The 56,052-nt window shown below is 60.3% G+C and carries 57 protein-coding genes and 5 pseudogenes; 35 read left to right on the forward strand and 27 right to left on the reverse strand.

Annotation, left to right across the window (positions count from 1 at the left end; genetic code table 11):
* The 13 genes and pseudogenes from AB7F49_RS12955 to AB7F49_RS13015 form a co-directional block, all read right to left on the reverse strand.
* Positions 1-493: pseudogene (locus AB7F49_RS12955) on the reverse strand (tyrosine-type recombinase/integrase); the annotation flags it as partial.
* On the reverse strand, positions 490-1,731 hold the full coding sequence (locus AB7F49_RS12960; protein WP_428522923.1) for a tyrosine-type recombinase/integrase: 1,242 nt from the start codon (positions 1,729-1,731) through the stop codon (positions 490-492). The pseudogene AB7F49_RS12955 and the gene AB7F49_RS12960, both read right to left, overlap by 4 nt.
* Before the next feature lie 134 nt (positions 1,732-1,865).
* Positions 1,866-3,041, reverse strand: coding sequence for a TrbI/VirB10 family protein (locus AB7F49_RS12965; protein WP_428522925.1), 1,176 nt, complete (start codon positions 3,039-3,041; stop codon positions 1,866-1,868).
* A complete protein-coding gene (gene trbG / locus AB7F49_RS12970; protein ID WP_428522927.1) occupies positions 3,038-4,033 on the reverse strand; it encodes a P-type conjugative transfer protein TrbG in 996 nt (331 codons plus the stop codon). The genes AB7F49_RS12965 and trbG overlap by 4 nt, the downstream gene beginning before the upstream one ends.
* A complete protein-coding gene (trbF, locus tag AB7F49_RS12975) occupies positions 4,030-4,719 on the reverse strand; it encodes a conjugal transfer protein TrbF (protein WP_428522929.1) in 690 nt (229 codons plus the stop codon). Before trbF ends, trbG begins: the two co-directional genes overlap by 4 nt.
* Entirely contained in the window at positions 4,719-5,840 is a 1,122-nt protein-coding gene (gene trbL, locus AB7F49_RS12980; protein ID WP_428522931.1) for a P-type conjugative transfer protein TrbL, read from the reverse strand. Before trbL ends, trbF begins: the two co-directional genes overlap by 1 nt.
* Complete coding sequence (trbK-alt, locus tag AB7F49_RS12985) at positions 5,840-6,217, reverse strand: putative entry exclusion protein TrbK-alt (RefSeq protein ID WP_428522933.1); 378 nt, start codon at positions 6,215-6,217, stop codon at positions 5,840-5,842. Before trbK-alt ends, trbL begins: the two co-directional genes overlap by 1 nt.
* Positions 6,214-6,954, reverse strand: a complete 741-nt coding sequence (trbJ, locus tag AB7F49_RS12990; protein WP_428522935.1) for a P-type conjugative transfer protein TrbJ — start codon at positions 6,952-6,954, stop codon at positions 6,214-6,216. Before trbJ ends, trbK-alt begins: the two co-directional genes overlap by 4 nt.
* Positions 6,951-9,386, reverse strand: coding sequence for a conjugal transfer protein TrbE (gene trbE, locus AB7F49_RS12995; protein ID WP_428522937.1), 2,436 nt, complete (start codon positions 9,384-9,386; stop codon positions 6,951-6,953). The genes trbJ and trbE overlap by 4 nt, the downstream gene beginning before the upstream one ends.
* A gap of 10 nt (positions 9,387-9,396) precedes the next feature.
* Complete coding sequence (locus tag AB7F49_RS13000) at positions 9,397-9,666, reverse strand: VirB3 family type IV secretion system protein (protein WP_428522939.1); 270 nt, start codon at positions 9,664-9,666, stop codon at positions 9,397-9,399.
* Entirely contained in the window at positions 9,666-9,998 is a 333-nt protein-coding gene (locus AB7F49_RS13005) for a TrbC/VirB2 family protein (RefSeq protein ID WP_428522941.1), read from the reverse strand. Before AB7F49_RS13005 ends, AB7F49_RS13000 begins: the two co-directional genes overlap by 1 nt.
* The gene (gene trbB / locus AB7F49_RS13010) at positions 9,995-10,993 is read right to left on the reverse strand and encodes a P-type conjugative transfer ATPase TrbB (protein WP_428522943.1); all 999 of its coding nucleotides are present in this window, start codon (positions 10,991-10,993) and stop codon (positions 9,995-9,997) included. Before trbB ends, AB7F49_RS13005 begins: the two co-directional genes overlap by 4 nt.
* Positions 10,994-11,131: 138 nt before the next feature.
* Positions 11,132-12,052 carry a LysR substrate-binding domain-containing protein gene (locus tag AB7F49_RS13015; RefSeq protein WP_428522945.1) on the reverse strand — a complete coding sequence of 307 codons (921 nt, stop codon included), beginning with the start codon at positions 12,050-12,052 and terminating at the stop codon, positions 11,132-11,134.
* Between the two features lie 217 nt (positions 12,053-12,269).
* Between AB7F49_RS13015 and AB7F49_RS13020 the strand changes: the two genes are divergently transcribed.
* Positions 12,270-13,007, forward strand: a complete 738-nt coding sequence (locus AB7F49_RS13020) for an SDR family NAD(P)-dependent oxidoreductase (RefSeq protein ID WP_428523057.1) — start codon at positions 12,270-12,272, stop codon at positions 13,005-13,007.
* Here AB7F49_RS13020 and AB7F49_RS13025 read toward each other — a convergent pair.
* From AB7F49_RS13025 to AB7F49_RS13065, 9 genes are all read right to left on the reverse strand, one after another.
* On the reverse strand, positions 12,976-14,700 hold the full coding sequence (locus AB7F49_RS13025; protein WP_428522947.1) for a thiamine pyrophosphate-binding protein: 1,725 nt from the start codon (positions 14,698-14,700) through the stop codon (positions 12,976-12,978). The two genes, AB7F49_RS13020 and AB7F49_RS13025, sit on opposite strands and share 32 nt — an antisense overlap.
* A 3-nt stretch (positions 14,701-14,703) precedes the next feature.
* Positions 14,704-15,039: a tripartite tricarboxylate transporter substrate-binding protein gene (locus AB7F49_RS13030; RefSeq protein WP_428523058.1), complete on the reverse strand. Its 336-nt coding sequence runs from the start codon at positions 15,037-15,039 to the stop codon at positions 14,704-14,706.
* Positions 15,035-15,661, reverse strand: a complete 627-nt coding sequence (locus AB7F49_RS13035; RefSeq protein WP_428522949.1) for a Bug family tripartite tricarboxylate transporter substrate binding protein — start codon at positions 15,659-15,661, stop codon at positions 15,035-15,037. Before AB7F49_RS13035 ends, AB7F49_RS13030 begins: the two co-directional genes overlap by 5 nt.
* Positions 15,662-15,692: 31 nt before the next feature.
* On the reverse strand, positions 15,693-17,651 hold the full coding sequence (locus tag AB7F49_RS13040) for a flavin-containing monooxygenase (protein ID WP_428522950.1): 1,959 nt from the start codon (positions 17,649-17,651) through the stop codon (positions 15,693-15,695).
* A 68-nt stretch (positions 17,652-17,719) separates the two neighbouring features.
* Positions 17,720-18,706, reverse strand: a complete 987-nt coding sequence (locus tag AB7F49_RS13045) for a LysR family transcriptional regulator (RefSeq protein ID WP_428522952.1) — start codon at positions 18,704-18,706, stop codon at positions 17,720-17,722.
* Positions 18,707-18,788: 82 nt separating this feature from the next.
* Positions 18,789-19,592, reverse strand: coding sequence for an ABC transporter permease (locus AB7F49_RS13050; RefSeq protein ID WP_428522954.1), 804 nt, complete (start codon positions 19,590-19,592; stop codon positions 18,789-18,791).
* The gene (locus AB7F49_RS13055) at positions 19,589-20,434 is read right to left on the reverse strand and encodes an ABC transporter ATP-binding protein (protein WP_428522955.1); all 846 of its coding nucleotides are present in this window, start codon (positions 20,432-20,434) and stop codon (positions 19,589-19,591) included. The genes AB7F49_RS13050 and AB7F49_RS13055 overlap by 4 nt, the downstream gene beginning before the upstream one ends.
* 13 nt (positions 20,435-20,447) lie before the next feature.
* Positions 20,448-21,494 (reverse strand): ABC transporter substrate-binding protein, encoded by a 1,047-nt coding sequence (locus AB7F49_RS13060; protein WP_428522957.1) that lies wholly within the window; start codon positions 21,492-21,494, stop codon positions 20,448-20,450.
* 50 nt (positions 21,495-21,544) lie between these two features.
* Positions 21,545-22,540 (reverse strand): 2Fe-2S iron-sulfur cluster-binding protein, encoded by a 996-nt coding sequence (locus AB7F49_RS13065; protein ID WP_428522959.1) that lies wholly within the window; start codon positions 22,538-22,540, stop codon positions 21,545-21,547.
* 139 nt (positions 22,541-22,679) lie between these two features.
* Here AB7F49_RS13065 and AB7F49_RS13070 point away from each other — a divergent pair.
* The 17 genes and pseudogenes from AB7F49_RS13070 to AB7F49_RS13150 all read left to right on the forward strand — a co-directional run.
* Positions 22,680-22,853: pseudogene (locus tag AB7F49_RS13070) on the forward strand (helix-turn-helix domain-containing protein); the annotation flags it as partial.
* Positions 22,854-22,928: 75 nt separating this feature from the next.
* Entirely contained in the window at positions 22,929-23,537 is a 609-nt protein-coding gene (locus AB7F49_RS13075) for an IclR family transcriptional regulator (protein WP_428523060.1), read from the forward strand.
* Between the two features lie 135 nt (positions 23,538-23,672).
* A complete protein-coding gene (locus tag AB7F49_RS13080) occupies positions 23,673-25,031 on the forward strand; it encodes an aromatic ring-hydroxylating oxygenase subunit alpha (RefSeq protein WP_428522961.1) in 1,359 nt (452 codons plus the stop codon).
* Between the two features lie 5 nt (positions 25,032-25,036).
* Entirely contained in the window at positions 25,037-25,882 is an 846-nt protein-coding gene (locus AB7F49_RS13085) for an SDR family NAD(P)-dependent oxidoreductase (RefSeq protein ID WP_428522962.1), read from the forward strand.
* The gene (locus tag AB7F49_RS13090) at positions 25,879-26,445 is read left to right on the forward strand and encodes a 3-phenylpropionate/cinnamic acid dioxygenase subunit beta (RefSeq protein ID WP_428522964.1); all 567 of its coding nucleotides are present in this window, start codon (positions 25,879-25,881) and stop codon (positions 26,443-26,445) included. Before AB7F49_RS13085 ends, AB7F49_RS13090 begins: the two co-directional genes overlap by 4 nt.
* A 14-nt stretch (positions 26,446-26,459) precedes the next feature.
* The gene (locus tag AB7F49_RS13095; RefSeq protein ID WP_428522966.1) at positions 26,460-26,660 is read left to right on the forward strand and encodes a hypothetical protein; all 201 of its coding nucleotides are present in this window, start codon (positions 26,460-26,462) and stop codon (positions 26,658-26,660) included.
* Positions 26,661-26,756: 96 nt separating this feature from the next.
* Positions 26,757-27,092, forward strand: coding sequence for a hypothetical protein (locus tag AB7F49_RS13100; RefSeq protein WP_428522968.1), 336 nt, complete (start codon positions 26,757-26,759; stop codon positions 27,090-27,092).
* A gap of 199 nt (positions 27,093-27,291) precedes the next feature.
* Positions 27,292-28,122: a Bug family tripartite tricarboxylate transporter substrate binding protein gene (locus AB7F49_RS13105; RefSeq protein ID WP_428522970.1), complete on the forward strand. Its 831-nt coding sequence runs from the start codon at positions 27,292-27,294 to the stop codon at positions 28,120-28,122.
* Between the two features lie 91 nt (positions 28,123-28,213).
* Positions 28,214-29,197 carry a 3,4-dihydroxyphenylacetate 2,3-dioxygenase gene (gene hpaD, locus AB7F49_RS13110; RefSeq protein ID WP_428522972.1) on the forward strand — a complete coding sequence of 328 codons (984 nt, stop codon included), beginning with the start codon at positions 28,214-28,216 and terminating at the stop codon, positions 29,195-29,197.
* Positions 29,198-29,516: 319 nt separating this feature from the next.
* Positions 29,517-30,401 carry a branched-chain amino acid ABC transporter permease gene (locus AB7F49_RS13115; RefSeq protein WP_428522974.1) on the forward strand — a complete coding sequence of 295 codons (885 nt, stop codon included), beginning with the start codon at positions 29,517-29,519 and terminating at the stop codon, positions 30,399-30,401.
* On the forward strand, positions 30,398-31,225 hold the full coding sequence (locus AB7F49_RS13120) for a branched-chain amino acid ABC transporter permease (protein ID WP_428522976.1): 828 nt from the start codon (positions 30,398-30,400) through the stop codon (positions 31,223-31,225). The genes AB7F49_RS13115 and AB7F49_RS13120 overlap by 4 nt, the downstream gene beginning before the upstream one ends.
* On the forward strand, positions 31,222-31,989 hold the full coding sequence (locus AB7F49_RS13125) for an ABC transporter ATP-binding protein (protein WP_428522978.1): 768 nt from the start codon (positions 31,222-31,224) through the stop codon (positions 31,987-31,989). The genes AB7F49_RS13120 and AB7F49_RS13125 overlap by 4 nt, the downstream gene beginning before the upstream one ends.
* On the forward strand, positions 31,986-32,717 hold the full coding sequence (locus tag AB7F49_RS13130) for an ABC transporter ATP-binding protein (RefSeq protein ID WP_428522980.1): 732 nt from the start codon (positions 31,986-31,988) through the stop codon (positions 32,715-32,717). Before AB7F49_RS13125 ends, AB7F49_RS13130 begins: the two co-directional genes overlap by 4 nt.
* Positions 32,718-32,787: 70 nt before the next feature.
* On the forward strand, positions 32,788-33,981 hold the full coding sequence (locus tag AB7F49_RS13135) for an ABC transporter substrate-binding protein (protein ID WP_428522982.1): 1,194 nt from the start codon (positions 32,788-32,790) through the stop codon (positions 33,979-33,981).
* Positions 33,982-34,256: 275 nt separating this feature from the next.
* Positions 34,257-34,559: a lipocalin-like domain-containing protein gene (locus tag AB7F49_RS13140; RefSeq protein ID WP_428522984.1), complete on the forward strand. Its 303-nt coding sequence runs from the start codon at positions 34,257-34,259 to the stop codon at positions 34,557-34,559.
* A 20-nt stretch (positions 34,560-34,579) separates the two neighbouring features.
* A complete protein-coding gene (locus AB7F49_RS13145; RefSeq protein ID WP_428522985.1) occupies positions 34,580-35,569 on the forward strand; it encodes a GMC family oxidoreductase in 990 nt (329 codons plus the stop codon).
* Between the two features lie 111 nt (positions 35,570-35,680).
* Complete coding sequence (locus AB7F49_RS13150; RefSeq protein ID WP_428522987.1) at positions 35,681-36,115, forward strand: GMC oxidoreductase; 435 nt, start codon at positions 35,681-35,683, stop codon at positions 36,113-36,115.
* Positions 36,116-36,582: 467 nt separating this feature from the next.
* Here AB7F49_RS13150 and AB7F49_RS13155 read toward each other — a convergent pair whose 3' ends face one another.
* The 3 genes from AB7F49_RS13155 to AB7F49_RS13165 all read right to left on the reverse strand — a co-directional run bounded on the left by AB7F49_RS13155 (position 36,583) and on the right by AB7F49_RS13165 (position 37,999).
* Positions 36,583-36,954 carry a LysR substrate-binding domain-containing protein gene (locus tag AB7F49_RS13155; protein ID WP_428522989.1) on the reverse strand — a complete coding sequence of 124 codons (372 nt, stop codon included), beginning with the start codon at positions 36,952-36,954 and terminating at the stop codon, positions 36,583-36,585.
* Positions 36,955-36,984: 30 nt separating this feature from the next.
* Positions 36,985-37,218: a LysR family transcriptional regulator gene (locus tag AB7F49_RS13160; protein WP_428522991.1), complete on the reverse strand. Its 234-nt coding sequence runs from the start codon at positions 37,216-37,218 to the stop codon at positions 36,985-36,987.
* 184 nt (positions 37,219-37,402) lie between these two features.
* Positions 37,403-37,999, reverse strand: coding sequence for an NADPH-dependent FMN reductase (locus AB7F49_RS13165; protein WP_428522993.1), 597 nt, complete (start codon positions 37,997-37,999; stop codon positions 37,403-37,405).
* Positions 38,000-38,164: 165 nt separating this feature from the next.
* Here AB7F49_RS13165 and AB7F49_RS13170 point away from each other — a divergent pair, with 165 nt between their 5' ends.
* The 6 genes from AB7F49_RS13170 to AB7F49_RS13195 are packed head-to-tail and all read left to right on the forward strand — an operon-like array spanning position 38,165 to position 44,065.
* Positions 38,165-39,427: an aromatic ring-hydroxylating dioxygenase subunit alpha gene (locus tag AB7F49_RS13170; RefSeq protein WP_428522995.1), complete on the forward strand. Its 1,263-nt coding sequence runs from the start codon at positions 38,165-38,167 to the stop codon at positions 39,425-39,427.
* A complete protein-coding gene (locus tag AB7F49_RS13175; RefSeq protein ID WP_428522997.1) occupies positions 39,424-39,909 on the forward strand; it encodes an aromatic-ring-hydroxylating dioxygenase subunit beta in 486 nt (161 codons plus the stop codon). The genes AB7F49_RS13170 and AB7F49_RS13175 overlap by 4 nt, the downstream gene beginning before the upstream one ends.
* The gene (locus tag AB7F49_RS13180) at positions 39,909-40,937 is read left to right on the forward strand and encodes a 2Fe-2S iron-sulfur cluster-binding protein (RefSeq protein WP_428522999.1); all 1,029 of its coding nucleotides are present in this window, start codon (positions 39,909-39,911) and stop codon (positions 40,935-40,937) included. Before AB7F49_RS13175 ends, AB7F49_RS13180 begins: the two co-directional genes overlap by 1 nt.
* Positions 40,938-40,990: 53 nt before the next feature.
* Complete coding sequence (locus AB7F49_RS13185) at positions 40,991-42,232, forward strand: cytochrome P450 (protein ID WP_428523001.1); 1,242 nt, start codon at positions 40,991-40,993, stop codon at positions 42,230-42,232.
* A gap of 8 nt (positions 42,233-42,240) precedes the next feature.
* The gene (locus AB7F49_RS13190; RefSeq protein ID WP_428523003.1) at positions 42,241-42,564 is read left to right on the forward strand and encodes a 2Fe-2S iron-sulfur cluster-binding protein; all 324 of its coding nucleotides are present in this window, start codon (positions 42,241-42,243) and stop codon (positions 42,562-42,564) included.
* A gap of 52 nt (positions 42,565-42,616) precedes the next feature.
* The gene (locus tag AB7F49_RS13195; RefSeq protein WP_428523005.1) at positions 42,617-44,065 is read left to right on the forward strand and encodes an NAD-dependent succinate-semialdehyde dehydrogenase; all 1,449 of its coding nucleotides are present in this window, start codon (positions 42,617-42,619) and stop codon (positions 44,063-44,065) included.
* 29 nt (positions 44,066-44,094) lie between these two features.
* Here the strand turns inward: AB7F49_RS13195 and AB7F49_RS13200 are convergent, their stop codons facing one another.
* The gene (locus tag AB7F49_RS13200; protein WP_428523007.1) at positions 44,095-44,925 is read right to left on the reverse strand and encodes an IclR family transcriptional regulator domain-containing protein; all 831 of its coding nucleotides are present in this window, start codon (positions 44,923-44,925) and stop codon (positions 44,095-44,097) included.
* A gap of 151 nt (positions 44,926-45,076) precedes the next feature.
* Here AB7F49_RS13200 and AB7F49_RS13205 point away from each other — a divergent pair, with 151 nt between their 5' ends.
* The 10 genes and pseudogenes from AB7F49_RS13205 to AB7F49_RS13250 all read left to right on the forward strand — a co-directional run.
* The gene (locus AB7F49_RS13205) at positions 45,077-46,342 is read left to right on the forward strand and encodes an NAD(P)/FAD-dependent oxidoreductase (protein ID WP_428523009.1); all 1,266 of its coding nucleotides are present in this window, start codon (positions 45,077-45,079) and stop codon (positions 46,340-46,342) included.
* 49 nt (positions 46,343-46,391) lie between these two features.
* A complete protein-coding gene (locus tag AB7F49_RS13210) occupies positions 46,392-47,444 on the forward strand; it encodes an alcohol dehydrogenase (RefSeq protein WP_428523011.1) in 1,053 nt (350 codons plus the stop codon).
* A gap of 367 nt (positions 47,445-47,811) precedes the next feature.
* Positions 47,812-48,801, forward strand: coding sequence for a PdxA family dehydrogenase (locus AB7F49_RS13215; protein ID WP_428523013.1), 990 nt, complete (start codon positions 47,812-47,814; stop codon positions 48,799-48,801).
* 65 nt (positions 48,802-48,866) lie between these two features.
* Positions 48,867-49,850, forward strand: coding sequence for a Bug family tripartite tricarboxylate transporter substrate binding protein (locus AB7F49_RS13220; RefSeq protein ID WP_428523015.1), 984 nt, complete (start codon positions 48,867-48,869; stop codon positions 49,848-49,850).
* A 60-nt stretch (positions 49,851-49,910) separates the two neighbouring features.
* Positions 49,911-51,071: an ABC transporter substrate-binding protein gene (locus tag AB7F49_RS13225; RefSeq protein ID WP_428523017.1), complete on the forward strand. Its 1,161-nt coding sequence runs from the start codon at positions 49,911-49,913 to the stop codon at positions 51,069-51,071.
* 34 nt (positions 51,072-51,105) lie between these two features.
* The gene (locus AB7F49_RS13230) at positions 51,106-51,978 is read left to right on the forward strand and encodes a branched-chain amino acid ABC transporter permease (protein ID WP_428523019.1); all 873 of its coding nucleotides are present in this window, start codon (positions 51,106-51,108) and stop codon (positions 51,976-51,978) included.
* Complete coding sequence (locus AB7F49_RS13235; protein WP_428523021.1) at positions 51,971-53,035, forward strand: branched-chain amino acid ABC transporter permease; 1,065 nt, start codon at positions 51,971-51,973, stop codon at positions 53,033-53,035. Before AB7F49_RS13230 ends, AB7F49_RS13235 begins: the two co-directional genes overlap by 8 nt.
* Entirely contained in the window at positions 53,032-53,826 is a 795-nt protein-coding gene (locus tag AB7F49_RS13240; RefSeq protein WP_428523023.1) for an ABC transporter ATP-binding protein, read from the forward strand. The genes AB7F49_RS13235 and AB7F49_RS13240 overlap by 4 nt, the downstream gene beginning before the upstream one ends.
* The gene (locus AB7F49_RS13245) at positions 53,819-54,595 is read left to right on the forward strand and encodes an ABC transporter ATP-binding protein (protein ID WP_428523025.1); all 777 of its coding nucleotides are present in this window, start codon (positions 53,819-53,821) and stop codon (positions 54,593-54,595) included. Before AB7F49_RS13240 ends, AB7F49_RS13245 begins: the two co-directional genes overlap by 8 nt.
* Positions 54,596-54,962: 367 nt before the next feature.
* A pseudogene (locus tag AB7F49_RS13250) lies at positions 54,963-55,610 on the forward strand (ATPase, T2SS/T4P/T4SS family); the annotation flags it as partial.
* Between the two features lie 35 nt (positions 55,611-55,645).
* On the opposite strand, the pseudogene AB7F49_RS13255 reads toward AB7F49_RS13250, so the two are convergent.
* Positions 55,646-55,843 (reverse strand): annotated as a pseudogene (locus AB7F49_RS13255) (IS3 family transposase); the annotation flags it as partial.
* Between AB7F49_RS13255 and AB7F49_RS13260 the strand changes: the two are divergent.
* Positions 55,824-56,004 (forward strand): annotated as a pseudogene (locus AB7F49_RS13260) (IS110 family transposase); the annotation flags it as partial. The pseudogenes AB7F49_RS13255 and AB7F49_RS13260 sit on opposite strands and share 20 nt — an antisense overlap.
* Positions 56,005-56,052: the final 48 nt, after the last annotated feature.

The following is a 56,052-nucleotide window of genomic DNA, read 5'->3' on the forward strand; positions in this document are numbered from 1 at the left end:
TCAGGACGCCATTGTCGAGATCGACGTCCGCCAGATCGAGATTCAGTGCTTCGCCGACCCGCATCCCGGTGACGCTCAGCAGGCCGAAGATCGCATAGCGCGACCAGCGCGAGATCGGCTTGGCTCCCCGGCGTCGTTGCAGGCTGGCGGCGAGAAGGCGGGCTATCTCCTCCCGGTTGAAGAGATGAGGCTGGAAGCTGCTTCGTTGCCGCGGCAACAGATCCGTCGGAGGAATCTCGGTGCGCGGGTCCGTCAGAATGCGGTAGCGGGCAAAGCTGCGGATGGCGCGCAGCCTTCCGGCAAGATAATTCGGGTCGGTCGATTCAGGCTGCTGCGCCCATGCCAGAGCCAGCTTCGACGTGATCCGAGTCGCTCCGCGCCGTTCCATGAACGCCGCAAAATTCGAAAGCAGCCGCTCGTCATTCTTCAGCTTGAAGCCAAGGGATCGGCGCAATTCCAGATAATCGACAACGCCGGCGCACAGATTGTTCATGGCATTGCTCCCGGCCATGGCAGGGCGACTTCCCGCAAGGCCTCGAGATCTACCTTGGCGTATCGGCGCGTCGCATCCGGGCTGCGATGCCGCAGCACCTGGCCGATATCCGTCAGCGACGCACCCTGGCGCAGCATGTCGACGGCAAGCGCATGACGAAGCTGATGCGCTCCCGTGGAGCCGGATTCGATACCGGCGCGCCCCATCGCACGCGCAACGATCTGGCATATGTCGCTGGGCGACCTCAAACCGTCGAAGGGCGCGCGGGAACGCAGGAACACTCGGCGACAGGCCGAGTTCGGCCGACCATCCTCAAGATAGGCTGCGATGGCCTCTCCAACGTCATGGGGCAACGGCAGCGGCCGTTCCACACGGCCTTTCCCGCGCACGCCCAAACAGCCTTCGCTCCAGTCGATATCGCTCAGTTCGAGCCGGACGACCTCTCCAGCACGCAGCCCGAGCCGGGCCAGCAGCAACAAGATGGCTCGATTTCGCAGTCCGGCCGGCGTTCGCCATGTCTTGCTGGCGCTCAGCAGAACCCGAACATAATCCGCCGGCATCGCCCTCGGAATCGACGCCATCGACCATCCGGCGACGGAAGGCACTGCCGCGGCAAGATCGATATGAATGTAGTCGCGGTACCTTGCGAAGCGGAAGAACGATCGCAGCGCCGTGACGATGTGCTTGGCCGAGGCGAAGGTGCGGTCCTTCGGTGCATTCCGCCGGATATAGTCCGCGATCTGGCCGGCATGCAGGGAAGCAAGACGCGGTTCGGACGCGCCGGTTATCTCCGCCAGAAAGTGCCTGACATATCCGGCGTAATTCTCGATCGTGGCCGGCGCCAGGCCGCGATCTTCGTGCAGGTAAGAACTGTATTCCCGCAACACCCGGTCAATGCCGGACGTCTCGACCGAAGCCGTAGCCCGGCGTTCGACAATGCCCTTTTCCTGGAGCCAGTCCGTCATGGCGGACAGGGCGATGCGGTCGCCGCCTTTGAGACAGCGGTGTCGGGCTCGATCGCGCAGGAACGCTTCTTCGTATCCGCTTGTGATCTCGTCGGCCAGAATGCCCTTGCGTCCCAGCCACTGGCTGAACTCGTTGAGGAGGAACGTCTTCTTCCAATACGAGACCTGCGAATACCCGCGCCCGGCGAGATATTCGGCATATGGCTCCAGATAAGGAGCCAGTGGGCCCTCGGCTTGCAGCCGGGAGGGCCTCTTTCGACAGGCTCTGCTCATCGGAAAAACCGCGTCGGCCGGTTCTGCTCGAACCAAACTATGCCGACCGACATCTTCAAAAATACCACGGAAAGCAAGCACATGCACACGCAACGCGGCATAGTCCACAAGACGGCATATGATCTTGTATTCCGCTAGCGGAATACGAGATCGCGGTTGACGATCACGCGGACCGGAAAACCTTGGCGAATCGTGAGGGTCGGCTGGATGTTGAGCTGGCGACGCACGAGCTGTTGACCGGTGTTGTTGACCGAGTCCTGCGAGCCGCGGCGGAGCGCACGAACGAGATCGCTCTCGTCGCCAGTGGAGCCAAGTTCGGCGCCGACACTGAGCAAGGTCGACAGTGTCGCGGCCTTGATCATATCCCACCAATGGTAGTCGACCTCGTCCTCGAGCCCGGAGAAGCCACGGGCATCCGTGCCTTGCTGGCGCTCCAATACGATCGAATTGCCGTCCGGCAGCATGATGCGATTCCAGACGAGCAAGACGCGTTTCTGACCAAACGAGATCTGGCTGTCATACTGGCCGAGCAAACGCGATCCTTGCGGGATCAGCAGGAAGTTTCCGGTCGGCGTATCGTAGACATGCTCCGTGACCTGCGCGGTGACCTGGCCGGGAAGGTCGGACTGGATGCCGGCCAGGAGCGCTGCTGGAATCACCGTGCCGGCCTGCACGACATAAGGTGATGCAGGATTGGCAAGACGATCCGGGCTGACGATTCGGCGATCAACGGGTCCGTTAATAAATGCGAGCTTGCGATCCTGCATGTTCTGAACGGCATTGGGATCGAGCGGCGGGGCGTCGGCCGGCACCGCGAGGGCCGAGCCCGGCGTGGCATGGCCGCCTGTCGGCACCATGGGCGAGGCTACCCGGATCGCGGTTGCCGCGAAGAGCTTGCTGAGGCGTGCAGCTTCGATTTCCTGTAAGCGTCGCTGTTCTTCCGGCGTGACGCCGGGTTGCGGCAAAGGGCCTCCCGGCGGGATGGGCCGGCCCTCGTTCTGCGCACTGAGAAGTGGCCGCCCGAGGTCGCCGGGCAATGGAGGCCCTAGTCTTGGGATACCTGTATAGTCGCGTGGCAGCCCTGTCAGGCCATCGGCGGTCGAACGGTTCTCGATCGAGTAAAGCTCCTTGGCCGATTGGTCCGCTTTTCGGGTCTGCAGCGCGTAGATCAGGGCCGCCGCGACCACAAGGCCGGAAACGCCACCAAGGCCGATCAACACCTTACGCGACAGTCGCGTCACGCGTGGACGTTCTGGGCGTAAACGCAAATCCGGCGTGACATCGGGCGCTCCGTGCGAACCGTCGGTCATGACCGGCGCCTCCCATCGGTGCGGATGATGCGGACACGGCGCTCGCTGTTCTTGTCTCCGAGGCGTAGTTCGGCAGCACCGAACAGCCGGTCGACGATGTAGTAGTTCTGGCGAGCGCGATAATTGACGAGTTCGGTGTCGCCGCCCGGCCCTATAATAAAGAGAGGTGGCATCTCGCCCTGCCGGATGCCGGACGGGAACTCGATATAGACCTTGATGCCGTCATCGAAGGCGCGCAGCGGCCGCCATGCCGGTGTGTCACCCTCGATCTCGTAGCGGAAGTTCAGCGACGAGATGTCGACGCCGGTCGCGACCGGCTGGGCCGCGAGTGCAGCCGCGTTCTGGCGGCGCAGCGCGATGAGCTGATCGTGCGCATATTGCCAGGAGACTGACGCCATATAGGTCTTCTCGGTCGAGTTCAGTTCGAGAAGATAGGTGCGGCGGTCGGTATTGATGACGAGATTGGTCTGCAGGTCTGGCCGCGTCGGCTTGACCAGAATATGAACCTGCTTGGCCTCTCCCGTCCCGCTCTCGGTATCACCGATGATCCAGCGCACCGTGTCGCCGGCCGCAACTGGGCCTGATCCGACGAGCTGCTCGCCCGGCTGCAGAGCGACGTCGGTCACCTGTCCGGGCGCAGCATAGAGCTGATAAAGCGCGCCCGGGGAGAACGGATAGACCTGTACGGCGTTGATGAAGCCGTTTCGAACGGGTTGTACGCGGGCTGCCTTGTTCGCCTGGCTGATCCGGTCTCTCGGATCTTTCGGTTCCGGCCGTGCCTTCTCCGCGACCGGCTTCAGCTGACCGGGCAGTGGCAGCGGCTTTGGGACCTCAACAACCTGAACTGGTGCTGGAGGCTCCGCAGCCCGAGCTGCGGGCACAAAATCATCGTAGCTGATGTCAGGCGGGATCATCTTCTGCGCGCAGCCGCCGAGTGCGGTTGCGCTGATCAACACGGCGGGAAGCGTGATGGCGAGGATCCGCGGCTTCATTGGGAAAGCTCCTTCGACCAGTTGATGGCGTTGACGTAGATGCCGAGCGGGTTCTGCTTCAGGCGGTCGGCGTCGGTCGGCTGCTGCAGGGCGATGGTAAGGATCGCGGTCCAGCGCTCGATGCCGGCAAGCTGGCCGTTCTGGTAGGCGCGCTCGAACCAGGCGACGCGGAACGAGTCCGGTGAGGCACGGATGACACTTGAGACCTCGACCGCGATCTGGCGCTTGCCGACTTTAGCGAAGGCATCGTTGACGCGTGCATAGTCGTTGAGCGCGGCCGCGCCTCGATCGGTCGTGAACTCGTAGGCGCGGAGCCAGTTCTGCCGCACGATGACGGCATCGACCGGTATCGCGCGCACTTGCTCAATGAAGCGCGCGAGGTGCCAGGCGATCTGCGGATCGGTCGGCTTGTAGTCGGCGACGGCGGGACCGACGGCCTGCGTCTCGCCGAGCTTGTCGATCTGCACGACCCAGGGCACGACCGAGCCACGCGCCGACTGCCAGACCAAGGCGAAGGCAAGACCGGCCGACAAAAAGAGTGACCCGAAGGCCATCAGCCGCCAGTTCTTCGCCTGCACGCGGGCAGACCCGATGCGCTCATCCCAGACCTGGGCCGCGCGCTGATAGGGCGTTTCGGGTTCAGGCGTGGCGCCGTAGCGCATGGACGGTCTGCGGAAGACGGTCATCAGCGTTCATCCTGTCGAAGCGAGATGGAGGTGCCGCCACCGTGGCTGTCGCCGGACCTGACGGCATGGGCGGTGGCCGTTGCGCCGTGGCTCATCGTCTGGCGGCGCTTCATGCGTTGCGCCCAGGCCGGCGACGATGAGGCAGCTTGGGTTGCCCCTTCGCCGAGAGGGCCTATCGTCGAGGCCCCGCCGCGGGCCGCGGCAGCGGTCGCGCCCATCGCGGCTGCTCCCCTCACGGCGATCCCAGCCGCGGCACCACCCGCAACGACGGCGCCTCCGGCCGCGACCGCGGTACCGATTGCGGAGCCGGCACCAAGCTGAGGCCCGCCGGAGATCAGGCCGTTGGCGATGCCGGGACCGAAGATGCCGAGGCCGAGGAGCGATAGTGCTGCCAGCACGACCGCCATCGCGTCCTCGACGGTCGGCTGGTTACCGCCGAAGCCAGCGGTGAATTCGGAGAACAACGTCGAACCAATGCCGATGACGACGGCCAGCACCAGGACCTTGACGCCGGACGAGACGACATTGCCGAGCACACGTTCCGCAAGAAAGGCGGTCTGGCCGAAGAGTCCGAACGGGATCAACACAAATCCGGCGAGCGTGGTCAGCTTGAACTCGATCAGCGTGACGAAGAGCTGGATCGCGAGGATGAAGAAGGCGAGCAGCACGATTGCCCAGGCAAATAGCAGCACCATGATCTGGACGAAGTTCTCAAAGAACGCGATGTAGCCCATCAAGCCGGAGATCGATTCGAGGATCGGGCGCCCGGCATCGAGCCCGACCTGCGCGACGCGGCCGGGGCGCAGGAGATCAGCCGCGGTGAAGCTTGTGCCGGTCGCTTTCAGGCCAAGACCGGCGAAGCTCTCGAACACGATCCGCGCAAGCGCGTTCCAATTGCTGATAATGAAGGCCAAGGCGCCGACGAAGAGGGTCTTCTTCACGAGGCGCGCGATGATGTCCTCATCCGCGCCCCACGACCAGAACAAAGCTGCCAGTGTGATATCGATGACGATCAATGTCGTGGCGATAAAGGCCACTTCGCCGCCGAGCAATCCGAACCCGGAATCGATATAGCGGGTGAAGACCTCAAGGAAGCGATCGATGACGCCGGTGCCACCCATCAGCGTGGCTCATCGGATGAGTGGGGAGTAACCGACGTCGGAATCCTGTCTTGGGCCTTAGTCGGCGTGTCCGTTGTCCGTGCAACAGGCGCGCGCGGTGTGAAGAAGCGGCGGCGATTCTCCGCCCAGATATGGCGGCAGGTGTCATCTGCTGACAGCACCGCGCGGCAGCGTGAGAGTTCTGCCGCAAGCGGATCACGTGTTTCCGTTGCTGGTCCGACCGCGCGGCTGGTATCACGGCTACGGCTTGCTTCGCCCATGGCGATGATAGCGATCGCGACGGCCGCGGCGATTGCCGCGAAGTGCAGGAACGAGGCGACGCCACTTCCGCCGTCGCCATTTTCCTCGCGCTTGAACGGGTGCCAGGCCTTCATCATTGGAACATCCGGACGGTCGTTGGCCGATAACCCGCGCCAGGCGTGAGGAAGCGGCGGAGTCGTTCGCGGGCCTGCTCTTGCGCTGCTGTCCGCTGGGCGGCTTCGAGATTTTGCGCGCGACCTTGTGCGGCAAAGGCCGCGGTGAGATCGGCAATCTGCTGGGTTTGCAAGGCGATGAGCTGGTTGCCCGCCTGTGTCGCCTGCAGCGCGCCGGTCGCGGTTTGGCTTGCCGTGACGAGGGAGGACATCTCGATGCGGTTGGTTTCGAGATTGGCAACGACGCCGGCGTGAACCTTCATGGCGTCCTGGAGACCCGCCATGGAGTTGCGCCAGCGTTCGCGTGCGCCGTCGATCAGTCCCTGGTCGGTGGCTGTCGTGGACGCCGCGCCATAGGTCGTGGAAAAGGCGTGGTCGATCTGGCCGACGTCATAGGTGATGCGCTGCGCCTCCCTCAGAAGCTGCTGGGTGCGCTGGATCGACTGCTGGATCTGATTGAGCGAGGATTGCGGCAGGCTCGCAAGGTTGCGAGCCTGATTGATCAGCATCTGCGCCTGATTCTGCAGCCCGGTGATCTGATTGTTGATCTGCTGCAGCGCCCGCGCCGCCTGAAGAACGTTCTGAACATAGTTGCTTGGATCGTACACGACGAGCTGTGCCGATGCCGGCGGGATTGACAATGCGCCGACGATGGATCCCGCAAAAAGAGCAGCGCGGATGCGCGAATGCCTGGTATTCATGATGCCTCCAGGTTGGTGAGATCGGGGATGAGGTCGGCAGCCCATAGAAGTTCTCGCTCCGCGAGCCAGGCCTGCACGAAGCCGTCCGCACCATGCTTGGCGAGAACGCGATCGATGGCCGCGTGGTCGGCCTTGGATGAGGCGCCGCAGAAGGCGAGCGCGATCGGCCCGAGGCCGAGCTCGAACGGACGGTTGCCGCGGCGGGACTGGCAGTAATAGTCGCGCTTGGGCGTGGCGCGGGCGATGATCTCGATCTGCGTGTCGTTCAGACCGAAGCGCCGGTAGGTCGCGGTGATCTGCGGCTCGATCGCGCGCTCATTCGGAAGAAAAATGCGCGTCGGGCAGCTCTCGACAATGGCCGGCGCGATCGGGCTGCCGTCGATATCGGAAAGCGACTGCGTGGCGAAGACGACGGAGGCATTTTTCTTGCGCAGGGTCTTGAGCCATTCGCGCAACTGGGCGGCAAAGCCCCCGTCATCGAGCGCGAGCCAGCCCTCATCGATGATCAGGAGCGTCGGCCGGCCATCGAGCCGGCTTTCAATGCGGTGGAAGAGGTAGGCCAGCACGGCGCCAGCGGCGCCCGTTCCGATCAGTCCCTCGGTCTCGAACGCTTGGACCGGGGCATCGCCCAATCTCTCCTGCTCGGCATCGAGCAAGCGGCCGTAGGCGCCCCCGATGCAGTAGGGCTGCAAGGCCTGCTTCAGCTTTGCGGACTGAAGCAGCACCGCGAGGCCTGTCAATGTGCGCTCCGCAATAGGAGCACTCGCGAGTGAAGTGAGCGCCGCCCACAGATACTCCTTCAGCTCAGGCGTCAGCACGATGCCCTCGCGGTTCAGAATGTCGACAACCCAATCGGCCGCCCAGGCCCGTTCCGCTACCTGGTTGATGCCGGCGAGCGGCTGGAGCGACACGGAAACATCGGAGTTATCCGACAGACCGCCGCCGAGATCGTGCCAGTCTCCCTTCATAGCCAAGGCCGCGGCGCGGATGGACCCTCCGAAATCGAAAGCAAAGACCTGCGATTGCCGATAACGCCGAAATTGAAGCACCATCAGCGCCAGCAGCACGGACTTGCCGGCGCCGGTCGGCCCGACCACCAGCGTATGTCCGACGTCACCGACATGGAGCGCGAACCGAAACGGGGTCGCTCCCTCGGTCCGAGCAAAGAAGAGCGGCGGCGCCACGAAATGCTCGTCGCGTTCCGGCCCGGCCCAGACCGCCGAGAGCGGGATCATGTGGGAGAGATTGAGAGTCGAGACCGGCGGCTGCCTGACATTGGCATAGACATGACCCGGTAGAGAGCCAAGCCAGGCCTCGATCGCGTTGAGCCCCTCCGCGATGCAGGTGAAGTTGCGGCCCTGGATGATCTTCTCGACGAGCCGCAGCTTCTCTGCCGCGACGCCGGCGTCGTCATCCCACACCGTCACGGTGGCTGTGACGTAAGCCTGTCCGACGTCATCGGCACCAAGCTCCTGTAGGGCGAGGTCTGCATCAGCGGCTTTATTCGCAGCGTCGCTGTCCAGGAGGACCGACGCCTCGTTGGTCATCACCTCCTTCAGGATCGCACCGATACTCTTGCGCTTGGCGAACCACTGGCGCCGGATCTTGGTCAGCAGCCGGACGGCTTCAGTCTTGTCGAGCAGAATTGCTCGGGTCGACCAGCGATATTCGAAGGCCAGCCGGTTCAGCTCGTCGAGGATTCCGGGATAGGTCGTCGTCGGGAAACCAATGACCGTGAGCGTGCGCAGATGCGCATCGCCAAGACGAGGCTCGAGTCCGCCCACCAGCGACTGATCGCTCAGGAGCGCGTCGAGGTGCATCGGCGTTTCGGGGACGCGGACGCGCTGGCGCTTGGTCGAGATGGTTGAGTGGAGATAGGTCAGGGTCTCCGGGTCATCGAGCCAGTAGACCTCGGGCACAAAACCTTCGAAAAGCTGCAGGATGCGATCGGTGCGGTCAATGAAGCCGCGAAGCAGCTCATGAGCGTCGACGCCGGTTTGCTCGCGTCCTTCGTAGAGCCAGCTTTCAGCGCGGGAAGCGTCTTCGGCCGGCGGCATCCAGAGAAAGGTGAGATAGTAGCGGCTCTCGAAATGGACGCCAGCGGCCTCGAACTGCTCGCGGCGCTCGAGGTCGACCAGCGCGGACGCGGCTTCTGGAAAGACGCTGTCGAGATAGGCAGTCGCCGGGCTGCGCTGCGCTTCCACGAAGATGGCCCAGCCCGACCCCAGCCGGCGCAAAGCGCTGTTGAGCCGCGCGGTCGTGCCGATCAGCTCGGCCGCCGTGGCGCTGTCGAGGTCCGGCCCCCGGAAGCGTGCCGTGCGCTGGAACGATCCGTCCTTGTTCAGAACAACGCCCGCTTCGATCAGTGCCGCCCAAGGCAGGTAATCGGCAAGGCTTGCGGTGCGTTTGCGATACTCGGCGAGGTTCATCATCTCGCGAACCTCACAACCGGAAATGCGCGGGATAGCGCAGATGGCGGCGTACAACGTCGACGAACTGGGTATCGCGCCGCGTCGCCCAGACCGCCGCGAAGTGTCCCGCCGCCCAAAGCAGGATGCCGATAAGCCAGAGCCGCAGGCCAAGGCTGACGGTGGCTGCCAGCGTGCCGTTGGCAATCGCAACCGAGTGAGGAGCGCCGCCGAGCAGGATCGGGTCGGTCAGCGCACGATGAACCGGCGCATGGAAACCGGCGATCGATTCGCGTAGCTGCATCAGAGGAGCGCTCCGCCGCCGAAAGAGAAGAACGACAGGAAGAAGCTCGACGCGGCGAACGCGATCGACAGCCCGAATACGATCTGGACCAGCCGCCGGAAGCCGCCTGCGGTATCACCGAACGCGAGCGTCAGGCCGGTGACGATGATGATGATCACCGCGATGATCTTGGCCACCGGGCCCTCGATCGACTCCAAGATGCGCTGAAGTGGCGCTTCCCATGGCATCGACGAGCCGGCGGCGCGGACGGGCGATATTGACAACGCGCCGATCGTGATAGTGGCGATAATCAGTGCGGCCCGCGTCCGCAGGCCGCGTATGTGCACGGTCATGGATGGTCTCCGTTGAGTGTGTGATCGCCGCCCGCCTCAGGCGGGAGGATGACGTAGTCGCCGGTTGTCGCATCGAGGCCGGCGACAACCGCAAGTTCGGAGAGCCGGCGCTGTGCGCCCCTCCCGGCCAGCACCGCGATGATGTTGATCGTCTCCGCTATTAAGGCGCGCGGCACGGTGATGACGGCTTCTTGGATGAGTTGCTCGAGCCGTCGTAGCGCGCCAAGTGCTGTCCCGGCGTGGATGGTGCCGATACCCCCGGGATGGCCGGTGCCCCAGGCTTTCACGAGATCCAGCGCCTCGGCCCCACGTACTTCGCCAATTGGAATGCGATCGGGACGCAACCGAAGAGACGAGCGCACGAGATCGGAGAGCGTTGCGACACCATCCTTGGTTCGTAGTGCCACGAGATTGCGAGCATGACATTGCAGCTCGCGAGTGTCCTCGATCAGCACCACGCGATCCGAAGTTTTTGCGACCTCAGCAAGTAGTGCGTTGGTGAGGGTGGTCTTGCCGGTCGAGGTGCCGCCGGCGACTAGGATGTTGCGACGCCTGGCCACCGCATCGCACAGGATCGTCGCCTCGCCGGGGGTCATAATGCCGGCGACTGCGTAGTCATCAAGCGTAAAGACGGCGACCGCGGGTTTGCGGATCGAGAATGCCGGAGCGGAAACAACGGGTGGCAGAAGCCCCTCGAACCTCTCGCCGGTTACAGGCAATTCTGCGGAGACACGCGGAGCGCGGTGGTGGACCTCGGCGCCGACATGATGGGCAACCAGCCGGATGATGCGCTCGCCATCGGCGGGCGACATTACAGAACCGGTCTCGAACAGGCCTTCCGAAAGGCGATCGATCCAAAGGCGACCGTCAGGATTGAGCATGACCTCAACGACGGAGGAATCTTCGAGGTAGGTGGTGATGTCCGGCCCGAGCGCCGTGCGTAACATGCGGGCACCGCGCGTGACCGCTTCTGCCTTGGGAGTTGCATTCCCCATGTTGTCCCCGGCGCTACGTCGGCCCGTTAAGTCGGGCCGGACATCAGGGACGAATAGAAGCGGCACGAGTGCGGCTAGGCAACAAGAGTCAGGCGCTCATCGCAATGAAGCGAAAAAATACAAGCGATCGGCGCTTCCTTATGCCGCCGATATGACGACGTGCGATGAGCCTGCAAATGCGTGCAATAGAGTTAGGAACTGCTTCAAAGTAGGATTCGAATTATTTCGGCGCCAATAGGCGACGAACCCAAGTCGAGTTGGTCCGTTTCCGTCACGAACTTCTCGATAGACGATTCCGGCGGGCATGTTACCCATTGAGGATTCGCAAACCAAAGCAACACCTCGTTTGCGATTCACCAAACCGAGAAGATGGTCGTGACTTACTTTCATGCGGGCGATGAGCGGACCGTCGCCCGGAGATATAAGTTTGCTTAGCAGGATGCCCTCAAGATCCGGTCCCGGATCCTGAACACCCATAAGAAAGCGCTCTCCCTTAAGGTCGGTCCAATAAACGAACTCGCGCTCGACTAGAGGGTGCTCCTTGTGGAGGGCAACCATGATCCGTTCAGACCATAAACGTGTATGCGCGTAATCGCGATATGCGGGCTCGCCCAGTACAACAATGATATCGACAGCACCACGATCTAGAAGAGAGATTAGGGACGACCTGGAATCTTCAACCACGTTGACGTCAACGTTTTCAAACTGCTCTGCGAAGCCACATACAATATCGACGAGTGCGCCCGTCGAAAGCGACGTATAGATTCCAATGTGCAAACGGCCGGAGGTCCCGACTTTCACGGCTTTAACATGATTCTGCATATACTCCAATTCGGCAAGAATACGCTTCGCGCTGGTTACGAGGGCCTCGCCTTCCCCAGTAAGTTGCGAGCCGCTTGTGGATCGCTCGAATAGTGGCAGACCAAGTTGATCTTCAAGCTCGCGAATTCTCTTGCTCAGCGTCGGTTGCGTGACGTTAAGCGCGGCAGCCGCACGCCGAAAGCTGCGGTAATCGGCAGCTGCAACGACGTAACGCAAATGGCAAATTTCTATGCTCATCTTCAAATTGAACTCACCCGTAAGGCTGCCAACTTTAAGATAACCTTCCGCGATGCTCCGTTCGCCGGGAGCGGCGTTCGTTCTACTCCATTCTTATGCTGATGACGTCATAACAACAAATGATGAGCGCGGGATTCGAGTTCTATGCAAGGATCGTTGGCGTGAAATTAGATGCTGCCCTTAGAGACAAAGAGGCGAGATGTTGCGCTTGGCGAACATGGTCGTGATGATCACAGGCGCAGCGCGGGGCATCGGTGCTGCCTATGCCAAAGGATTCGCAGCCGAAGGCGCGCGGGTGAGCCTTTGCGATCTGAAATATCCCAACACCGTCGTAGAAGAGATCGCGGAAGCTGGCGGACATGCCATCGGGTTTGGGTGTGATGTGACCGACAAGCAGGCTGTCGACGCGATGGTCGCGAAAACGGTGAGGGCGTTTGGCAGCATCCACGTGCTGATCAACAACGCTGGACTCTTCGCCACGATCCCTTTGAAGGGGATGTCGGAGATCGCCAGCGATGAGTGGGACCGGATCATGGCGGTTAACGTGCGTGGGTCTTTCGAATGCGCGCGCGCGGTGCTGCCGCTGATGCGCGCGCAAAAATACGGAAAAATCATCAACACCGCTTCGGGCACAGTCTACCGCGGACTGCCACGCTTCCTGCATTACGTCGCGTCGAAGGGCGCAGTGATCGCGATGACGCGCGCGATGGCACGCGAGCTTGGGGATGATGGCATAAGGGTGAATTGCGTTGCGCCTGGCCTCACCTTGAGCGACGGGGTTGTCGACAACCGGTGGGCAGACAGTATTTCGGACGCGATCAGAAACAGCCGCTGTCTGAAACGTGACCAGATGCCCGAGGACCTGGTGGGGACCATGCTGTTTCTGGCGGGCCCGGAAAGCGACTTTATCACCGGCCAGACCCTTATCGTCGACGGCGGCGGCTCGATGAACTGAGCGCTACCGCTATCAGGTTTCGGTCCGGGCCTGAGGAATGACCGCGAAGGGCGGCGGCGTGAGCCTGAGCAGATGCCACGGACTTGGCATCGAGCCGACCGGACCCTCTACGAAGATGGGGCCTGCGCCTGAGTGCTGAACGATGACATCCTGCATTTCGCGCGGTGAGTCGGCACGAAAATACGGGATATCGAACGCATCGGCCAGGTGATCGAACCGAGGGTTTGTCAGCAATGCCGTACTCGGCCTGGAACTGATCATTTTGCATCTTCCGGACATTGCCGAAGTGCCCGTCGTTGAAAACCACTATTGAGACATTCAGACTGTATTTTCTTGCCGTTGCTAGCTCCTGCATGTTCCATCCAAATCCTCCGTCGCCGTTGATGCTGACGACGACCCGGTTCCGGTTTGCAACCGCAGCGCCGAGCGCGGTCGGCAAGCCGTATCCGAGCGTGCCCTGATAGCCCGGCGACAGCAGCGTGTTCGGCTCATAGACCGGGTAGGCAAGACGGGCGAAATATCCGACCTGCGTCAACTCATTGACAAGGACGCCATCATCGGGGATCGCGGATCGAAGCGCTCTGACCCAGGATGCCTGTGGTTCGATGTCGTTGATCTGTTCCAGCGCGCTCGCGCGGACGCGCTGAATGTCGAGGACCGTCGCGGGCCGCGTTCTGCAGGCGCGTTCCAGCGCTTCCAGGGCCGTACGACAATCGCACTCGATCGCGCAATCTGCGCGTCGCGGCGACGACCAGGCCGAGGGGTCGAGGTTGATGTAAATGTAGGTCTTGTTATCTGTCGGCCATGCCGGCCTGCCCAGGGCGGTGTCGACAAAGCGGCTGCCCACGACCAGAACCAGATCGGCATCCGGGAAGACGGCTCTTCCTTCCAGCGTGGAAAGCGCCAACGGATGGCGGTCGGAGAGGGCGCCGCGGCCATTTTCACCCATGACGACCGGGCACTGCAATTTTTCGGCAAGGGCGCGCAACGACCTTGACGCTCCGCTACTGAGAACACCGCCCCCCGCATAGATCACCGGATTCTTGCTTCGTTCGATCAGGAATGCGGCGCGCTCTATCGCGCCGATATCTGGCTGTACCTCCTTCACGGCGACCGGATCGAGCAATGATATGTCGGCGCTTGCGCTGAGAACGTCGTGCGGAATCTCGATGCCGACCGGCTGAGGACGTCCGGTCATGAGCTGATGAAATGCCTGACGGACGATCCCGGGAACGTCGTCAGGACGCATGGCCCGTCCTTGCCATTTTGTGACGCTACCAAGGATCCGCGATTGGTCCCGGACTTCGTGAAGGAGACCCAGCCCTTTCCCGATCGCCGCCGAATGTATGTCCCCCACGATACACAAGACTCTCGAGTTGCAAGCGAAGGCGGTTGCGAGACCGGCCATTGCGTTGAGGAGGCCTGGGCCCGGGACCACCATGCAGATTCCGGGCTTCCCGGAGCTGCGGGCATAGCCGTCCGCAGCGTAGGAGGCGGCCTGCTCATGCCGCGTCACGGTGTAGGCAAGCGTGTCACTGACCTTTCTTAGGCCCTCAACCGCCCAGTCGAGCTGCACGCCCGGAACACCGAAGACATCGGTCGAACCCTCGTGAACGAGCTGTTGGGCCAACGCGTCGCCACCGGTCATCTTCATCGTGGGGATACTTTCTGCAGCAACGGGCAAACCGCGCATCGGTCAATTCGCGGCGGCGCGGAGCAGGCCGCGCATCGCTTCGGATTGGGTTGCGATGAAGGTTTTGAATGTCTGGGGATCCTGATAGCTTGGGGCGCAGTAGAGCCGCTCGATTTTCGTTGCGACGTCCTTGTCGGAAAGGGCGGTAGCACAGTGCATGGAAAGTTCCTCGATCGCGGCCGCGGGCATCCCTGCAGGGCCGAACAAGCCGATCCAGGCCGGCACATCGAAACCGGAAACGCCCTGTTCAGCGAACGTAGGAATGTCCCCGGCCAACGCGTAGCGCCTTGCGGCGGTCGTGCCGATCGCATGAAGGGCCTTTGCCTTGATGTGCTCAATTGCGGGAAGTCAGATCGACACACGCCAGCGGCACCTGTCCGGCCAGAACGTCAGTTACAGCAGGTGCACTCCCACGATAAGGGACGTGGACAAGGCGGGCGCCGGTCAAGTGCTTCAGCACCTTGATTGAAAGATGCTGGGACGAATGTGTGCCGGTCGTCCCGTAGCTAAACCCGCCGGGACTCGATAACGAGGCAGAGACGACGTCGTTGATCGTCCTAAGTTTGGTATCGGCGTGCGAAACAAAGACGAGTGGGACGTCGATCAATTTGGAGATCGGGGCGAGGTACTTTAGCGGGTCGAGTGCCGACGTACCCTCGACGTGAGGATTGACCGCAATGGCTCCGGTCGCGCCAACACCGATCGTTTGGCCGTCGGGATTGCTGCGCGAGACGGCTATCAGCCCGATTGAGCTGCCGCCGCCGGCCTTGTTTTCAACGACGACGACGATCCCCATGCGCTCGGCCAAATAGGTACCCAAGAGCCGTGCTATACCGTCCGCTGCCGCGCCCGGTGCGAACGGAACGACCAAAGTCACTTGCTTGGCAGGATAAGCCAGCGCGGATTTGATCGCTGTGGAGGCAGAAATCGCTCCAAGGAGAGCGTGGCGTCGCGTAAGCATTCTCGTTCCTCCAGATTCAACGTTATTGTTTTTAGTCGGCCTTCCTTATCGTGTAGTCGTCCGGGTTGAAGGCGGCGGTCAATCGCCAGTAATCGACCAGACGCCAGGGCGAGTTCGCGACGACTCGTCCGCGTCTGTTGCGATACCAGCTGTTGGCACCCTTGTGCGCCCAGACCATCCGGCTGTGCGCCTCGTCGACGCTATCGTTATAGGTGTCGAAGCGATCCTGCCGGCATTCGACCGACGCAAGATCTTTTTCGATCATGTCACGCAAAGCTTGCATCACGTATCGCACTTGCAGCTCGGCATGGAAAAAGATGCTGCCGCCGTGAGACAGGTTCGTATTGGGACCATACAAGATGAAGAAGTTTGGAAACCCTGGAACGGTAATCCCGAGAAAGGCGCGCGGGTCGTCGCGATCCCACATATCTTCAATGACGCGGCCGTCTCGACCCTTGATGGACATCGGCCACAGCAGACGGTTGGAATGAAAACCGGTTGCAAACACGATCACGTCCGCTTCATGTGCGGCTCCGGTTTCGTCGATGATGCTGTTGCCGCTGATACGCGCCACTCCAGCATTCACAAGCTCGACGTTTTGCCGTTGCAGGGTCTGGTACCAGTTATTGTCCCGGAGCATTCGTTTCGTGTAAGGCGGGTAACTTGGAATCACCTTCTCGATCAGGTCGATGCGGTCCTTGAGCTCCCGTCTGATGTGCTCGACGAGGCTTTCGCGTAATTTGTGGTTTTCGGCACTGACGGAGAGTTCCGGCATCGGCCAATCGGGATCGACTTGAAGGGAGGCGTGAAGCCCGTCGCCGGCCGCCCAGAACAAGAGGAGCCTGTACCACTGCGCGAGATAGGGGACGTGTTTGAACGCCCATTGCATGCCATCCGGCACACTGCGTTGGTAGTTCGGATGCAGGGCGGCCCAGCAGGGCGTTCTCTGGAAAATCAGGAGTTTCGCGACTTTGTTGGCAATCGATGGCGCCACCTGCATGCTGCTCGCGCCGGTCCCGATCAAGGCAACGCGCCGTCCGTCCAGTTTCTCGCCTGCGGGCCAACGCGCGGTATGGAATGACGCGCCCTCGAATGTGTCCATGCCCGGGATATCGGGCACCTTGGGACGGTTCAATTGACCAGTCGCCGTGACGAAGACGTTGCCGCGATCGACCGTCTCGGTCTGGTTGCCGTGGCGGACGGTGACCGCCCATATCGACTGCGTTTCATCGAAGGTCGCTGTGGTGACTTCGGCGTTGAAAACGATATGACGGTCGAGACCATAATCGGCGACGCATTGCTTCAGGTAGGACCAAAGCTCGTCGCGTTTGGCGAAATGCCGCGACCAGTCGTGCTTCAGTTTGAAGGAAAACGAATAGAAATGGTTGGGAATATCAACGCCCGCGCCGGGATACGCATTCTCGTACCAGGTGCCGCCGACCGCATCATTCTTTTCATAGATCACGAACGGGATGCCGGCTTCGAGTAGTTTGATGCCCATGCATATGCCGGATAGGCCGGCGCCGACGATGATGACTTTGAATCGTTCAAGCACGTCTTTCCCCGGCGGCGCCCGCCACGGCACGGTCCGGGAAAAGCCGGGCACGTCGCCCATCTCTTCCATGAAGAGCGGCAGATACTCATCGGGCAGGGTCACCCCCGTTGCCGTATTCATGATGGCCCCGAAGAGCGCGGGCGATGGCACCGGAACCGGCGTTTTGCGATCTTCGAAACGTTTCAATGCCGAGACCAGCGCATCTCGGATCGACGCTTGCAGCCCGGCGGGAATCTCGACTTGATAATCCCAGGCACCTTTGATGAAGGGTTTCGCTTTCTCGAGCAGCGACAGATCTCCGGTGATCTGCGTATAAACCATCAATTGCGGAACGATATCCGTCTCCTCGAGCGCGCTTCGCAGCCGCGTTTCATCGAGGAGGTGTGGTCCTAGGTTGTTGAGATCGCTTCGAGACGTGGGAGGGATAGCGGCCACATCAGCTCCCGGGCACGTGTGTGTGTGTAACCGCGGGAAGGATGCGGATCGTGGTACATCAGCTGCAACTATCCGTTCGTGATGGGGGCATCAGCGCCTGTGATGCAGCAATGCTGACGAAAGCCATTGGCACCGGTGCCGTCGGCGGACGCTGCGGACTGCTTGTCGATACGCAGCCGCTCTTTGAGCAGCTCAAGAAAGCGCAGCGCAGGCTTGGTGAGCGGGCGAGCCTGATCGTAGAGGAGATAGATGGGGAAAGGCAGCTTCGGCCGCGTGATAGGGTAGACGTAGAGTTGTGGTGACGTCTCCTCGGGGATTGCGAGCAGAGGGCTGATCAGCGCCCAGTCCGAGGTTCGGGCCAGTTCCATCGAGCCGACATTGCTATCGATCTCGACGATACGCTCCGGTGCGATCTCGCCGGTCTTGACGCGTTTGCGCAACGATGCGGTCAATCCGTTCGGGTTCGCCGGAAAGATCAGTTTGAGTGCGGGCAACGCGGCAAGGTCACAAGGCGAAAAATTCGTTCCGTTGATAGGCCGGCTCGAGACCAGAACAACCGTATCGTGGCAAACGAGACGCCGCTTCAGGGTCGCGGAGTCGGGAGGAGAGGCGCCGAGCGCAAAATCGACCTTTCCGCTCTTGACCCAATCGACAACCGAACCGGAATAGGCCTCCAAGATCGAGACCTCGAGCTTCGGATACTTGTCCAGAAGCTCGACCAGGACAGGCGCGAGGATGCGCCTTGTCAGGGCGGGGGGCACGCCGACCGTGATGCGCCCGCTCGTCTCGCTCGCTTCGCTCAGGCGCCCAAGGCGCTCCCTTGCATCGGCCAGTTCGCCGATGATGACGTTGCAATGCTTGTAAAGCTGGTCCGCTGCCGGCGTCGGCTGGATGCCGGCAGGGTTCCGCTTGAAGAGCTTCAGGCCAAGCTCCTGCTCCAGCCGCTTGATCTGCATGCTCAGCGCGGGCTGAACAATGTTGGCCTTTTTGGCCGCCGCCGTGAAGCTGCGGGCTTCGTAGGTCCAGGTGAAATAGGTGATCTGCTTGAGGTCCATGTCCGGCTATCCCCGCGCTGGCGGGTGATGAGCTTCAAGACACAGGTGCTTGCCGGAACGCATGTCTGGGCCGATCGCTACCCTAATTCGTCTTCCACGGGACCAGAATCTTTTCGAGTTCGTTCATGATGATCGTCAGAATGAAGCCGATGATCGCGATCATGAAGAGGCCGACATACATCTGTTCGACCGAAAACGTCTCCCACGCGCTCCAGATAAGAAAGCCGAGACCGCTCTTGGCGCCAATCATTTCGGCGATCGCGATGAGCACGAGTCCCATGCCGATGCCGAGTTTGAATCCCGTCATGATCACCGGCATCGCGCCAGGCAGGGCAATCGTCCAGAAGGTCTGCCAGCGATCGGCTTTGAAGTTTTTTCCGACATCGAGATAGATTTTGTTGATGCCGAGTACTCCAGTCGTCGCATTGATGACGACCGGAAAGAACACGCCGACCGCGACCATGAAGATCTTTGAACCTTCGCCGAGCCCGAAAATGAGGAGGGCAAGGGGCAGGATCGAGCTCTTTGGGATGGGATAGGTTGCCGCAACCAACGGGTCGACGATGGCGCGCGCGGTGCGGTTGAGGCCCATGACGATGCCGAGTATCAGCGCCGGTATGCCGCCAATGATGGTGCCGAAGAAGAGGCGTTTCAGACTGATCAGAGAATGCTCGGCGAGCTCGCCGGTTTGAAACATGTGGATGAGCGTTGCGAAAACGCTCGAGGGCGCCGGAAAAAAGCGCGTATCGATCCAGCCGAAGCGAGCGGCCAACTCCCAGACAACCAGTAGCGCGACCGGGGAAATAAAGCTGATGATGCGGTCCTGGCTCGCGGGAGAAAACGAAACGTACCGGTTCGCGCGTTGTAAAACCTCTGTGACGGTCACCGTGTGTCCCTTTGGTTCTCGGAGATCTCTCGCGCGCGTTGCACCTCTTCGCGTAGATTGGCCCAGATCTCATGGACGAGCGCTCCGTATCTGGGGTCGCGCTGCAACTCCATGATGTTGCGCGGCCGCGCCAACGGGACGGGCACGATGGTTTTCGTGCGTCCCGGCTGCGCGGTCATGATCATGATGCGATCGCCGAGCGACACGGCTTCGTCGACGCTATGGGTGATGAAAATGACTGTCTTCTTGTGTTCTTCCCAGATGCGCAGAAGCTCTTCCTGCAACAGCAGCTTGTTCTGCGCATCCAGGGCGGAGAACGGCTCATCCATCAGGAGGATTTCCGGATCGTTGGCAAAGGCGCGCGCGATCGAGACGCGCTGCCGCATCCCGCCTGAAAGTTGATGCGGATAATAATCCGAGAAGCGTGTAAGGCCCGTTCGATCGAGATAATGGCCGACCGCCTCCTTGAGCTGGGCGTCCGGCACGTGTCTGAGCCTCAGGCCATAGGCGGCGTTATTCCAGACCGTCATCCACGGGAAAATCGAGTCTCCCTGGAACACCATCGAGTTGGTTGGCCGGTGGCTTGTCGGATTGACGTGGAGTTTGATTTCGCCCGACGTTGCGTCTTCCAGCCCTGCCAGGATGCGCAGCAGGGTGGTTTTCCCGCAGCCGGAAGGCCCAACGATCATGAAGAATTCGCCGCGCCGTATATCAAGGCTGACATTGTCGACCGCCGTGAGCTTGCCGAACCGCTTGGTAAGCGAAACAATGCTGATGGCGGTTTCGGCGGGCTGTTTGGCCGGCACGACGGAAGCCGTGGGAGCAAGGCTCAGAGCTGACATGGTCGTTCGCTCGTTACTGCGTGCGGCGAACATATTTGCCAAGGCTTGCTGCAGCCTCCCTGGCGAAGCTCATATCCGTGACGTCTTCAACCCTGACGGAGCCGTCGATCTGGTTCGTATCCTTGAAAAACTGCCAGGAGCTGGTCAGGCTCGGCATGTCGACATCGCCGTCCGGATGGGTTGCGTGCGACGTGATCGAGCGATGGATGGCGGGGTCCTTGATGAAGGAATATTCGACGAGGATGGCGACGACTTCGTCCGCAGCGGGACCGGCGAGCTTGCCGTCCTTCAATGCGTCGTTGTAAAAGCGCATGCCGCGGATCAGGGCGCGCATTGCTTTCGTCGCGACGTCGCGCTGCTTGGTGATGAAGCTTTCGGAAAAGAAGGTCACTGCGGTCTGAAACTCCGGCAGGACCTCGTCGATTTTCGCCACGTCGACCGCTGTGCCCAACTTAAGAATATTGGACCGCGCTGGTTCCGTGGTGAGGCTGGCATCGATTGCGCCGTTCTGAAACGCGGCCGTGTGTTGAGCAAAACCCAGATAAACCGGACTGATGTCTTTCCATGACAGACCGGAGGTCTTCAGGGCGCCGTCGACGCAGGCGGACTCGCTGTTTCCGGGCGCGGAGACCGCGACGCGCAGGCCCTTGAAATCTTTCAGGCTGCGGACCTTGCCGCTGTCGTACAGATCCTTTCGAACCAGCATGCTCGAGAAGCCGTAGCCTTTGGAATTGCGGGCCTTGTCGGCGACGATCTTGATGTCGATGCCGCGCTTCATCGCGTTGTAGAGACCGGCGGAGGTCGCTCCGCCAGCGATCTGGAGTTCACCCGAGGCGAGCGAGGGGATTGCCTTCGCAGCGGAATCGAACCGGATGAATTCCACGGTCAGGCCTTCGTCCTTGAAGAAGCCCTTCTTGTCGGCAATGAAATAGGGCGCGTCCGAAGACGTCCCCGCAACGCCGATTTTGAGGGATTGGGCTGCTGCGGGTATGCTTGGTGCGCCCGCGCCAATACCGCAAGCGATGAGCATAACGATCGACTTGAAAAGCTTGTTGGACATTGCACTTCTCCCGTGGTGTTTTTTTCGTTGTCTCGTTGGCGACGTACCGACTAGGTAAAGCGTTCACACAGAATATCGGCTGGTGGCATGTTGAAGCGGGCAAGCGCCTTTCGCCCGGCTTCGACCATCGGTGGCGGACCGCAAAGGTAGGCGCGGGCGTCCGACTCGAATGTTTCTTCCGATATCGCGTCGGTCGCGAAGCCTTTGAGAAGGCCGGTGCCGTCAGGCTGCTCGACTAAAATTCGGACGCTCAGGCTGGCGACTTTCGATTTGAGGCTATCGAGCTCCGAGATGCCGAAGAGATGTTTCTGCGTTCGAGCCCCGATCAGAATCTGCGTTGGCTGAGCGAGGGTCGGGGACTCTGACATCGCGTGAAGCATTGAGAGGAACGGCGCGAGCCCTGTTCCGCCCGCTACGAAAGGGCGCGGGCGCTTTTCGTCCCTCAGGAAAAAGCTGCCATGGGGTCGACTAAGCAAGACCGTGCAGCCTGGCTTCGCCTGTGTTGTGAGCCAGGTCGAGAACACGCCGCGTTCAACCAGGCGCGCATAGAAGATGGCTCGTCGCTCTCCGGGGGGATTGGCCATTGAATAGGATCGTGTGAAGGATTGGCCCTCCGGGGTAATGCAGACGTATTGTCCCGGAAGGAAGGCCAGCGGTTCCTCGAGGTTGACAACGAACCGGACGACCTCAGAGGCGATTGGGTCGATGTCCGCGACGGAGCCGCGAATCTGGACGTCGTCTGCCGTGACCTCGGCAAAGTCATAGGGAAGCTCGATGACGCAAGGCTGCGTCGCAGCAGCGACGCAGGGCAGGGTCATTCCGGCGCTTCTGTCGTCATCAAGCAACGTCTGTTCGTCATAGGCGCCGAGTTCAACCGACCCGGTAAGCAAGCGGCCCATGCAGGTGCCGCATCTGCCTTCAGAGCAATCGGTCAACAGAGCATACCCGTGCGCGGCGAATGCCTGCACGATGTTCTGCCCTGCTGCCACCTCGACCGTGCAGGCCGCACCGTCCGCAAAGACGAGCGTCACCGGATATGTCGTCATCAGTTCATGTCCATTTGACGGACAACATGTACATTCGAGATAATCCAGTCATTCGTGGGTGGCGTCAACCCCACGTGTGTCCACGGTATGGACTCATCGGTCGCGTCAGGCTATGCGGTGTGGGAATCCGGAGAATCCGATGCCACGCGCAAAATCATCCAAGGTATCCGTCGTCCGAGCCGTCGACCGGGCCATCGATATTCTCAAATGCTTCACCCCCGAGCGCGCTTCGATGAGTGTGCTGGATATCCAGGAGCGGGTGCCATTGAGTAGGCCTACGCTGTATCGGCTGCTGCAAACGCTGGCCGCACGCGGTTTGGTGCGAATTTCGGGCGAGCCGCAGCGGTTCTCTCTCGATTACGGCGTAGGGCAGCTGGCGAGCAACTGGATGGCCGGCATCGATCCGATCGGAGCCGGACAGCCGATCCTGCAGCATTTGCGGGAACAGACGAATGAAACCGCGGCTCTCTTTATCTTGCGCGGCGATCAGCGGCTTTGCGTGCTGGAACTCTCAGCGCCGCACTTCCTCAAGATCGCGCGCGGTATCGGCGAAACCGAGCACATTTCCCGAGGGGCGAGCGGAAAGGTCATCCTTGCATCGATGGCGCCGATCGAGATCGAGCCGATCTTGCGGACGCTCCCCAAGGGTCTGGACAAAAAGCAGTTGTTGCAGAGCCTTGAGTCGATCCGTGCCGAGGGCTTTGCCATCAGCCGCGCCGAAGTGTTCGCCGGCGCGGTTGCGATCGCGGCGCCATACTTCGATCACACTCGAAAAGTTGTCGGGTCGATCGGTGTCTTTGGCCCCCAAGCCCGCCTCGATCAGGCCTGGGAGAAGAATGCCATTCGCTCGGTGCAGCGCGCCGCTGGCGAGTTGTCGTCGGCCTTGGGTTACGGGCACCAGCCTAGCGCAGCCAAGCGCGACAAAATGAGTGGCTTGCGCAAGAGCTCGGGCCGCGCCGCGCAATTACGTCTCAGTCTCCAAAGGTTTCAACGTTGAAATTGTGATGGGTGGTTCGCTTGACGCAGCCGCCCGCCCAAGTTTAGGTTATCTAGAAACGTACAAGATGTCCATGCAGTGGACATTATGAATCACCTCTGAGTGTCGGCATTTGTTTCAAGGGAGACGGACGAGATGGGCCTGCCCCCCTCCATTCAAGCGACCATGAATCCGGATAAGGGCGTCATCAGCCGCGAGATCTTCGTGGATCCGGGCGTCTACCAGGACGAGTTGAAGAAGCTCTTCACGCGCGCTTGGTTGTTCGTCGGCCATGAAAGCCTGATCCCGAAGCCGGGCGATTTCTATGCGTCCCGGATGGGCGAGGAGTCAGTGATTCTTTGCCGCGACAAAAAAGGCGAGATTCATGTCTTTCTGAATTCGTGCCGACACCGCGGGATGAAGGTGTGCCGATACGATCAGGGCAACACCTCGCTGTTCACCTGTCCATATCATAGCTGGAGCTACACGACCGACGGCAAGCTACAAGGCGTTCCACTCTATCGCACGCTGTACGAGGGTCAGCTGGAGCGAGGTGACTGGTCGCTCATTGAAGTCGCGAAAATGGTCAATTACAAGGGCGCGATCTGGGCGACGTGGGATCCGCAAGCGCCCGACTTCCTGACGTATCTGGGGGGCGCCAAGCTGCATCTTGATCAGGTGCTTGACTGCCGAGATGGTCGTGAGGGCGGATCGGAAGTCATCGGCGTGCAGAAGTGGGTCTTGCCCGCGAACTGGAAGCTCGCCGCCGAAAACTTCCTCGGCGACACCTATCACAATCCGAGCCATAGATCGGTGGATTTGATCGGCATCGGGCCAAGCGCCGTCGCGGGGAAAAAGGGCCGCCGTGACGACGAGATGGAGAATGCGAAGCATGTGTGGGTCAGCTTTCCGGCCGGTCATGGCGTACACAGCGCGATCCAGCCGGAAAACAACGAATACATCGAATCCTACAAGAACGATCCGATCATCGAAGAGTATTTCCGGCACTGTCACAACGAGCGCAAACGAAGGCTCGGTGATCAGGCGCGGGTGACGGGATTCACCGCGACCTATTTCCCCAATACATCCTCGCATGCAAGACAGCCACGCGGGTTATGTGCGTGGCACCCCCATTCGCCGACCTCGACCGAAGCCTGGCGCTTTTTCCTCGTCGACAAGGATGCGCCAGAAAACGTGAAGGACATGCTGCGGCGCTACTATATGCGCTACTCGGGCCCGGCCGGCATGACCGAACAAGACGACATGGAGAATTGGCTGTATGCGACCAATGCCAGCGTCGGCACGATCGCGCGACGCTATCCCTTCAACTACCAGCAATCGCTGCATGCGCATAGCAGCAACGAATTTGTTCCCGGCACGGTCAGCACGCAGATTACAGAGGAAAACGCACGGGGCTTCTACCGGGCGTGGGGCGCGTACATGAACGACGGCTCGTGGAGCGAGTGTCTTGGTGAAGACAATTTGAAGCACCCCCACGCCACCGCGGCGGAGTGAATTCCTTGACCGCGCCGAAGGTCGCCATCGTCACGGGCGGTACGTTTGGTATCGGCAAAGCGATCACGCTGACGCTTGCCCGCCGCGGCTACCGTGTCGTTTCGTTCGGCCTCGAGGGCAAGCAGATTTCGAGCATTGCCGAGCGCGCCATTCCCGCCCTTCGTGACGAAGCCAAGGCCGAGGGTCTCGAGGTCGAACTGCTGGAGGCCGACGTTTCGATCGCCGGGGATGTGGCCCGCGTCGTCGACTTCACCCTCGGCAAATACGGTCGCGTGGACGCCCTGATCAACAACGCAGCGATCGGGCCCCTCGGCACCGTGATAGATACGGACGAGGCGACCTGGGACAGGATTTTCGCCGTCAATACGAAGGGCGTCTTTCTCTCATCGAAAGCGGTGTTGCCCAACATGATCGATCAGGGGGGCGGGTCGATCGTCATCGTCGGCTCCGGCGCGGGCTGGGGAAAGCCGAATATGGCGGCTTACGCGGCAAGCAAGGGCGCGCTGTTCGCGCTCGCCGCCAGCCTTGCATACGACCACTTCAACGACCGGATCCGGGTCAACACCGTCATTCCGGGCGGAGGCGGGATTGTCAGCGGGATGAGTCTCGGACGCGTCGGTGGTGACATCAACCGTTTGGGCAAGGAAGCGCCGGGTACTGTGGCGGGCCGCGTCGCGACAGGGGAGGACCTGGCGCATGCAGTGGCTTTTCTCCTGTCTGACGACGCGCAAACGATCTCGGGCACTGTGATCGATGTCGGCTGCTTTGCGCATCAGGGCGGCCCGATCCCGCGCAAACGCACGTCCGAGAACGCCGTTCAGCCGGTCAAACCCGAGCAGGTGCATCCATGAACGCCATAGCCGAATTGCCGCCACTGAAACGCTCACGAGCGTATTTCGATCTCAAAATAGAGGTCGAAGACTTTCTATACCGGGAAGCTGAGCTCCTCGACTTGCGCAAGTTCAAGGAGTGGTTCGAGCTGGTCGCCGAAGACATCGTCTACTTCATGCCGATGCGCCGCAATGTGAAGTTCGGCCAGCAAGCCGAAAAAGAGGACACGCGTGCGGGCGAGGGCATCAGCTGGTTCGACGAAGACCGCTGGACGCTTGGGAAACGCATCGACCAAATCCTGACCGGTGTCCACTTCGCGGAAGAGCCGCTTTCGCGGGTCTGTCGACTGGTCACCAATGTCCTGGTGCTTGACGCGCGGCCCTCGCTTGAGAGCGCGACGGAAGTCGTCGTCAAGAGCCGCTTCTTGATCTACCAAAACCGCGTCGAACACGAGAATTACACCTTCGTCGGCAAGCGGACCGACGTGCTCCGTCGCGACGGGGACGCCTGGAAGATCGCGCGCCGGGAAATCACCCTCGATCAGAATGTCCTCCTCGCCAAAAATCTTTCGATCTTCTTCTGACCAGGGGAACACCCGTGATCAACGTCATAGAAATTCAGCCAGGCAGCAAGGTGTCACTCGTCGGCGGCGCCGTGGGTGAAGTCATCGAGAACATGGCCGATGGCATGTGGCTGATGGTGCGCTACCTCAAGATACCGGGCGGCGAGGCAGGCCTTGAGGAACTATGCCACGCACAGGACGTGATCGACGTTTTGCCGAACGACGCGGCCATTTAGGAGAGAACTGTGGTTCGCTTCAGTTTTCTTCCCAGCGACTTCCACCCAATGGTTCTGTTTCTGGGTGAAGGCCCTTCGCTTCGGCGTTTTGCGCACTTGCTGAGAACATTTGCGCGCGAACAGGCCGAAATGGTTCTTGAAAATAGCGACACCCTGTTCACCGCGGACGACACGAAAATCCGCCTTGTCGGCGCTGAACAAGCCTCCGGCATGCAACCGATTGCCGGAACGGCACGCGCTTTTACGTGGAGTCTGGAGCCGTGGCAGGCGGAAGCGTTCGCCGACATGGTCGAAGAACTCGCTGACCCTGAATGCAAATCGGGTTCGGCCATGCTCGAGGCCGCGCATGGGGAAATCAAGGTGAAGGTCTCGCTTGGCGAATACACCGATGACTTTCTCGCGAAGGAGGGACGCGCCCGCGAGAGCCGCTAACAGCTTCATACGAAGACAATACAGGGAGGAACGAATGACCTTGGCAACGTCCAGGCGAAAGCTCACGCTTTCCGCAATCACGGCGGCGATAGGCCTTTGCTTGTTTGGGTCGGAGGCGACGGCCCAGTCGGCGGCCTCATTCCCGCGGCAACCGATCCGGTTTGTCGTCGGCTTCGCACCGGGAGGCAGCAACGACATTTTGGCGCGGATCATTTCAGAAAAGCTGGCGCAGCGGTTGGCACAGCCTGTGATCGTTGAGAACAAGCCCGGCGGCGGGGGCACGACGGCGGCAGCCTATGTGGCGAGCCAGCCCGCGGACGGCTACACGATTCTGGTCGGCGCAAGCGGCGCGATGGTAATCGCCCCGGCGGTCAACACCGCGTTGCAATATGAGACGCTGCGCGATTTCTCGCCGATTTCTCTGGTCGCCTCCTTTCCGCTCGTCATGATCGTGTCGGGCGAGGGGCCGATCAAGAGTGTCGGGGACTTCGTCGCCTGGACAAAAGCCAATCCGGAAAAGGCCAACTACTCTACAGCGTCGGCGACGTTCACGCTTTCGACCGAGCTGTTCAAGCTGAGGACCGGCTCCAAAATCCAGCCGATTCCGTATCGGGGTAGCAGCGAAGCGGCGACGAGTGTGATCGCGGGGCACACCGTGACGACTATCGTCGACACCTTGCCCGCGATGCCGCTCATCCAAGCCGGCAAGGCGCGCGCCTTGGCGATCACCTCCGCCAAACGCGTGCCGGAGCTGCCTGATGTGCCGACCATGCAGGAAGCAGGCGTTCCGAACATGGAGCTGGTGATCTGGACCGGGCTGTTCGCGAAGAAGGGGACCGATCCTGCGATCGTGAACAAGCTTGAGAAAGAGGTGCGCGCGATCATGCAGGATCCGGACGTCAAAGCGAGACTGCGCACCATGGTCACCGATGCCGTCGGCAGCTCTGCCGAAGAGTTCGGCAGCACGATCAAACGCGAGCTCGCGCAGTGGGCGGAAATCGCCAAGTCATCGAATGTCGAGATCAAATAGCTGGCCCAGAGCACGACAAGCCGCACGGCGTGAGCGGGGCTGGAACGCGGAACCGCTCCCGCCGACGAGCACGGAACAATCGCAAGCGATCATGCCTATCCGCAAAGCAAACCCCGAACCACCATTTAATATCATTCGCGCCAGCCATGTCGCCTTCGACGTGAGCGATCTCGACAGGTCACGCGCGTTCTATGTCGATTGTCTTGGCTATTTGATCAGCGATGCTGACAGCAATGCGATCTATTTGCGTGCCGTGGAGGAGCGCAATCATCATTCGATTGTCCTACTCAAGGCAGATAATGCCGCCGTCCCCGTGATCGGCTTCAAGGTTTCGAGCGAAGAAGACCTTGATCGCGCGGCCTTCTGGTTCGCGCACAAAGAGTATCCAACGTCCTTTCCGGAACGACCCTATCAAGGCCGCACGTTGTGCACCTGCGATATGTTCGGCATGCCCCTCGAATTCTATTACCGCATGGATCAGCGCAATTGCATGCTGCGCAATTATGCCGAATACAAATGCGCGCGCATCCAGCGGATCGACCACATCAACTGCTTCACGCCCGATGTGCAAGCATCCTTCGACTTTTGCAGCGAGCTTGGTTTTTGGCTCACCGAATACACCGAGACCGACGGCGGAAATAGTCAGCTCTGGGCGGTGTGGATGCACCGGAAAGGCAACGTCCACGAACTGGCTTTCACGAATGGCCGCGGACCCCGTCTGCATCACATAGGGGTGTGGACGGCGAGCGCGCTCGATATCCTGTATATCTGCGATGTGATGGATTCGTCCGGCTTCGTCGCCAACATGGAACGCGGTCCCGGACGGCACGGCATCTCCAACGCGTTTTTCCTCTGCGTCCGCGATCCCGATAACCATCGGGTCGAGCTGTTCACGTCGGATTATCTCACCGTCGATCCCGATCACGAACCGCTGCGCTGGTCACTGCGCGATCCGCAACGTCAAACGCTATGGGGCCACCAGGCGCCGGCATCCTGGTTTGAAGAAGGCTCCTTCTTCAGCGACGTAAGACCGCGTCAACCGGTGCTGCAAGAGCAGCCGATCGTCGCGAGATGAATGTCTTGGAAGCGATCGCGGCGGCGATCATCAATGAAAGTGATGACCCCATCAGTAAGCGATTGTTGCGAACTCTAGTCGCTCCCTCAACATCGGAGAAAATGAGCGCCTCAGGCTCGCACAACAATAAGAATGTTGTACGTCTATAGGACAGGGGAGACGGGACGTGACTTTCACTCAGGTTGCGGAAGCGCGCTGCGCGTCGAAGACGACCAGTCGGCCCTCATCGGCCCTGTACGCGCGGGGCTGCGCTGCGGCGCGCCGCCGCGCAAGCTCGCGTCAGGGCTGCGCACGTTTCCGCGCACGGTGATCGCAGATCATGCTCACAGGTCAGATTGTCAACGGACTGGTCAGCGGTGCGATGTACGCGCTGGTCGCGATCGGATTCACGCTCGTTATCGGCGTGCTGGACAAGTTGAACTTCGCCCATCCGGAAGTGCTGATGTTCGGCGGGTTTGTCGGGGTGATGGCGGTGGGCGCGGTGCCTCTGCCATTGGCCTTCGGACTAGCGCTGCTGATCGGCGGCGTCTTGGGACTCTTGACCGAGTTTATCGCATTTCGGCGCTTCCAGAGCGCCGATGCGAAGATCACCGCCGCACTTGCGTCGCTGGCGCTTGGACTCATCGTTACCGATCTCGTGCACAAAGCGTGGGGGACGGAGGCCGTGTCGCTTCCGACGCCGGGCGGCTGGGTGTCGGGCCGCTTCCGGATCGCCGGCGTGGACTTTGTCAATATCCAAGTGGTCATCGTCGTTACAACGATCGTTCTGGCCGGCGGTCTGCATCTGCTTTTGCAGCGATCGCGGATCGGGCGTCAGATCCGCGCCGTGGCTGAATCGCCGATCTCATCGTCGCTGCTTGGAATAAATGTCCGCCGGGTCTCGCAATCGGTGTTCTTCATCTCTTCCGCATTGGCCACCGAGGCAGGGCTGCTGCTGGCGCTGCGCACCGGAGCGGCGAGCTCGGAGACCGGCTTGACCTTCGGGTTGAAGGCGTTGGCGATCATGGCCATTGGCGGCCTGGGCGACCTTCGTGGCGCAGCGGTCGGCGGGGTCGCCATCGGTGTCGTTGAAGCGCTCATGTTTTATTTCGGCCTGGGCCGGCTCTCGGAACTGACTGTATGGGTCGCGATGATCGCGACACTGCTGTTCTGCCCGGCAGGCATTTTCGGCGGCGGCGCCCATGTGCAGGAGCAGCGCGCGTGATCTCCGATCACCTGTTCTTTACGGGCATCAATGTCCTGTTGGCCTGGAGCGTCTACATCGTTCTCGTCACCGGGAGCCTGTCCTTTGCCCAGGGGGCTTTCATGGCGGTCGGGTGCTACGTCTCGGGCGTCCTCACGGTGAAGTTTGGCTGGTCGCTGCTGCCAGCTTGCCTGATCTCTGTGATTGTAACGGCGGTGTTGGCGGCGCTCGTTGGCTATCCGGCCCTTAGATTGCGCGGGGTGTATCTGATCCTGGTCACCCTTGGGATCACCTTCTGCGTCAGGATTGCCCTTGAAAACATCGGTTACGTCGGTGGCGTGTCCGGCTTCGGGGGCATGAGCGGGGCTGATCTGACCACGGTGCTGATCACCGTAGGACTGGTTGGAGCCTTCCTGCTTTGGTTCTCGTTCAGCCCGTTGCAGCGCATCTGCGATGCGGTGCGCGAAGACGACCGGGTTGCCGCGTCATTTGGCGTGAATGTAACGCAGATTCGCATGCTGGGGTTTGCGATCGGTGCCGCCATCGCCGCTGCTGCCGGGGCTCTTTATGGGCACTACATGAATTTCGTACGACCGGAGAGCTTCGACGTCCTGCTCTCGGTCTATGTCGTGCTCTACGTGATCCTTGGCGGCGTCAACAATATGTTCGGCGCGTTCGTTGGCGCTGCGATCATGACGTTGCTGCCGGAATATTTTCGCGTTCTGGCGGACTGGCGACCGAGTGTGTTCGGGCTCGCGATCTTGCTGATGCTGCTCTTCCGACCTCTGGGGCTGCTGACCTTCCGTCTGATCACCGACCGGGCGCGACGTGGGAGCGCACTGTGAGCAGATACCGGGTGCTGGAAGTCACCGAGCTGGAAAAAAGCTTCGGCGGGCTGCGGGCGCTTGACCGGATCACCCTCCATCTTGATGCAGACGAGATCGTCGGGCTGATCGGGCCGAACGGCGCCGGCAAGACAGCGCTGATCAACACGATCACCGGGTTCTATCGTGCGACCTCCGGCAGCATCCGCCTGCATGGTCGCGAAATTTCCCATTTGCCGATGCACCAGATCGGCAGGCTCGGTGTTGGGCGGACCTTCCAGAACATCCGCCTCCTTCGCCGGCTGACGGTCCTCGAAAACGTTCTCGCCGCCGACAAGACGCTGCTGCGCAACCCCTTGCGGGCGCTCGCCGGCCTTGGCCGGAACAGGGCGCGTGACGAAGCGCTCGGCTGGCTCGAGAGGTTTCAGCTGGCTGACAAGGCCGACCGCATGGCCTCGACATTATCCTATGGCGACGCGCGGCGGCTTGAGATCTCGCGGGCCATGGCCGGCAATCCCGACCTGCTGCTGCTGGATGAACCGGCCGCGGGCATGAACGAGGCCGAAACGCAGCAACTGGCCGAAGATATCCGCGCTGTCCGCAAGTTCGTGAAGGCGATCTTCCTGATCGAGCACGACATGGACCTGATTCAGGACCTCTCCGACCGGATCATCGCCATGGACTATGGGCGAAAGCTCGTCGAAGGGACTTCGCGCGAGGTCTTGCGGCATCCAGAGGTCCTCAAGGCCTATCTAGGCGAGACCGCAGCGGAGCCGGTCGGATGAGTGCGCCGCTCTTGCGTGTGAACGGACTGGTCGCCTCGTACGGGGCGATCAAGGCGCTGAGGGGCGTGTCGCTGATTCTGGACGAAGGCGAGACCGTTGCGGTCATCGGCGCCAACGGCGCCGGCAAGACCAGCTTAATGCGCGCCTTGTCCGGCGTGATCCCGATCACCGCAGGGCAGGTGAGCGTGCTGGACCATGACGTCACGAGGACGCTGCCGCACGCGCTTGCGCGTGCCGGTCTTTTGCATGTGCCCGAAGGGCGCGGGACGCTGCAAACAATGCGAGTCGAGGAGAATCTTCAACTCGCCTGGGAAATCCGGCCAACGAAGCTGCCCTACGGCGAAGCCCTGTCTCGGGCCTATAAGAGATTTCCGCGGCTGTATGAACGGCGCGAACAACTGGCAGGCAACTTGTCAGGCGGCGAGCAGCAGATGCTCGCTGTCGCGCGCGCGCTGGTGAACAGGCCGCGGCTGCTGCTGCTCGACGAGCCGTCAATGGGGCTCTCTCCGCGTCTGACCAGCGAAGTGTTTCAGGCCTTGGCGGAGCTGCGCGATGACGGCGTCTCGATACTAATCGTCGAGCAGAATGTGGAGTTGGTGCTGAGATTGGCGCAACGGGTGCTCGTTCTGTCGCACGGCGTCTTCACCGCACAAGGCAAGTCTTCGGATCTCGCGAAGGATCCCGAGATCGTCGCCAGTTATCTCGGTCGCGATGCCGCGACGGCGTGAGGACATCCGTAAAACGAACCAGACCGACCCTTGCTCTCGAGGACAAGAAAACACCAGGAGGAGAAAGCGAATGCACAAAACAGGCTTATCTACGATCGGCGGACTTGTGGCCGCCATTGCAGCCATCGTATCGACGCCCGTTGCTGCCCAACAGAAGCCGCCGATCAAGATCGGGCTGATCACACCGATGACCGGCCCGCTCGGCAGCTATGGAAAGATTCAAGACATCGTCGTGAAACTGGCGGTGGACGACATCAACGCGAAAGGCGGCGTGAATGGCAGCCTGATCCAACTTGACGTCGGCGATTCGCAAACCGATCCCGGCCAAGCTGTCCTGCTGTTCCGGCGCTACATCGGCGAGGGATATTTCGGCGCAATCGGGCCGATGACCGGCACGCAATGGGAAACGGTCAGTCCTCTTGCAAATCAGCTCAACATGCCGTCGGTCAGCATCAATGCGATCAAACCCGGAATCACAAAGCGTCCTTGGACAATCCGGCTTATGCCTCCGGACGATACCCTGATCCCCGAAGGGTTCAAGGCGTTCCTGAAGGCCTATCCCAACGTGAAAAAAGTCGTCATCACGGCTGACGTGCGCGAGGCCTCAAGCAAGGCCGCGGCCGAAGACCTTGCCAAGGTTGCGGCGGAGAACGGCATTCAGGTTCTGGAAACGGTGGAGTTCTCGTCTAAGAGCACGGACCTCTCGGCAGCCGCAATCCAGATCAAAAGCAAGAACCCGGACGCGATCCTCGCCGCCGCTTTTCCGGCGCAGGGCATGCTGCTAGCCAAGGAGTTCAACACGCAAGGGATCGATGTTCCCGTGTTCAGCACGGCCCTTCTGTGGTCGGGACCCTTCATCAACATGGTCGGAGATCTTGGCAAGAACTGGCATGTCATCGGCTTCTCGACCAATGCCGAAGGCGATCCGGGCCGTACCAACGATGCGCTCTATCAAAGCATCGTCAAACGCGTCTTCGCGAAGGCGGACAATACGATCGGCGTGCCGCCGAATCTTGCGAACTGGTCGGTCGGTTATGATGCGATCCTGCTTTACGCTGACATCATGAAGCACGCCGGAATCGACGGAACGACCGACCCGAAGAAAGCGCGGGAGATGATCAAGGACGCATTCATGAAGCTGAAGAATTTCGACGGCGTCTACAAGTATGCGATTCGGGATACCGGCGACGGCTACATCCCCGCAAACATCCTGAAAGCCGATGTCGAGAAGAAGGTGTGGATCTTTCTTCCGAGCACGAATTAGCGCGCAAATCGGAATACTGCGGCCGGCGCGTAAGCCAGCCGCAGCCGTCCAGTCTTAACGCAGAGGGAGTATGACAGTGAGATGGTTTGCGTTTGCAATCGCACTTCTGACCGCATTCGGCTCGCTGTCTGCGCACGCCTCGGACAGGCAAGATCCTTTTCTCGGGACGTGGAAGCTGGTTTCCGTGTCGCCCTGGATAGACGGCAAGGAAGTCAATTCGGCCGTGTTCGGACAAAATCCAAACGGCTATATTCATTATCTCCCGAGGCAATCGCATGGCGGCGGTCATCGCCTATGGCGGCCGCAAACCGATCGAAGGTGACAGGATCAAGGCGCCGGCGGATGTCCGCGCGGAAGCTTATGCGACGTTTCTGGCCTATGCAGGCACGTACCGAGTCGAGCAGGACAAGGTCATCCATCATGTTGTGACCTCGGCTTACCAGAATGAAGTCGGACTCGATCAGGTGCGGTTCTACAGGCAGGATGGCGATTTACTCTATCTCGACACGGTGCCGCTTGTCCGGGATGGGAAGCCTCAGGTCTTCAGGCTTGTCTGGCAGCGTGTTAGGGAAAGATAGCCCTTCCAAGAGCCCGCGCCATGGCGGATGACGGCGCCGGCAGCGCCGGCGCCGTTCTCGCATCGCGCTTGAGCAAAGACCCTGATCTCAGCCTCTTGCTGCTGGAAGCCGGCGGTGCCGGCACGGGCAGGTGGATCGATATCCTGATCGGCTATTTCAAGACTGACCCTAACCTGTTAGACTGGACGATAGCCTGGCCGCGGGGCAGGGGCCTCGGCGGCATCAGCCTGATCAACGGAATGTTGTATCTGCGCGGTCACAAGCGCGATTACGACCACTGGCACGCGCTCGGCAACGAAGGATGGGACTGGACATCGGGTCAGCCGTATTTTGAACGTTCGCTGTTGAATGCGCGGCCGGGCGGCGGGCAACAGGGCGCGGGCCTGTGGGTTACCGGAATCCCGCGCGATGATCTTTCCGAAGCGTTCATTGCGCCCGCGCAGGCCTGCGGCATTCCCAAGAAAGAGGATTTCAACGACGGTGACAATGCTGGCGCGGCCTATGTCAAGATGACGACGAGAAATGGCAGGCGTATCAGTTCTGCACGGGGCTTTCTCTATCCGGTGCGCGAACGCACCAATCTCCACGTCAAGATGGGCTGCCACGCGCGCCGCATTGTCACCGAGAAGGGCCGTGCGTTGGGTGTGAAGGCGATTGCTTCTGATGAAAGCCTCCTGTACCGCGCAAGACATCAGGTCGTGCTTAGCTGCGGCGCTGTGCAATCCCCGCTTTTGCTGCAGTTCTGCGGCATCGGCGACCCGGACCAATTGAGGGCGCTATTGATAGATGTCGTCAGCCCGCTCCCGGGTGTCGGGAAGAATCTGCAAGATCATCTTCAATTCAGGCCAACTTACCGTCTGCGCGGGATCGAAACGCTTAACGAGATCGCCAATTCGAGAGTAAGAAGCCTGCGAGAGTATTTGCACTACCTTCTCACCGGTGGCGGCGTGCTGAACAGCGGTGTGTTCCGAGCAAGCGCCTTTTTTTCGGCGGAACGGGACAGTGACTAGCCGGATACGCAAATCCATTTCGACCCGCTCAGCTTCGACGAACGCAATCAGCCGCTGCACGGCTTCCCGGGGATACCGTATCCTATAGCAATCTCAGACCCTCGAGCAGGGGTGAAAGTCCGGCTGAAGTCAACGAACCATGCCGACGCGATACTGATCGTTCCGCGCTATCAGAGTACGGAGCAGGATCGTCGTAATGCGGTTGCCGGCTTTCGTCGCGTTCGGGAGATTGTCGGCGCAAATCCGTTGGCAAGAATGGTGGTTTGCGAGCATGAGCCGGGCGACAAGGTCAGCAACAGCGAAGACGTGCTGACCTGGGTGCGACGAAGAGCCAGAGCCAGCTCCATCTTTCACCCGGTGGGGACCTGCAAAATGGGACCTGAGACCGACAAAGAGGCCGTCGTCGATTCAGCCCTTCGGGTCAAGGGCATCGCGGCGCTACGCGTTGTTGATGGGGCGATCATGCCGCACATCACCTCCGGCAATACCAATGCGCCGATCACGATGATCGCGGAGCGGGCCGCGGATCTCATTCGCCGAGACTGAATCGTCCGCCCGGGACCGGCCCGCTAGACTAAAGCCGACCGAGGGAGCTGGAGCAGCGCAGACCGGCGTCCGCCCGCGACGCGATGCGCCGATGCCGTAACGAGCGCGGTTGTCATCTTTCAACGAATTAGCCAAGCCTGATGCACAGGGAACACGATCTGAAGCAGTCCCACATTCAGAACCGGGATGTTGGGCGACTGGCTTCGGAGCACCTTTGAACTGCGCATAAGTCGTAAAGCAGCAAAACTACTTCAAGGGCGTTGCCGACGTCCGGTCGGACATTGCCGCATTTCACCATTTTCCTCTTTGTGCGGCCGCTTCGCTTGCGCAGCCTCTCCGATCTCGTTACGCTAATTGTACAGCATGTCCGTGATATGGACATAAGGCGGCGAATCGGCCGCGACGCCGTCGGCGTTTTAGAACAAGCAAACGAGTCACGGAGAGAATTACCGGGCGATGATAGCTTGTTAAGATGATAGCTTGTTAAAAAGAATATTTTGGGTCTCCGGGCCTGGATCGCTTTGGCTCATTAAGAATCGTTCGCCTTTCATATCCGTCCAATAAACGAATTCGCGTTGCGCGAGCGCGCGGGCTTTTGGAAGAGCGACCATAATGCGTTCGGACCATAGGGATAAATACGCATAATTTTGATAAGCGGCCTCGCCGAGGACAAACGCGACGTCAATTGCGCTGCGCTCATGAAGCGAAAGAAGCATTGACCGATTATCTTCAGCTATATTGATATAGATCCGTTCATGCTGTCGAATGAACAGAGATAGGACGTCCCTAAGAGGTCGAGCAAGCGACGTGCAAAAATCCGATTGCGGGGCGGCCGGCATCACTAACCTTGCTTGCAGTTGCCTGACCTTTCATCTCTTCGAGCTCAGAGAGCACGCGCCTTGCGCGCGCCACGACATCCTCGCCCTCCGCAGTGAGTTGAGCACCGCCCGCTGGAATAGTGCCACGCCGAGGTCGTCTTCAAGCTCACGGATCCGCTTACTCAAGGTTGGTTGCGTCACGTTGAGCGCGGCGGCAGCACGCCGGAAGCTGCGGTGTTCGGCAGCAGTAACGATATAACGCAAATGAGGAAGGCCTAAGCACATCGTTGTCGTCCAACTGAGGTCCAGCGGCAACCACGGTAGAAGCGAGCTGGGACTGAAGGTCCAGCAACACGTAGTGAAAGCATTGGCTAACGTGGCTTAACCGGACACTACAACCCGGTGCCCGCAAGCTCTCATATTCTGAATAAAGAAACACATGAGCTTCACATTTGTACCGCAAGACCATTCATGGATTTGATACTCGGATATTTTTTCCCGCCTCGATAAGCTGGAACAGGCCATTCTCCACCAACTGTCGCTCAAAACGTTGACGCAAGCGACCTTGCTCATCGAATAGGCCGGCGGCTGTTCCCATTTCGAGATGCTGCGATATCACGTGCGCGCCGAGCTCGGTGAGAAGTTGCGCGAGGGCCGGTTGGCCTCGCAAGGCTCCCGTACCTCTGGATGACGCCCCGCACAAAACGACCGGAAGCCCTCGAAACGGAGTTTCGCCTTCTGCGTCGAGGGCGGAGAGCCATCGGATGGTATTTTTCAGAACCGCTGAATAGGTTCCGGTATATTCGTCAGAACTCATAAAGACTCCGTTCGCTTGCAAGAGACGGTTTCTTAGCGTGACCGCATCCGACGGCATGGTCTGTGCAACGCCGTCGCTTTCCGAAAAATTCGGAAGGTCCACATCGCTCAGATCAATAACAGTCGCGGTGGCCTCGCTTCCGAATGCTCTGCTCGTCAGCGCGGCAGCGGCTGTTGCGAGCCGCCAGTGAGCTGATCCGATGTGGCTGCTGCCGGAGAGGAAAAGCAGGTCAATCACGATATCCGCCATGTGAATTTCAGAAAGACATCAGCCGCGCTGGAGTTTCGCTGTCCCGCCCGTAGCAGGCAGCGGGAAACTTGACAACAAAAAGGGAGGTCTGTAAGCAAAATGCGTATATCGACCGACGTTCGGATATCGAACAAGAGCCGAACACAACCATAGACGAATTCGACGATGGATGACCTGACGCGCGTCCCGCTCGACCTGCCGACTTGGTCCAAGGAGGACGGCGCACGACGCGTGCCGTATTGGCTGTTCCAACGCGAAGACATCTACGCGCTCGAGAAGCAAAAGCTGTTCGATGGTCCAACGTGGAACTTTCTCTGCCTAGAAGCGGAATTGCAGGCGCCCGGAGATTTTGTCGCGGTCGACGTCGGCGAGAAGCCGGTCATCGTGACGCGTGATGCGGACGGTCAGATCTACGGTTTTGAGAATCGCTGCGCACATCGCGGCTCACTGCTGGCACTCGAAGACCGCGGCAACGTCAAGGATTTCACCTGCGTCTATCACGCCTGGCGGCACAATCTACAGGGCGATCTCGTTGCCGTCGCGTTCAAGGACGGCATCCGGGGGCAAGGCGGCATCGCGCCGGACTTCTGCATGTCGCAGCAGGGCCCGAAGAAGATGCGGATCTCAACGCTCTATGGCCTCGTCTTCGGAAGCTTCGACGAGGATGTCGAGGATATCGAGACCTACATCGGCGAAGCGGTGCTCGATCGCATTCGCCGGGTGTTGGATGGGCGTAAACCGATGGTGCTCGGGCGTTTTACCCAGATTCTGCCGAATAACTGGAAGCTGTACGTCGAGAATACCAAGGACAGCTATCACGCCAGCATTCTGCATACCTTCTTTACGACCTTCGAGATCAACCGGCTTTCGCAGAAGGGCGGCATTATCGTCAGCGAAAATGGCGGCTGTCACGTCAGCTATTCCGAGATCGACCGCAAGGCTGAGGCGGAGAAGGCGAAGAGCTTCTATTCCGAGCAGAATATTCGGTCGCAATCGGACCTGAAGCTCTCTGACATGTCATTGCTCGGGAGCTTCAAGGAGTTCGAGGACGACATCACCCTCCAGATTCTCTCGGTGTTCCCGAATTTTGTTCTGCAGCAGATACAGAATGCGGTTGCCGTGCGCACGGTATTGCCGCGCGGCACCGACAGCATGCACCTGAAATGGACCTATATCGGTTTTGAAGACGACACCGCCGAGCAGCGCAAAAAGCGCCTGAAGCTGTCGAATTTGGTGGGGCCGGGTGGCTACGTCTCGATGGAGGACGGTTGCATCGGCGGCTTTGTCCAGCGCGGCACCAAGGAGTCGCCGGATGAACGCGCCGTGCTGGCCATGGGCGGATATGACATAGATACTAGCGACGATCGCATCACAGAAGCTGCGATCCGCGGCTTCTGGACCGAATACCGTCGGAGAATGGGCCTATGACGCAGGTCCGTCCGCATGGCGAGCTCGTCTCCCTGATCGGCATGGCGCAGGCGCGCTATGCGCGCGAAATCGATGACGGCGATTGCACGGCGTGGCCGGAGTTCTTTGTCGATGATTGTTTCTACAAGATCACGACTGCGGACAACTACGCGCAGAACCTCGAAGCGGGGCTGATGTGGATGGACAGCAAGGACATGTTGCGCGACCGCATTTTGTCGCTGCTGGAAGCCAATGTCTACGAGCGGCATTCCTATCGTCACCTTCTGGGGCAGCCCTATATCCGCGAGATCGAGGGCGATGAGGTCGAATCCGAGACCTCGTTCATGGTGGCGAGGATCACGCGCGAGGGACCGACCGATCTGTTCGCGACCGGCCGATATATCGACCGCTATCGCCTTCTAGGTGACGACCCGAAACTCGTAACCCGCATTGTTGTGCTCGACAGCAACCAAATCGATACGCTTCTCGGGTTCCCGCTGTGATGATGGTCCGGGTCTCGATCGCGTCGTCGGATATTTCGTTCGGTTGCAATGCGGACGAGACAATTCTCGATGCGACCGAACGCGCGGGTTTTACGATCCCCTATTCCTGCAGAAAGGGGGTCTGTTCGTCCTGTGAGGGCAGGCTGATTTCTGGCGACGTGACCGTGCGGGGGCAAGGTGCGCAGCGCGGCCCGGCCGAGGGAGTTCTTTTCTGTCAGGCGCGTCCGCATACCGATGTTGAAATCGCGCCGGCCTGGATCCGTAATCTGGCGCCGATTGCTCGCAAGGTGTTCAAGGCGAAGGTCTGGCAGGTTTCGCGGCCGATCGCCGATGTCGCGGTGATCCGGCTTCGGTTGCCGATCGGCCAGCGCGCCATATTCAGTGCGGGACAGTATCTGCGGGTCTTGATGCCCGGCGGCGACAGCCGCAATTTTTCGATGGCGAATGCACCGCACCGGAACGATGAGATCGAGCTGCATATCCGCCAAGTGCCGGGCGGCGTGTTCTCGCAGCGGATTCTTCCCAATCTCGCGAAGGGCAACAGCCTGGAAATCGAGTTGCCATACGGCGAGTTCCGCCTGGGCGAGAATGATGACGTGCCGGCGATCCTGCTCGCAACCGGCACGGGCTTCGCGCCGATCAAATCGATGATCGAACACAATATCCGTTCGGGTTCGAGACGCCGCCTGCATCTCTATTGGGGCGCGAATACCGAAGCCGATTTTTATATGCAGGAGCTGCCGCGAAGCTGGGCCGGGAAATATGACTGGTTCGACTTCACGCCGGTGGTATCGGCGCCATCGAACGACTGGGAGGGCCGCACCGGCTTCGTCCATAAGGCGGTGCAGGAGGATTATCCCGACATGTCGGCGCTGGAGGTCTATGCCTGCGGAGCACCGGTGATGATCGAGGCGGCGCGACGGGATTTCAGCGCGTCCTCGGGGTTACGTCCCTCGGCATTCTTCAGCGATGCGTTCGTATCGTCGGGCGATCCCGAACCGGAGACGATCGTGCTCGCGGCGAGTTGAAGCTGGAAAAACGAAGGCCTTGCAAACAGGACCGAAGGCATAGGGAGGAGATGATGAACCAGACAGCCGTTGCCGATCTTGCGCCGCAACGGGCGATGCCGGCGCCGAATGTGCCGATCGTCAACATCGATCCCTATTCGGAAGAGGTGCTGACAGATCCCTATGGCTATTACGAGCAACTTCGCGACGCAGGCCCGCTGGTCTGGCTGAAGGAATACGAGACTTATGCCGTGGCGCGGCACGAGGCCGTGACGCGGGTATTGACCGATCCCAAGACATATTGCTCGAGTGCCGGTGTTGGGCTGACGAATTTCCATACCGAAAAGCCCTGGCGCAAGCCGAGCATCATTCTGGAGGTCGACCCGCCTGAGCATTCGCGCACCCGCAAGGTGTTCGTGCGGATATTGTCGCCGCGGGCGCTCAACAAGCTGCGGGAACGTTTCGAGCGGGAAGCCGAGGCGATGGTGCTTCGCCTGATCGAGAAGGGCGAATACGATGGCGTGACCGAGCTTGCCGAGGCTTATCCGCTAAAAGTATTTGCCGACGCGGTCGGCGTGCCTCCGGACGGCCGCCAGCACCTGCTTCCCTATGGCGACATGGTCTTCAACGCCTTCGGACCGATGAATGAGCGCTTCAAGCAATGCTTTGCGAAGCTCGGACCATCGATCGAATGGATCAACATGGCCTGCCAGCGTGAGAATCTCACGAAGGATGGTTTTGGTGCGGATCTCTATGCCGCGGCCGATGCGGGAGAGCTGACCCACGAGGAGGCTGGCCTCTTGGTGCGGACCATGCTCTCGGCGGGGCTCGATACAACGATCTATACCATCGGCAACGCGCTGGCCTGTTTCGCGCGGCATCCCGATCAATGGAAGATCGTTACGGAAAACCCAGGTTTGGCGAGACAGGCGATCGAGGAAGTGCTGCGCTACGAAAGCACCTTTCATTCCTTCTATCGCACGACAACGCAGCCGACGACGCTCGAAAATGTCGCGCTCGATGCAGAGCAGAAGATTCTGGTCGTCGTCGCGTCCGCCAACCGCGACCCGCGACACTGGCAGAATGCGGACAGCTTCGACGTCACCCGCAAGGCTACCTCGAACATGGCTTTCGGCACCGGTATCCACGGCTGTGCCGGGCAGATGATCGCAAGGCTCGAAGGCGAGATCATCCTGAAGGCTCTCGCGACCCATGTCGACAAGATCGAGCTGCTCGGCAAGCCGCATCTGCACTTCAACAACACGGTGCGCGGCTATTCATCGCTTCCGATTCGAGTGACGGCGAAGAAACATTGAGACTGGAAATGGCGAAGATCGTTTATGTCGCGGCGGATGACCAGCGGATCGAGGTCGACGTCGATGCCGGCGCCAATGTGATGCGTACCGCTTTGGCGAATAATGTGCCGGGAATCGTTGCCGAATGCGGAGGCTCTGCCATGTGTGCGACCTGCCACGTCTATGTCGATCCGGAATTCGCGGCGCAATTGCCGGAGCGCGGTGAAGTCGAGGATGAGATGCTGGAGAGCGCCGTGGCTCCGCGCACCGAATTCAGCCGTCTGGGCTGCCAGATCGATTTGCCGGAAGGAATGGAACGGCTGGTCGTCTGGATCCCGGAGACGCAGCGCTAGCGGCGTCTCGATCCTTTCTATTCGCGTCTGCTGAACAACAGCGAGCAATTCGATGAATGTGCATCAAGCTGCGCCCTATGCATCCTTGGCGCTCTATATCGATGGACGTTTCGTCGAAGAACGCGAGGGCGAAACAGTATGCAACCCGGCGAACGGAAAGGCGCTCGGACATCTGCCGCACGCGACGGAGCAGGACCTGGATCTCGCGCTCGCCGCGGCCGCGCGCGCCTTCGAGACATGGCGCTGGACATCGCCGCTGGAGCGCAGCCACATTCTGCGGCGGGTCGCCGAATTGATCCGGGTGCGCTCCGACGAGATCGCGCGGCATCTGACCCTCGATCAGGGCAAGCCGCTGACGGAGGCGAAGAACGAAGTCGTGGCCGCCGCCGATCACGCGGAATGGCATGCCGAGGAATGCCGCCGCATCTACGGACGGGTCATCCCGCCGCGGATGGCGAGCGTCCGGCAATTCGTTATCCGCCAGCCAGTCGGTGTATGCGCTGCGTTCACGCCATGGAATTTTCCGTTCAATCAGGCGCTCCGGAAAATGTCGGCGGCGCTTACATCGGGCTGCACCCTGATCATCAAGCCCGCCGAGGGCGCGCCGAGTTCGGTCGTGGCGCTGGCGCGATTGTTCGACGAAGCGGGCCTGCCGCCGGGCTGCCTGAATGTGGTCTGGGGCGTGCCGGCCAAGGTATCGGACTATCTGATCCGCTCGCCGATCGTGCGGAAGGTATCGTTCACGGGTTCGGTGCCGGTCGGCAAGCAGCTCGCCTCGCTTGCCGGCGCGCATATGAAACGGATGACGATGGAACTCGGCGGCCATTCGCCGGTGGTGGTTTGCGACGATGCCGATCTCGACCTGGCAGTGCCGTTGCTGGCGCGGCTGAAGGCGTTAAATGCCGGTCAGGTCTGCATGGCGCCCAGCCGCTTCTATGTGCAGGACAAGGTCTTTGACGAGTTCACCGAGCGCTTCACCAAGGCATTTTCCTCGCGTGTCGTAGGAGATGGTCTCGACGAAGTCACGACAATGGGTCCACTCGCGCATTCCAGGCGCGTCTCCGCGATGGCCGAATTCGCGGAGGACGCCTTGCAATGCGGCGCGACGCTTGCAACGGGCGGAGCAGCGCTGGCACGGCCGGGTAATTTCTTTCCGCCCACCGTGCTGCTGAACGCTCCGGACCGCTCGCGCGTGATGCGTGAGGAACCTTTCGGTCCCTTGGCACCGGTTACTCCCTTCAAGACTCTGGAGGAAGCCGTATCCCGCGCAAACTCGCTGCCCTACGGGCTCGCCTCTTATGTTTTCACACGGTCGCTGAAGAATTCCCACTATGCCTCGAGCCGGCTGGAGGCCGGCATGGTGAGCATCAATCATTTCGGCATCGCGCTTCCGGAGACGCCGCTTGGCGGTGTCAAGGACAGCGGCATCGGCAGCGAAGGCGGGACCGAGACTTTCGACGCCTATACGACAACGAAATTCATCACGGAGGATGCCGCTTGAGCTGCACGGCTGCCAGCCATGTCGATGTCTCAGGCGTTCAGCGGCTTCGACCGGGAGCGCTTGCCGAAACAGGCCTCCTCGAGCTGCGTGGCGCATTCTTGCACGACTGGAAGCAGGGTCTTGATCAAGGCGTGTCTACTCACACGCGCGGAATAGACGCTGACGCTCATCGCTGCGACCAGCTTCCCATCGTGGTCGTTCACCGGCACCGCCAGCGACCGCATGCCGAGTTCGATCTCTTCGTCGCTGACCGAGAAGCCCGCTTCCCGCACCGAAAGCACCTCGCTGACGATGTCGGCGGGCTTGGTCAGGGTCTTTGCCGTGCGTTGCGGAAACGCCTTCTTGCCGACAATGGCACGGATGTCCTTGTCGTCGAGTCCGCTCAGGAGCACTCGGCCGGTTGCCGAACAATAGGCCGGCAGGCGCGCCCCGATGCGAACCCCGGTCGATATGATCTGCTCAGCCTCTGCCCGTGCTATGAAAAGCACCGAGTCTCCATCGAGCACGGCAAGCGACAGCGACTCGTTCAACTGGTCGCGCCCTCTCGCCAGGATCGGATGGCTTTCCTCGATCAGCCGCTCGCGCAGGTTGCTGCCGCGGCCGAGATTGCGCAGCCGGGGGAGGGGACGGAATTCGCGGCCGATGCGCTCGACATAGCCAAGCTCGACCAAAGTGAGCAGGCAGCGCCGTGCCGCGGCCCTGGTCGAGTGCGAGGCGCGCGCGGCATCGGCCGAATTCTGGACCCCGCGTGTCGCCAACGCTTCGATGATCGCAAGGCCCTTGGCGAGTCCGCCCATTCCTTCCGCAGGTCGTGTTTCGACGGAAGCGGATTTCGGCTTGCGCGCGCGCTTGACAGGCATGGAAAAAGCTCGTCTGGTGAAAACATATATTGATCATTTGTTCGATATTCGAACACTTTGATCCTGTCAAGGCGCCAGCGAAGCCGTGCGCGTCGATTAAACAAAAACAAGAAGCCGCGGCATCGATCCGCGATCGGGGAGAGCCAATATCGTGACCGACACGCGCGTTGTCATTCTGGGGGCTGGCCAGGGCGGATTTCAGCTCGCAACCTCGCTGCGTGACAATGGATTCGACGGACGAATCTTCCTGATCGGCGACGAGCCGGACCTGCCTTATGAGCGCCCGCCGCTGACCAAGAGCTTTTTGCTCGGTCAGAAGAAAGCCGTGGGCCTGTCGCTTCGGACGCAAGAGCATTATGACTCGCGCCGCATCGAATTGCTGCTGGGCGAAGAAGCAATCGCGATTGATCGCCACAGCCGCAGCGTAACGCTGCGGTCGGGCAAGACGATCGGATATGGTCATCTTGTTTTCGCCACCGGCGCGCGCAACCGTATTCTCGAGACGACAACAGGTATAGACGGCATCGCTTATGTGCGGACCGTGCGCGAGGCGGAATGTCTGCGTCAGCGCCTCGATACCGCACAGCAGATCGTCATTGTCGGTGCCGGGTTTATTGGCCTCGAACTGGCCGGGGTTCTACGGAAGCTAGGCAAGTCCGTGCACATTCTCGAGACCATGCCGCGCGGGCTGGGACGGGCGGTCTCACCGATCGTTTCCGATTTCTTCGCTGCCGCCCATCGCGACTGGGGCTCGCAACTTGTTTTCGCGAGGGCTTTGGCCAGGATCGAAACCAGTGCCGGCGCGGTGCGCGGCGTGCGCGACAGCGATGGCAGCTTCTATCCCGCCGACCTCGTCCTCATCGGAATTGGGGTGGTCGCCAATGCCGAGCTTGCCGCGTCGGTCGGGTTGCCGGTGAAGAACGGCATCGTCGTGGATGAATATCTGCAAACGCCGGACGCCTCGATCTCCGCGATCGGCGATTGCGCCGCGTTCCCCTGCCGTTATGGAACGGGACTGGTGCGGCTGGAGTCGGTGCAGAATGCCGTCGACCAGGCACGCTGCGTCGCGGCGAGACTTGTGGGGCGCCTTTCTCCCTATGCCGACGTACCGTGGTTCTGGAGCGATCAGGGCGATCTCAAATTGCAGATGGTCGGATTGACGGCGGGCGCCGACCAAACCGTCATTCGCGGAGATCCGCGCGAGCGCAAGTTTTCAGTGTTCTGCTATCGGGACGGCAAGATAGCCGGAGTCGAATCCATCAACAAACCCGGCGATCACATGTTCGGGCGCAAGCTTCTGGCGTTGGGTGCCAATATCGAACCGTCACAGGCGCAGGACCCGAGCTTCGATCTCAAGGCGCATCTGTTCCAGCAAAGTGGAAGTCCTAAAAAAGCTTTGGCAGCGCAGGTCGGGTGATCGGCATTGGTCAACAAAAAAGCGTGCGCGGGTTGGTTAGGGAAACGAAATGAAAAGCTATCAGCTCATCGACTATCGTCAGCCGCTTGAGCCGGTGGAGTTGGCGACGCCTTCTCCGCAGGGGAGCGAACTCCTTTTGAGAATCGTCGCTAGCGGCATCTGCCACACCGACCTTCATCTGATCGATGGGGGCTACGATCTCGGTCAGGGCCGCTGGCTGTCCTTCAAGGATCGAGGCCTCGTCCTACCGCGGACGCCAGGGCACGAAATCGTTGGTCGCGTTGTTGCAGCCGGCCCGGACGCGACTGCAGTTGCCAAGGACAAGAATTATCTCGTCTACCCGTGGATCGGCTGCGGCACTTGTCCGGCCTGCAAGGCAAGCGACGAGCATCTCTGTGCGCAGCCGCGCTTCCTCGGGTTGCAGCGCGACGGCGGCTTTTCCGATCATGTGCTGGTGCCGCATCCTCGCTATCTGCTCGATATCGGAGATATCGATCCGAAAGCGGCCGCGCCTTTCGCCTGTTCCGGCCTGACGACCTTCAGTGCGCTCAAAAAGGCCGGCCCCGCCATCCAGCATTCGGAGGTGGTGGTCATCGGTGCTGGCGGTCTTGGTTTGATGTGCGTGCATCTCGTCAAGTTAATGGGTGGCAAAGGCGCTGTCGTCGTCGATATAGATGCCGGAAAACGACAGGCGGCAATCGATGCCGGTGCGATCGCGGCGCTTGATGGAAACGCGGCCGATCTGCGCGCGCAGCTTCAGTCGGCGGTGAGCGCCGGCGTTCACGTGGTGATCGATCTTGTTGGCAGCGCGGCGACCGCGTCACTCGCCGTCGATAGTCTCTCGAAGGGCGGAAAATATATTTTGATCGGGTTGTTCGGTGGATCAATCGACATTCCGCTCCCGACCATTCCGCTGCGAGCATTGAGCATTACAGGAAGCTTTGTCGGTAATCTTGCAGAATTGATGGAATTGTTGGATCTCGCGAAGTCCAAGGGCTTGCCGTCGTTTCCAACGACACCCTGCTCGCTTCATGACGCGAACGACAATCTGCGGCGCTTGCACGATGGAAAGATCATCGGGCGCGCTGTCATGATTCCCTAAAGCGCAGCCGGAGCGGCTCCGTCGTCGGTATTCCTTCTGCGGTGTACGCGCGCTGCCGAATGGTCTTGCCGCGCGTTCTTTCGTTTTCGGGACAGCAATCTGATTGCGTTGTCGCTCGGTCCGTGAACGAGCGCAATTTACGATGCGACTTCGCTCGTTGTCGTTCGTTATTGACTCAGGTCATTTTTTAAGCGATTGTAAAAGCGATCAGTTATTCGATATACGAACACTATGTAACAAGGTCAGTCGGCGTGTTGTTTTCAGCAACAGTGTTTTCGATCGCGGCAGGTGTTCGCGCTTCAGCGCCTGAGCTTTGCCTCGCGTTCGCGGGCATGCCGAGATGAGTGCGGTATCTGAAACACCGATAGTGTTGACGCTCGGAGATCCGAACGGCATCGGCCCGGAGATCGCTATCAAGGCGGCGGTGGAATGTGTCAGCAACGTCGGCCCGAATCTCGTGCTCGTCGGCGACGAAAGGGTTATCGCTCACTATCATGAGCGGCATGGAAATGGCCTCCCGCTGGTACCGTTTGTCGCCGGTATCCGCCAAGATCATGCGATCGCGTTTCATGGGGTTTCGTCACTGCCCGATGCAAAGTTCAACCCGGGGGTTGTCGATGCCGCCGCGGGCCGCGCCACCGTCGCTTATCTCGAAGCGGCACTTGTCCTTGCGCGCGCCGGCCATGTCCGTGCGATCGTGGGCTGTCCGCACAGCGAAACTGCGGTCAATGCCGCCGGAATTCCGTTTTCGGGTTATCCCTCGCTGCTCGCCCGACTAACCGGAACGCCGGGAGATCGCGTTTTTCTCATGCTGGTCGGCGGCGGTTTGCGCATTCTGCATGCGACGCTGCATGAGAGGCTGCAGGACGCGTTGTCGCGCCTTACGCCCGAATTGGTGGAGGCAGCGGCACTGGCTTGCGTCTCCGCGCTGAAAGATATCGGCATATCGGATCCGCGAATCGGAATATTCGGCATCAACCCGCATGCCGGCGAGGGCGGCCTATTCGGTGACGACGACGAACGGATCACGGTGCCAGCGGTGTCAAGGTTGCGGAAGGCGGATTTCAACATGGAAGGGCCGGCCGGCGCCGATCTGCTTGTTGGCCGCTCCGACTTCGATGGCTTTGTCGCGATGTATCACGATCAGGGTCATATCCCCGTGAAGCTCGTCGCCGGACTAAAGGCTTCGGCGCTGAGCGTGGGTGCCGGTGTGGTGTTTTCGAGTGTCGGCCACGGTGCCGCTTTCGACATTGCGGGACGCGGCGAAGCCGATCCCGAAGCGGTGCTTCGTACCGTCAAGTTGTTGAGCGAGCGGGCGGCTATCAGGGCCGCGAATCCGCCCGGGAAGGCGGCGTGAGCCCGAAACGGACAACCAGATCGCAATCATAAACAAAAAACGCAACGCAATGGGAGGACGGACTGATGAGAATGAAGTTGTGCGCATCGCTGGCGCTCGCCCTGCTGTGCGTCTGTGCGCCGAGCATCCTTCATGCGCAGGAGTCGGTATCGCAATATCCGCAGCGGGCTGTGAAAATCATCGTGCCGTTTCCGGCGGGGGGCACGGCAGATATTCTGCCGCGTATCGTTGGAGAAAAGCTACGAAAAAAATTTGGCCAGCCATTCATCATCGAGAATCGTTCTGGTGCTGGCGGCAATGTCGGCGCGGATGCGGTTTCACGAAGTGATGCTGACGGCTATACGCTGCTGGCCAGTCCGCCCGGGCCGTTGGTCATCAACGAGTCGCTTTATACAAATCTGGGCTATCGCCCTTCGGACTTCGAGCCGATCATCATTCTCGGGGTTGTCCCGAATGTACTTGCGGTGAAGTCGGCCTTCCCTGCGAAGACTGTCGGTGAGCTCATTGCGTTCGTAAAAGCAAACCCCGAGAAGATCACCTTTGCGTCGCAGGGCAACGGCTCTACATCGCATTTGACCGCGGTGATGTTTCAGTCGATGACCGCTTTACGCATGGTCCACGTTCCCTATCGTGGTACTGCCCCAGCGCTTCAGGATTTGATCGGTGGCAATGTCGACCTGTTCTTCGACAATCTCGGTTCTTCTCTGAACCTTCATCAGTCCGGAAAAATCCGGATTCTCGCCGTCGGCAGCCCCAATCGAGTCAACGCGCTTCCCGGGATCCCGTCGATTCAGGAAGCCGGCGTTGCCGGGTTCCAGTCGATCACCTGGTTCGCGCTGATGGCGCCTGCGGGAACGCCGAAGATCGTAGTCGATCGTCTCAATTCGACAATTCTGGAAATTCTGCAGGACGCAACCGTCGCATCCCAGTTTGCAAAGATTGGCGTGCAGATCATGAGGGCGAACGTGACCGAGACCAGAACTTTCATCGAAAGCGAACGCTCGCGGTGGCGTGACGTCATCAAGTCGGCGGGCGTGACGATGCAATAGGCATTGATTGTTCCGCAAGAGATCAGACCAACAAAATCAGCATCCCGAGGGAGACAAGGAATGAAACTGAAGCGTTTTGCATCGATCGTGCTGGCCGTGGCGGCATCGACTACCGCACTGCAAGCGCAGGAAGCTTATGTGATCGGCATGAGCACGGCTCTGACAGGGCCGGGCGCGAGCACTGTCGCGGGTGCGGCCGAGGGCCTCAAGCTGTATATCGAACGGCTGAATAAGGCCGGCGGCATCAATGGCCGCAAGGTCAATCTGATTATTCAGGACGATCAGGGAGAGCCGTCGAAAGCGGCGGCCAACGTCAAGAAGCTCCTCTCCGATAACGTGTCGCTCCTGATCAATACCAGCATCTCGTCGACCTTCGCGCCCATGATTTCCGAAGCCAAGCGCGCAAACGTGCCGCTGTTGTTTGCGGGCTCGGTGTGTCCGTCGGACGTTTATCCGCCGGCGAATGAGTTCCTTTTCTGCACGACGTCGTTCTCCGCGGCTCATGATGCCCGCGCCACGGTCGATTTCATCAAGCAGAAATCCGGTTCCGACCTGAAACTCGGCCTCGCGGCTATGGCGATCCCGGTATCGCGTGCCGGGATCGACGCTGCGGAAAAGTTCGCCGGCACCTCATCCATGAAGGTGATCGGCAAGGAAGTGATTCCGCCGGCAACCGCCGACTACACTCCCTTCGCGACCAAGCTGATGCAGGAAAGTCCCGACTGGGTCTATTGCTGGGCTCCGTGGGTGACCGAGGTCAGGACCTTCGACGCCCTCCGCAAGCTCGGCTGGAAGGGCCCCTACGCGCTGAACGTGCTGCCGGAAACCGAGGGCGAGCTTGCCCAGATCAAGGATGACAAGCTCTACGCCGTCGGTGCCAATGCGATGTTCTTCGAAAATCTCCCCGTGCAGAAGGAGATTGCGGACGTCGCTAAGGCCGCAGGCTCCAGCTATCAGCCCAATCAGATGGCCGATGGCTGGATCGGCGGCATGGCGATCGAGGTGATCCTCAAAAAGGCTGGATGGCCGGCAAAGCCCGACGCGGTCAAAGATGCGATGAGCAGCCTCGAGATCGACACCAAAGGTCTGCGCGGTGGTCCGATCGTCTGGACCAAGGACAATCACTTCCGGACCAAGCAGTATTACCGCGTTTATCGCTGGGACAGCGCAAAGAACGCCGTGATCGTCGATATGGACTGGAAGAGCTACGACATTCAGTAGCTCGACTGAGCCGAAGAGACAGGGCGGGGCTGCCGTGCAAACCACGATCAACATTATCGTCTTGGCGTCGATCTACGCCCTGATCTCATGCGGCTATGTGCTCATATATAAGGTCAGCCGGGTACTCAACCTCGCACATGGCGAGTTGATGCTGCTCGGTGCCTATCTGCTATTGGCGGTTTCGTCGAATATCTCGCCGGATCCGTGGCTCGCGGTGACGATTGCAGCAGGACTGAGCATCGTTGTCGGTCTTCTGGTCTATGTCCTTCTGATGCGCAAGATGACTGGCGAGTCGGTTCTTGCAGCCGTTCTCACGACCATCGCGTTCGGCATCTTGCTGCGTGGCGTCATGATTCTCATCTGGTCACCGCAGCAGCACAACATAGCAAAGCCGCTCGGCATTGCGAACTCGGCAATCGAAATTCTGCCCGGCGCGCGCATATCCAGCGTCGCTGCGACTCTTGTGGTCGTGACAGCCATTGTCTATGCGGCGTTGTTCGCGTTTCTTCGGTTGTCACGCTGGGGCATGCGGATGCGGGCAGCGGGCCAGAACCCGCTTCTTGCCGCGCAACGGGGCATCGAACTGCACGTCATCTATGCTTTGGCGTGGTGCCTCTCGACGTTCACTGGTGCCACGGCAGGGATGCTGATCGCGATGGATTCACGTCTTGACGGAACGATGGTCACCATCGGCCTCAAGGCGTTCCCGGCAGCTCTCGTCGGTGGGTTGGATAGCCTGTTCGGCGCCCTTATTGGTTCGCTTATCATCGCGGGCGCTGAAGTGATGATGATCCAGTGGGTCAATCCACTGCTGTCAGATGTCGTGCCCTTCTTCGTGCTGATCGCGATGCTAGCGGTACGACCTTGGGGTCTGTTTGGTACCAGGGAGCAAATTGACCGTGTCTGATGCCGAGTCGATCCTTTCGGCCCCGTCGGGTCGTGCTACCTCTGCGCCATCGGTCGCGACGCCGCGTTTGATCCTTGTCGGCATCGGTATTGCGCTGCTGCTGGTAATTCCGCTGATCGCGCGTCCATTTGCGCTTGATATCGCCTGCCAAATATTTCTGGCCGCGATCGGCGCACTTTCGCTCGCGCTGCTGACGGGAATTGCCGGTCAGGTTTCGCTCGGACACGCGGGGCTGCTGGCGGCCGGAGCTTTTGCGGTCGGTATTCTCTTTCACGAGTTGGCTGCGCCGTTCTGGGTGACGATTCCCGTTGCTGCTGTCACAGGTGCCGTGTTCGGACTGGTGTTCGGCCTTCCGTCGCTTCGGCTGCGCGGTCTTTATCTGGCGGTCAGCACGCTCGCGCTGCATTTCGTTGTCGTCTATCTTGGCGGCGAGTACGAGACGCTGCGGTCGTATTCGGCCGGTATCGTCGTCGACCCGCCGAAAGCGTTCGGCTATACGCTTCAAGATCCGCGAAGCTGGTATTTCGTGTTACTCGCGGCCGCGGCGATCGCTTATTGGCTTTGCCATAACCTCCTCTATTCGGGGACCGGACGCGCCTGGGGGGCGCTGCGAAGTAACGAGACCGTGGCGGAAGCGTTGGGTATCCCGGTCGCGCGCTACAAGCTTCTGGCCTTTGTCATCTCCTCATCGATTACGGCGGTGGCTGGCGCGCTGTTCGCCTATTACCGCGGCTTTGTCTCGATCGAGGCATTCTCGATCTATCTGTCGATCCAGTATATCGCAATGATAATCATCGGCGGCATGGGCTCCCTGCCGGGTGCGCTGCTCGGCGCCGCCTTCGTTGTACTGATGCCGTATGCGATCGAGGGTGCCGCGCTCAAGATTCCAAATGCCAATCAGTATATCGGCTCGGTATTCGCGCTGATCTATGCGTCGTTCGGGGCCGTCATGATCGCGTTCCTGATGTTCGAGCCGCATGGGCTGATGGGTCTTCTGCGACGAGCAACCTCATGGCGCCGAGGGCCCACCGCGCAATCAGGGAGCGCGAATCCGTGAGCGGCGATCTTGTCTTACGCAACGTCGAAGTAGTCTATCAACGCTCGATGGTCGGTCTTTACGACGTCAGTCTCGACGTCACCAAGGGTCAAATCGTAGCTCTGATCGGCGCCAATGGAGCCGGAAAGAGTACGACGCTCCGCGCGATCTCGGGCTTCATCGGGCTCGACAATGCGAAAATCAAGAAAGGCGGGGTGACTTACAAAGGTGAAAGCCTCGTCAGCTTGCGGCCGCCTCAGATCACGCGCCGCGGCATCGTGCTGGTTCCGGAGCGTGAAAAGATATTTCCCAATCTGACCGTGGCGGAAAACCTCGCGGTGGTTCTCGCGCGCGACGAAAGCCAGAGAAAACGGCTGCTGTCGCTGGTTTTCGAGTCATTCCCGCGGCTTGCGGACCTTCGCAACAAGGAGGCCGGGCTCTTGTCCGGCGGTGAGCGACAAATGCTCGCAATTGGAGCGGCTATCCTATGTGGTCCCGAACTTCTGCTAATCGACGAGTTGTCGATAGGCCTCGCACCTGTCATCGTCGAAGAACTCGTCCGGCGTCTTGTGCAGATCCGGAGCGAACTCGGCATCGCCCTGTTGCTGGTTGAGCAGAGCGCCGCTGCGGTGCTGAGCTTTGCGGACTACGCCTATGTCCTTGAGAACGGACGAGTCGCGCTGCATGGCGAGGCTGCCCGGCTGCGCGATGACGACAATGTGCGAAAGCTCTATCTCGGCCTGTCCGATACAGGCCGCGTGAATTACCGCGACGCCCGCCGCAAGAGGGTGGAGGCCGCGGTTTATGGCTGAACTCGAGATCGACCGCATCACGCTGCGATTCGGCGGGATGGCGGTGCTAAACGCGGTTTCACTTTCAGTGCGCACGGGCGAACTACTGGCGCTGATCGGGCCGAACGGGGCCGGCAAGACCAGCATTTTCAATTGCATCAGCGGGATCTACCGACCGGAGGGGGCGATTCGCTTTCGTGGCGAGAATATCTGCGGCAGGTCACCTCATCGAATCGCAGCCTCCGGCGTCGGGCGCACATTTCAGCATGCCGAGTTGTTCGAGGAGATGTCGGTCCTGGAAAACGTGATGACTGGACTGCACACGCGGCTGAAGCCGAACGCATTGGCGAATATGGTTCGTTGGCCGTCGAGCCAGCAACGCGAAGAGGAATATCGTGCAGTTGCCGAGGATATCCTCGAGTTTTTGGAACTGCGACATCTCGCCGATCAGACGGTCGGCAATCTGCCGTTCGGCGTTCACAAGCTTGTCGGCTTCGGGCGCGCGCTCGCGGCGAAACCTTCGCTACTTCTTTTGGATGAGCCATCCGCGGGTTTGACGCGTGAGGAACGGGAAGACCTTGCCTTCTATATCATAAAGACGAAACAAAGCATGGATATGGCGATCATTTGGATCGAGCACGACATGCAGATGGTCGCCGACCTTGCGGATCGGATTCATGTTTTAGACTACGGACGATCTCTAGCCGATGGATCACCGGACGATGTGTTGTGTGACAAAGAGGTAATTCGGGCTTACCTTGGGACTGCTAGCATTGGGCTGGCCACGTGAGAAAATCTAGAAAAAGCATGCTCGGACGTTGAGAGAGAAAACCTCTTCGATTTTTGCGGCGTTTTGATTGATTCGGCTAATGACGACGCAACAGTAAACTACTCAAGGAGTTGTCGACATTGCCTTAGTAGTTATTCTGCGGCAGCTCCAACACACGCTCGCCAGCATCGATTGATCTGAGACCCCTCCGTCTTCCTGTATTGTTTTGCCCCTCTGCGATGACATTCTGACTCTTGTTGCACGGCTGTTCTTCCTGCCTTTTCTATTCGTCTTCGATGTCCGGTCCGAATTCACGGGCCGTCGCAGAGCCGGGGACAAGATGGGGAACACAACTCCCAAGGCAGAAGCGGTCACACGCGGTGCCCGCATGCTGCGCACGGCGCTCGGGCCGGACATCACCACTTTCCTGGAAGATCCCGACGTTGTTGAAGTGATGCTCAATCCCGACGGTCGCCTTTGGATTGACCGCCTTTCGGAGGGATTGTTCGACACGGGCGCAAATATTTCGTCTGCAGATGGTGAACGCATCATCCGGCTCGTCGCCCACCACGTCGGAGTGGAGGTCCACCATCAGGCCCCGCGCGTCTCAGCGGAATTGCCTGGAACAGGCGAGAGATTCGAGGGTCTATTGCCGCCCGTCGGGTCCGCGGCGGCGTTCTCGATCCGCAAGCTCGCTGTGGCGATCTTTATGCTCGACGACTACGCGACAGCCGGGATCATGACGGGGACGCAAGCCGGAGTCTTGCGCAAGGCCGTCGCCGAGCGGCCAACATCCTGGTCGCCGGTGGCACCCGACCGGCAAGACCACATTGACCAATGCGTTGCTCGCGGAAGTCGCCAAGTCGGACGATCGCGTGGTCTTGATCGAGGATACGTGCGAGCTGCAATACCAAGCTCGCAATCTCGTCGCGCTGCGCACCAAGGACGGAGTCGCCACACTGTCCGACCTGTGCGCTCCTCGTTGCGATTGCGACCGGACCGCATCCCGATCGGTGAGGTGCGCGGTGCCGAGGCCAGCCGACGCCGGCGCGGGCGGGCTTTAAGCCCTTACAAACGCATCAATCGCTCGATCCGGTGCAGCCCGCAGGATATCCCTTCGGCGGGCAGATCATGCCAGACCCGCCTGGCGCCATAGGTCCGATCGCTCGAAAGGAAGCTAGCCCGCACCTTCGCGCCGAGTGCTTCGTCATTGCGCCTGCGCTGGCTGCGAGGCCGCTTCAGCCACACCGACGATCGAGACGCGGAGACGATCGCCGAGGCGGCGACACGTCCCACAATGCGGTTCGTATCACTGAAGAGTGAAATCCGGTTAGACCTCCAGGTTCTGCATCGGGCGCGGGAACGCTTGGTGCTCGCCCGCACCAGCCTCATCAATCAGTTCCGGGCTGTCTTGCTCGAGCGAGGGATCACGCTTCCGAAGGGGCGTGGTGTCCTGATGCGCCGACTGGACAAAACCG

Source organism: Pseudorhodoplanes sp., from assembly GCF_050250235.1.
Lineage (GTDB): Bacteria > Pseudomonadota > Alphaproteobacteria > Rhizobiales > Xanthobacteraceae > Pseudorhodoplanes.

Coding starts and splice junctions, on each gene's coding strand:
- AB7F49_RS13055 (WP_428522955.1), bottom strand. CDS start 20,434: ATGTCAGCTCTGAGCCTTGCTCCCACGGCTTCCGTCGTGCCGGCCAAA.
- AB7F49_RS13225 (WP_428523017.1), top strand. CDS start 49,911: ATGAAACTGAAGCGTTTTGCATCGATCGTGCTGGCCGTGGCGGCATCG.
- AB7F49_RS13080 (WP_428522961.1), top strand. CDS start 23,673: ATGGGCCTGCCCCCCTCCATTCAAGCGACCATGAATCCGGATAAGGGC.
- AB7F49_RS12960 (WP_428522923.1), bottom strand. CDS start 1,731: ATGAGCAGAGCCTGTCGAAAGAGGCCCTCCCGGCTGCAAGCCGAGGGC.
- AB7F49_RS13020 (WP_428523057.1), top strand. CDS start 12,270: ATGGTCGTGATGATCACAGGCGCAGCGCGGGGCATCGGTGCTGCCTAT.
- AB7F49_RS13155 (WP_428522989.1), bottom strand. CDS start 36,954: ATGCCGGCCGCCCCGCAATCGGATTTTTGCACGTCGCTTGCTCGACCT.
- AB7F49_RS13000 (WP_428522939.1), bottom strand. CDS start 9,666: ATGCAGCTACGCGAATCGATCGCCGGTTTCCATGCGCCGGTTCATCGT.
- AB7F49_RS13065 (WP_428522959.1), bottom strand. CDS start 22,540: ATGACGACATATCCGGTGACGCTCGTCTTTGCGGACGGTGCGGCCTGC.
- AB7F49_RS13220 (WP_428523015.1), top strand. CDS start 48,867: ATGAGAATGAAGTTGTGCGCATCGCTGGCGCTCGCCCTGCTGTGCGTC.
- AB7F49_RS13025 (WP_428522947.1), bottom strand. CDS start 14,700: ATGCGCGGTTTGCCCGTTGCTGCAGAAAGTATCCCCACGATGAAGATG.
- hpaD (WP_428522972.1), top strand. CDS start 28,214: ATGCCTATCCGCAAAGCAAACCCCGAACCACCATTTAATATCATTCGC.
- AB7F49_RS13075 (WP_428523060.1), top strand. CDS start 22,929: ATGGCCGGCATCGATCCGATCGGAGCCGGACAGCCGATCCTGCAGCAT.
- AB7F49_RS13045 (WP_428522952.1), bottom strand. CDS start 18,706: ATGGACCTCAAGCAGATCACCTATTTCACCTGGACCTACGAAGCCCGC.
- trbF (WP_428522929.1), bottom strand. CDS start 4,719: ATGACCGTCTTCCGCAGACCGTCCATGCGCTACGGCGCCACGCCTGAA.
- AB7F49_RS13005 (WP_428522941.1), bottom strand. CDS start 9,998: ATGACCGTGCACATACGCGGCCTGCGGACGCGGGCCGCACTGATTATC.
- AB7F49_RS13015 (WP_428522945.1), bottom strand. CDS start 12,052: ATGAGCATAGAAATTTGCCATTTGCGTTACGTCGTTGCAGCTGCCGAT.
- AB7F49_RS13135 (WP_428522982.1), top strand. CDS start 32,788: ATGCACAAAACAGGCTTATCTACGATCGGCGGACTTGTGGCCGCCATT.
- AB7F49_RS13145 (WP_428522985.1), top strand. CDS start 34,580: ATGGCGGATGACGGCGCCGGCAGCGCCGGCGCCGTTCTCGCATCGCGC.
- AB7F49_RS13210 (WP_428523011.1), top strand. CDS start 46,392: ATGAAAAGCTATCAGCTCATCGACTATCGTCAGCCGCTTGAGCCGGTG.
- trbG (WP_428522927.1), bottom strand. CDS start 4,033: ATGAAGCCGCGGATCCTCGCCATCACGCTTCCCGCCGTGTTGATCAGC.
- AB7F49_RS13130 (WP_428522980.1), top strand. CDS start 31,986: ATGAGTGCGCCGCTCTTGCGTGTGAACGGACTGGTCGCCTCGTACGGG.
- AB7F49_RS13245 (WP_428523025.1), top strand. CDS start 53,819: ATGGCTGAACTCGAGATCGACCGCATCACGCTGCGATTCGGCGGGATG.
- AB7F49_RS13035 (WP_428522949.1), bottom strand. CDS start 15,661: ATGCTTACGCGACGCCACGCTCTCCTTGGAGCGATTTCTGCCTCCACA.
- AB7F49_RS13195 (WP_428523005.1), top strand. CDS start 42,617: ATGAATGTGCATCAAGCTGCGCCCTATGCATCCTTGGCGCTCTATATC.
- trbK-alt (WP_428522933.1), bottom strand. CDS start 6,217: ATGATGAAGGCCTGGCACCCGTTCAAGCGCGAGGAAAATGGCGACGGC.
- trbE (WP_428522937.1), bottom strand. CDS start 9,386: ATGATGAACCTCGCCGAGTATCGCAAACGCACCGCAAGCCTTGCCGAT.
- AB7F49_RS13190 (WP_428523003.1), top strand. CDS start 42,241: ATGGCGAAGATCGTTTATGTCGCGGCGGATGACCAGCGGATCGAGGTC.
- trbL (WP_428522931.1), bottom strand. CDS start 5,840: ATGGGTGGCACCGGCGTCATCGATCGCTTCCTTGAGGTCTTCACCCGC.
- AB7F49_RS13140 (WP_428522984.1), top strand. CDS start 34,257: ATGGCGGCGGTCATCGCCTATGGCGGCCGCAAACCGATCGAAGGTGAC.
- AB7F49_RS13060 (WP_428522957.1), bottom strand. CDS start 21,494: ATGTCCAACAAGCTTTTCAAGTCGATCGTTATGCTCATCGCTTGCGGT.
- AB7F49_RS13115 (WP_428522974.1), top strand. CDS start 29,517: ATGCTCACAGGTCAGATTGTCAACGGACTGGTCAGCGGTGCGATGTAC.
- AB7F49_RS13090 (WP_428522964.1), top strand. CDS start 25,879: ATGAACGCCATAGCCGAATTGCCGCCACTGAAACGCTCACGAGCGTAT.
- AB7F49_RS13165 (WP_428522993.1), bottom strand. CDS start 37,999: ATGGCGGATATCGTGATTGACCTGCTTTTCCTCTCCGGCAGCAGCCAC.
- AB7F49_RS12965 (WP_428522925.1), bottom strand. CDS start 3,041: ATGACCGACGGTTCGCACGGAGCGCCCGATGTCACGCCGGATTTGCGT.
- AB7F49_RS13160 (WP_428522991.1), bottom strand. CDS start 37,218: ATGTGCTTAGGCCTTCCTCATTTGCGTTATATCGTTACTGCTGCCGAA.
- AB7F49_RS13185 (WP_428523001.1), top strand. CDS start 40,991: ATGAACCAGACAGCCGTTGCCGATCTTGCGCCGCAACGGGCGATGCCG.
- AB7F49_RS13200 (WP_428523007.1), bottom strand. CDS start 44,925: ATGCCTGTCAAGCGCGCGCGCAAGCCGAAATCCGCTTCCGTCGAAACA.
- trbJ (WP_428522935.1), bottom strand. CDS start 6,954: ATGAATACCAGGCATTCGCGCATCCGCGCTGCTCTTTTTGCGGGATCC.
- AB7F49_RS13175 (WP_428522997.1), top strand. CDS start 39,424: ATGACGCAGGTCCGTCCGCATGGCGAGCTCGTCTCCCTGATCGGCATG.
- AB7F49_RS13180 (WP_428522999.1), top strand. CDS start 39,909: ATGATGGTCCGGGTCTCGATCGCGTCGTCGGATATTTCGTTCGGTTGC.
- trbB (WP_428522943.1), bottom strand. CDS start 10,993: ATGGGGAATGCAACTCCCAAGGCAGAAGCGGTCACGCGCGGTGCCCGC.
- AB7F49_RS13170 (WP_428522995.1), top strand. CDS start 38,165: ATGGATGACCTGACGCGCGTCCCGCTCGACCTGCCGACTTGGTCCAAG.